The organism is uncultured Friedmanniella sp., from assembly GCF_964244005.1.
Lineage (GTDB): Bacteria > Actinomycetota > Actinomycetes > Propionibacteriales > Propionibacteriaceae > Microlunatus.
In genome coordinates, this window is the sequence record NZ_CAXTHG010000003.1 from 112,190 (window position 1) to 168,407 (window position 56,218).

Genomic DNA, 56,218 nt, shown 5'->3' on the forward strand with positions numbered 1-56,218 from the left:
TCCATTGTGCGGGGCAGCCGATCCAGGTGCGCGCTAAGCGGCAGGCTGGCGCTGGATGAAGCTCGCCATGTCAGGAACGGTGAAGGCAACGATGCCGTGCTCGGGGGCGAACACCAGGCCCTTTGCGATAAGGCTGGCCCTCACCGGGCCCAAGCTGGTGACCCGCCGCTGCAGGCGTTCTGCAATCGCGCCAGAAGAGCTGCCATTGTCACCGTCTGCGGCCATCGCACGGAGGTAGCGCTGTTCACTGCGCGTCGCCCGATCCCAGCGGGCACGAAAGAAGCCGGCGTCGAGCGCAGCTCGACCTCTCTCGACTCCTACCCTGGCGTCAGCCAGTTGGATCGGTGAACTCGTGGCCACGTCCCACGAATCCTTGCCCAATTGCTGAAGAAAGTACGGATAGCCCGAGGCTTGTTGGACGACAAGCGCCACCGCAGGCTCGGTCCAGCCCACCGACTCGTCTGCGGCAGGTCTCACTATCGCCTCACGAGCCAGCGCATCGTCAAGGTGCTCGACCCGTTCGAAGCTGAAGAGCCGCTCTGAGTAGGACTTCGCCTCTGCGAGAACCCGCGGGAGGCTCGGCAATCCAGCGAGGGCGATCACCAGGCTCCAGCTCTCCTGACCGGCCAGATGGGCGATCGAGCACAGAGCGGTCAGCTCGGCGCCGGAGAGGTCCTGCGCTTCATCAATGAGGATGGCGAGACCGGTACCCTGCTCCTGCCCGGCCGCCGAGACGTCCTTCAGCAGCTTCGCCAGATCCGTTTCCAAGAATCCCGTGTCCGCGCCACCGCCGGCCGCCTCGGTGAGGTCGATGCCGAAGTTCCAGGTACCCGCGAGATCGTAGGACGCCTTGAAGCTGAGCGCCGTCCGGAGCCCCTGAAGGAGCCGTCGCCCCGCCGACGGGCGGGCCAAGTCGGCGAGGGGCCCGTGCAGGGACTCGCCGAGCATCTCCCGCAACGACTTGCCAGCACCGGCTTCGGCTTTGGCTACGATCCAGCGCCGCGCGCTAGCCAGGGCGGCGAAGTCGGAGAGCAGCACCGTCTTGCCGACGCCACGCAACCCGTACAGCACCACTGGCTGAGCACCGCGGCCCCGTTCGATCCGCTCGAGGGCCACCTTCCAGCTACCTCGCTCGTGGTCACGGCCCACCAGTGCGGCCGGCGGCCGGCCCGCCCCAGGGGAGTACGGGTTAGTGACTGGGTTCATCATCAACCTCTAGCGAGTTATTGGTGCTTGTAGGAAAACGCTACATGCGCAGATAGTTTCCTACACTTGTACGTGCGGCCGGCGCCGCCGCGCTCGTCGGGGTCTAGGGTCGGCGGATGAACGCCGTCCGTACGCAGGCCCTGATCGATCTTGACCCTGCTCAGATGGTCGCGGTCCGGGCCCTGCTCGACCGGGCGGCGGTCACCGACGGCGTGAACGCGGTCAACGAAGCGGGGCTGCTTCACCTCTCCCACCCGGCGGACAGGGTCCAGCACGTGCTGGAGCTGCCGGCGGACGGACCAGCCGACGGCCCGCTCCGCGGCTACGCCCAGCTCGAGGTGGGAGCCGAGGCCAGTACGGGCCAGCTGGTCGTCGAGCCTGACCAGCGGCGCCGGCACGTCGGGCTCACCCTGCTACGTCGGCTGGTCGAGCTGGCGCCCGGTCCGCTGCACGTCTGGGCGTTCGGCGACCTCCCGGCGGCCCAGGCCCTGGCCGCCGCCGAGGGCTGGCGGTCCGTACGGCAGCTGCTGCGGATGACCCGTCCGTTGCTCGAGCCGCCGCCAGGGCCCGCCCTGCCCGATGGCGTCACCGTACGGACGTTCGTCCCCGGCCAGGACGAGGCGGCGTGGCTGGCCGTCAACGCGCGGGCGTTCGCCTCCCACCCGGAACAGGGCGCGATCACCGCCGACGATCTGGCCCAGCTGATGGCCCAGCCGTGGTTCGACCCGGCCGGCTTCCTGCTGGCCGAGCGTGACGGCCGGCTGGTCGGCAGCCACTGGACCAAGCGCCACTCGGCCAGCCTGGGCGAGGTGTACGTGCTCGGCGTCGACCCGGACGCCGGCGGTCGCGGGCTCGGCAAGGCGCTGCTCGACCTCGGCCTGCGGCACCTGCAGGAGGTCGGCGTGAGCGAGGTCGAGCTCTACGTCGAGGGTGAGCACGAGCGGGCGGTCGCGCTGTACACGGGGCGTGGCTTCACCACGGCTAACCGTGATGTGATGTACGCCCGACCGTGAGCGCGCGGCTTCGGACGCGGGGGCCCACCGGGACGTACCAGTCCCGGCTCCTCGTGGACCGGACCGCGCCGCCTCACGATGAGATCAGGAGCTCGGATGGAAGCAGTCGACGTGGTCACCCTCGTGTCGAGGGGACCCGCGAACGGGCTCGCCGCTGCCGACGGGCCGCCACCACCTGAGCCGTACCTGCCGCAGGACCGGTTCGCCGACCGCGAGCTGTCCTGGCTGGCCTTCAACAACCGGGTGCTCGACCTGGCCAAGGACGCCCAGCGCGTCCCGTTGCTGGAGCGGGCCAAGTTCCTGGCCATCTTCGCCAGCAACCTGGACGAGTTCTTCATGGTCCGGGTCGCGGGCCTGAAGCGCCGCATCGCCGCGGGCGTGGCCGTCCCCACCGTCAGCGGCATGATGCCGCGCGACGTGCACGCGGCGATCCTGAACCGCACCCGCGAGCTGGTCGCCGAACAGGCCCGCGTCTTCACCGAGGTGGTGCGGCCGGAGATGGCTGCTGCCGGGATCGAGATCCTGCGCTGGGAACAGCTCACCGCCGAGGAACGTAGCCGGATGGACGAGCTCTTCGCCGAGCGGATCTTCCCCGTCCTCACCCCGCTGGCCGTCGACCCGTCCCACCCCTTCCCCTACATCTCTGGGCTGTCGATCAACCTGGCCGTCCTGGTCAAGAACCCCGAGACCGGCGCCCGGCAGTTCGCCCGGGTCAAGGTGCCGAGCGTGCTGTCGCGCTTCCTGCCGCTGTCGGAGGGCCGCTACGTCGCCCTCGAGGACGTGATCGCCCAACACCTGGACCAGCTCTTCTCCGGCATGCAGGTGGTGCAGCACCACACGTTCCGGGTGACCCGCAACGAGGACGTCGAGGTCGAGGAGGACGACGCCGAGAACCTGCTGCTGGCGCTGGAGAAGGAGCTGCTGCGCCGCAAGGTGGGTCGGCCGCCCGTCCGGCTCGAGGTCGAGGACGACATCGACCCGAAGATGCTCGAGCTGCTGGTCGGTGAGCTGGACATCGCCGAGAAGGAGGTCTTCCGGGTCCCCGGACCGCTGGACCTGCGCGGGCTGTTCGCGCTCACCGACATCGACCGGGCCGAGCTCAAGTACCCGGCGTTCCTGCCCTCCACGCACCCGCACCTGTCGGAGGTGGAGACGGCCAAGCCGGCGGACATGTTCGCCGCCCTCAAGCAGCGTGACGTGCTGCTGCACCACCCGTACGACTCCTTCGCCACCAGCGTCCAGCGCTTCATCGAGCAGGCCGCCGACGACCCGCAGGTGCTGGCGATCAAGCAGACCCTCTACCGCACCTCCGGCGACTCCCCCATCGTGGACGCGCTGATCGAGGCGGCCGAGGCCGGTAAGCAGGTGCTGGCCCTGGTCGAGATCAAGGCCCGCTTCGACGAGCAGGCCAACATCGCCTGGGCCCGGCGGCTCGAGCGGCACGGCTGTCACGTCGTGTACGGGCTGGTCGGGCTCAAGACCCACTGCAAGCTGTCGATGGTGGTCCGCGACGAGCCCGAGGGGCTGCGCCGCTACGTCCACATCGGCACCGGCAACTACAACCCCAAGACGGCCCGGACGTATGAGGACATGGGCCTGCTGACCGCCAACCCGATCATCACCGAGGACGTCGGACGGCTCTTCAACCACCTCTCCGGGATGAGTCAGGAGACCTCGTACAAGCGGATGCTGGTCGCCCCGCACGGCATCCGGACCGGCCTGCTGGCCCGGATCGAGGCCGAGATCGACCACCACCGCGCCGGCCGGCCCGCCGGGATCCGGATCAAGGTCAACTCCCTGGTCGACGAGGCGATCTCCGACGCGCTCTACCGCGCGTCACAGGCCGGCGTGCCGGTCGACCTCTGGGTGCGTGGCATCTGCACCATCCGTCCCGGCGTCCCCGGGCTGAGCGAGAACATCCGGGTCCGCAGCATCCTCGGCCGCTTCTTGGAGCACAGCCGGCTGTTCTGGTTCGCCAACGGCGGCAACCCCAGCGTCGGGATCGGCTCGGCCGACCTGATGCACCGCAACCTGGACCGGCGGGTGGAGGTGCTCGCCTCGATCACCAACCCGGCGCACGTCGAGGAGATCGGCGGCCTGTTCGACATCGCCTTCGACAAGCAGACCGCTTCCTGGAAGCTGCAGCCCGACGGCGGCTGGACCCAGTTCACCGTGGGCCAGGACGACCAGCCCCTGCTGGACATGCAGGAGCACCTGATCGGCGTCAAGAGCAGGCGTCGAGCGAAGTGAGCGGGTTGACGTCGAGCGAAGTGAGCGGAATGACGCGCGCCAAGTGAACGAGTCTCGGGGTGGGACATGCTGAGGGAGCGGGTGCGGCCGGTGTCGAGCAAGGTACGGCCGGTGCTGGCCGCCGGTGCGGTGGTCACCCGTGAGCACCCCACCCGCGGGACGGAGGTGGTGCTCGTGCACCGCGAGCGCTACGACGACTGGAGCCTGCCGAAGGGCAAGCTGGACGCCGGGGAGTCGCTGCCCGCGTGTGCGGTGCGCGAGGTGCTGGAGGAGACCGGGGTGACCATCCGGCTGGGCCTGCCGCTGGACCAGGTCACCTACGAGACGGCCAAGACCGGGCCCAAGCGGGTGGACTACTGGGCCGGCTCGGTGGTCTCGGTCGAGCGCCGGGTGCCCGACGCCGAGGTGGACGAGGTGTCCTGGCTGCCGCTGCAGGCGGCGCTCAGCCGGCTCGACTTCGAGCACGACCGCTTCCTGGTCCGCCAGCTGATGGAGCAGCCGGTGACCACCCCGCTGGTCATCCTGCGGCACGCGAAGGCGATGGACCGCAAGGACTGGTCGCGCAAGGACCCGGCCCGTCCGATCAACTCCCGCGGCCGGCGCCAGGCGCGGCTGCTGATCCCGATGCTCGCCGCGTACGGGGTGCAGCGACTGGTCTCGTCCAGCTCGGCCCGCTGCGTCAGCACGGTGATGCCGTACGCGCACAGCCGCGAGCTGCACGTCGAGACGTACGGACAGCTGACTGAGGAAGTAGGCAGCGACGACGCCCGCGGCGTGGCCCGGCTGCTGGCCCGGATCCGCGAGCAGACGGTCACCGACCAGGTGCCGACGGCGATCTGCGTGCACCGCCCCGTCCTGCCGCACGTCCTCGAAGCCCTGGAGATGGCACCGAACGCGCTGGTCACGGGTGAGTTCTTGGTGGCCCACCTGACCGGCGACGGTGAGGTCCACGCGTTGGAACGGCACCGCCCCCAGGCCTGAGCTTTCCCTCGCTCGTCACCGGTACGCCGTCTGGCGTTCATCCGCGCGGGTTTCGATGCCTGCGTCCCCGCACGAGGCGGGGGTGAACAACGAACGGGGCTCAAATGAAGTTTCCTCCCACCTCTGCTGCTCGGACGGCCGTGGCCGTGCTGGCCGTCGGCGGTCTGACCTTCTCCGCCGGCTTCGCGTACGCGGGCTACGGCGGTTCTGACCTCACCGTGAACGGCGGAGCGACGCGCAACCACGGGGACCAGTCGGCCAAGGTCAAGCGCGCCATCGACAAGGGCCACGCCAAGAACGTCATCCTGCTGATCGGGGACGGCATGGGCGACTCCGAGATCACCTCGGCCCGCAACTACCGCTTCGGCGCCGACGGCCGCTTCCCCGGCATCGACGCCCTGCCGCTGACCGGTCAGTACACGACCTTCTCCCTCGACGAGGAGACCAAGCTGCCCGACTACGTGACCGACTCCGCGGCCAGCGGCTCGGGCTGGGCGACCGGCACCAAGACCTACAACGGCGCCATCTCCGTCGACGTGAACGGCAAGTCCCAGGCCACCCTGCTGGAGCTGGCCAAGGCGAAGGGCCTCAAGACCGGCAACATCACCACCTCCGAGATCCAGGACGCCACTCCGGCCGTCGAGGCGTCGCACGTCTCGGACCGTAGCTGCTACGGCCCGGTGGAGACCGCGGCCAAGTGCCCGGAGGCGAGCATCGAGAACGGCGGACCCGGCTCGATCACCGAGCAGATCCTGAACACCCGAGCCGACATCACGATGGGCGGCGGGTCCAAGACCTTCGCCCAGACCGCGACCGCGGGCAAGTACCAGGGCCTGACGCTCGCCGCTCAGGCCGACGCGCAGGGCTACCAGGTGATCACCGACAGCGCTGGCCTGGACAAGCTGAAGAAGGCGAACCAGACCAAGCCGGTCCTCGGGCTCTTCGCCTCCGGCAACCTGCCCGTCCAGTGGGCCGGCCCGGCCGCCACCCCGACCGGGGCGACCGCGGAGCCGGTGCGCTGCACCACCAACCCGGACCTGCCCAAGACCCAACCCGACCTGGCCGACATGACCACGACCTCGATCGACCTGCTGAAGAACAAGAAGGGCTTCTTCCTCCAGGTCGAGGGTGCGAGCATCGACAAGCAGGACCACGCCGCGAACGCCTGCGGCCAGATCGGTGAGGTGGTCGCCTTCGACCAGGCGGTCAAGGTGGCGCTCGACTTTGCCAAGGCCGACGGCAACACCTCGGTCTTCGTCACCGCCGACCACGGGCACACCAGCCAGATCGTCGAGACCGGGACCAACACCCCGGGCCTGACCACCACGCTGCTCACCCACGACGGCGCCCCGATGACCATCGCCTACGGCACAGCGCCTGCCGGCAGCTCCCAGGAGCACACCGGGACGCAGGTGCGGATCGCGGGCTACGGCCCCAAGGCCGCCAACGTGGTCGGGCTGACCGACCAGACCGACCTGCACTTCACGATCGCCTCCGCGCTCCGACTGCCTGACGCGCTGCCGGGTAGCTGAAGCATTCCCTCGTCGAACGGTCCTCCCGGGTGCTCCCGGGGGGATCGTTCGCGTTGTGGGTGGATCGGGTACGCCGGCGGAAACAGGGCCGCAACCCCTTCGAGGCCCTCGACGTGCTCGGGGCGCGTTGGGCCGGCCTCAGCTCTGGCCCGGTTGGTGGGAGTGGAATCGTTCATCTCCCGTTCACCTTGCGCGGCCCGTCCGGACAACTGACCCGCGTACGTTCCCGCCATCGGGAGGGGTGACCCTGCCGCGTCCCGGCGATGTGGTATCACCGGGGACCTCATCAGGGGCTCGACCCCTCTCGTCTGTAAGGACACGCATGACCCTGCACCAGGCTTCCGCGAAGCCGTACCTGACCTCGCGGGTCGTCAAGCTTGCGGCCGTGCTCGCCCTCGGCACGCTGAGCCTCGCCGCCTGCGGCTCCGACCCGGTCGCGCCCACCAGCTCCGCCGCCCCCGGCGGCTCCACCTCCTCCTCCGGCGGCTCCACGAGCGCCTCCGGCCTCGCCTGCCCGGCCGGCTCGCTGGCCGCTGAGGGCTCGAGCGCCCAGAACGACGCCATCACCGAGACCATCGCCAGCTACAACGCCGAGTGCGGCGACAAGGCCACGATCGAGTACAACCCGACCGGTTCCGGTGCGGGCATCAAGTCCTTCTACAACGGCCTGGTCGACTTCGCCGGCTCCGACTCCGCGCTGAAGACCGAGGAGAAGGACGGCGTCGTCGAGTCCGAGAAGGCCGAGGAGCGATGCGAGGGCAACCCGGCGTGGAACCTCCCGATGGTCGTCGGCCCGATCGCGTTCGCCTACAACGTGGACGGCGTGGACAAGCTGACGCTGAACGCCGAGGTGCTGGCCGAGATCTTCAACGGCACCATCAAGACCTGGAACGACCCGAAGATCGCCAAGCTGAACGACGGGGTCACCCTGCCGAGCGACCCGATCACGGTCTTCTTCCGCTCGGACGAGTCGGGCACCACCGAGAACGCCACCAAGTACCTGCAGGCCGCCGGCAACGGCGCCTGGAAGGACGAGCCGGCCAAGGCCTGGACCGGCACCGGCGAGGGCAAGAACAAGTCCGCCGGCGTGGCCGAGGGCGTCACCGGCACCAAGAACTCCATCTCCTACATGGAGTGGAGCTACGCCAAGACCAACAACCTCAAGATCGCCCAGCTCGACGGCGGCAAGGGTGCGGTCGAGCTGACGGGTGAGTCCGTGGGCAAGGCCGTCGACGAGGCCGAGATCAAGGGCTCGGGCAACGACCTCAGCCTGAGCCTGAAGTACACGGGCAACGCCGAGGGCGCCTACCCGGCGCTCCTGGTCACCTACGAGATCGTCTGCAGCAAGGGACTGGCCGCCGACAAGACGGCCATCGTCAAGGACTTCCTCGGCTACTTCGCCTCCGACACGGCCCAGCAGAGCCTGGAGGACCTCGGCTACGCGCCGCTGCCCACCACGCTGCTGACCAAGGTCAAGGCGTCGGTCGACGCCATCTCCTGATCGCCCGACACTAGTTACTCCACGGCTCCCTCCCCGCCCGCCGAACCGGGCGGGGAGGGACCACGTTCGGGACATTCAGCAACCACAGGAGGGTCATGTCCGCCACCGAGACCGGCACGGCTGACGCGCTGGAGCCCGGCCGGCAGAGCACCGCCGCCGAGCAGGATCCCGCCGTCTCCCCCGCCGAGACCCACGACGAACCCGAGGTGACCTCCCCGGTCCCGAGGGTGGTCGTCACCCGAACGGTGGCCCGCAGCAGCGAACGGGTGCCCGAGCGCGGCTCCGGCGTCAAGCTCGCCAGCATCAGCCGGACCGGCGACCGCATCTTCAGCGCCCTGGCCGGTGGCTCCGGCGTGGTGATCGTGGGCCTCGTCGTCTTCGTCGCCGTCTTCCTGCTGGCGCTGGCCCTGCCGGCCCTGTCGCGCGACCAGGACAACTTCCTGACCTCCCGCAACTGGATCGTGGTGGGCAACGAGCTGCGGTTCGGCATCCTCGGGCTGCTCTGGACCACCGTGCTGTCGTCGGTGATCGCCATGCTGCTGGCGGTGCCGGTCGCGATCGGGGTGGCGCTGTTTCTGACCCAGTACGCCCCCAAGCGGCTGTCGGGCCCGTTGTCGTTCGTGGTGGACCTGCTCGCCGCCGTGCCCTCGATCATCTTCGGTCTCTGGGGCCTGACCGTGCTCGGCCCGTTCCTCAACCCGGCGGGCGTCTGGATCTCGGCCCACCTCGGCTTCATCCCGCTCTTCGCCAACACGGGCGCCCAGCCGAAGAACTCGGTCTTCGTGGCCTCGATCGTGCTGGCCATCATGATCCTGCCGATCGTCACCGCGATCTCGCGCGACGTCTTCGCCCAGACCCCGCGCGACCACATCGAGGCCGCCCTGGCCCTGGGGGCGACGCGCTGGGAGATGATCCTGCGAGCCGTGATGCCGTACGGCCGTTCCGGTGTGATCAGCGCCTCGATGCTCGGCCTCGGTCGGGCGCTCGGCGAGACCGTGGCCGTGCTGATCATCCTCAGCACGCCGGCCGCCGGCGCCAAGTTCTCGCCCTCGATCTTCTCCGGCGGCGAGACCTTCGCCAGCAAGATCGCCAACAACGCGTCCGAATTCGACACCCCGTCCAAGACCGGCGCCTTCATCGCCGCCGGCCTCGTGCTCTTCGTGGTCACCTTCCTGGTGAACGCGTTGGCCCGGGTCGTCGCTGACAGGGGAAGTGCCAAATGAGCACCGCCGTGAGCCAGCCCACCGGCACCGACAACGAGAAGCTCTCGTTCCGTCGTCCCAGTGGGATCCGGACGTTCACCAACTCCCTCGCCTGGGTCTACGTCACCCTCGCCGCCGTGCTAGCGGTCATCCCGCTGGTCTGGGTGCTCTACACCGTAATCAGCAAGGGCTGGCGGCTGATCCTGACCTCGAACTGGTGGTTGCAGAGCCAGCGCGGCATCACTCCCCGCCGCGAGGGCGGTGGCGCCTACCACGCGATCATCGGCACGGTCGAGATCGGGCTGATCTGCGCCGTGATCGCGGTCCCGCTCGGCGTGCTCGGCGCGGTCTTCCTGATCGAGTACGCCCGCGGCACCAAGGCCGCCCGCGTGGTCAGCTTCACCGTCGACATCCTCAGCGGGATTCCCTCGATCGTGGCGGCGCTGTTCATCTACGCGCTGTTCATCACCATCTTCGGCTTCGGCCGCTCGGTGATCGCGGTCTCCTGCGCGTTGGTGCTGCTGATGCTGCCCGTGGTGCTGCGCTCGACCGAGGAGATGCTCAAGCTCGTCCCGGACTCCTTGCGGGAGGCCTCGTACGCCCTCGGCGTGCCGCGGTGGAAGACGATCCTCAAGGTCGTCATTCCGACCGCGTTCGGCGGCATCTCCACCGGCGTGGTGCTCGGGCTGGCCCGGGTGATGGGCGAGACGGCCCCGCTGTTGATCCTGGTCTCCTACGCCGTGGGCATCAACTTCTCCCCGACGGCCGCAACCATGGGCGCCCTGCCCACCATGATCAACTCCGGCCGCGACCAGGCGCCGACCCTGCCGGGCTACGAGCGTGTCTGGGCCGCTGCGCTCACCCTGATCCTCATCGTCATGCTGCTCAACCTGCTCGCCCGGGTGATCGCCCGCGCCAGCAAACTCAAGGAGAAGTAACCAGATGGCCAAGCGCATCGACGTCAACAACGTCGACATCTACTACGGCGGCTTCCACGCGGTCCAAGAGGTGTCGATGACGGTCGAGCCCCGTACGGTGACCGCCTTCATCGGCCCGTCCGGGTGCGGCAAGTCCACCCTGCTGCGGACGCTGAACCGGATGCACGAGGTCATCCCCGGTGCACACGTCAAGGGCAGCATCAGCCTGGACGGCACGGACCTCTACGGGCCCGGGGTCGACCCCGTCGCCGTCCGTCGGGTGGTCGGCATGGTCTTCCAGCGACCCAATCCGTTCCCGTCGATGTCGATCTTCGACAACGTGGCTTCGGGTCTGCGGCTGAACGGGGTCAAGAACAAGAAGGTGCTCACCGAGGCGGTCGAGCGGTCGCTGATGGCGGCCAACCTCTGGAACGAGGTCAAGGACCGGCTCGGTCGGGCCGGGATCGGCCTCTCCGGCGGTCAGCAGCAGCGGCTCTGCATCGCCCGGGCCATCGCGGTGGAGCCCCAGGTCATCTTGATGGACGAGCCGTGCTCGGCCCTGGACCCGATCTCCACGCTCGCGATCGAGGACCTGATCGGTGAGCTCAAGGAGCAGTACACCGTGGTCATCGTGACCCACAACATGCAGCAGGCCGCCCGGGTGAGCGACCAGACAGCGTTCTTCAACCTGGCTGCGCAGGGCAAGCCGGGCCGGCTGATCGAGATCGGGTCGACCGAGAAGATCTTCTCCAACCCCAACGAGAAGGCGACCGAGGACTACATCACCGGCCGCTTCGGCTGAGTGACTGGTGGTGCATCGGGGGGCTCACTTCTTGCTGTAGACCACCACGACCCGGCGGTTGACCTTCCGGTTCTTCTCCGAGGTGTTGGGGACGGCGGGGTCGGCTTCGCCACGGCCGACCACCGTGAAGGCGAAGTCGGCGGCGGGCAGGTCTGACCGGAGCAGGCGAGCGACAGCTGTGGCCCGTTGCCGGCTGAGGGTCTTGCCGTGTGCCGCCGACCCGAGGTCGTCGGTGTAGCCGGTGATGCGGACGGACCCGGCGCCCTGCCCGGCCAGCTGCTGGCCGACCTCGCGCAGCCGGTCGCGCGCCTTGGCGTTGATCTTCGCGCTGTCGAGGCCGAACAGCACGGTCGAGTCCAGCGTGATCGTCGTCTTGCTAGGCAGCCGCTCGACCCGGGCCTCACGCTTGAGGTCGGACTCGCCGAAGGAGATGTCGAGAACCGGCGCCACGACGTCGGCGACCGGAGCTGTCACGTTGACGACCGGAGCGACCGGGCCTGGGGCTGCCGAGGCCGAGCCCGGGCCGAGCAGGCCGCCGACCAACAGCAGACCCAGCCCGAGGACGTACGGCCGCGCGGACCGACGGTCACTGGACCGGGACATCCTTCACCGTCCCGAAGTTGGGGATCTTGACGTCGACGATCGTCACGTCCGCAGGCGGCGCCGCAAAGGTCGCCGAGAGCACGACCGGGACGTTGCCGGACAGGAAGACCGACGAGAGGCTGCGGGAGCACAGACAGTTGCCAACGCCGTCGGAGGCGACCAGGTAGAGCTTGCTGTTCTTGCCGTCCACGAGCTGCAGGCCGTCACCGGCGAGGCCGGTGGAGTCGCTGGCCTTGTAGTCGCCGTCGGAGAGCAGATCGGCGACCTGGAGACGGTCGGTGCTGTCGACAGGTGAGCTGAGGGTGTAGTTGACGGTGCTCGTCGTGCCGCTGCGGAGCACCGGGTAGAGGGTCACGGTGACCTTCTTGCCGCCCTTGGACGAGGTCCGGGTGGCCACCGACTGACCGAGCTCGCTGCCGGCACCAGGCTGGTTCGGATCGGCCGGCGTGGGCGCGGCGGTGGCCGGGTCGGTGCCGGTCGGGGTAGCGCTGGGGCTCCCGGTCGTCGAAGCGGTCGGATCGTTGCTGCTGGCCGGAGCCGAGGTCGCCGGCGGCGGCGCGTCCGAGGTCGGAGCGCTCGAGGCGGGCGGGTCCGAGGCCCCGCCGAGCACACTGCAGCCGGTGACCGCGACGGCCAGGACGGCCGTCAGACCGATGGTGGTGATCGTGCGCATGGTTCCCCCTTGAGCCCTGCGACTCTCGCCGGACCCCCCGGCAGCGTAGGTGAGGATCGGGCTCACTGCTGCCGATCAGAGGCCCGACCTGTGGATTGGCTAGGAGGTCGCTCGATCCCTCAGCTACGACGGCGCGCCGACATAGACTCGCCGGCGTGAGCGCACAGGCTGGGTGGTACCCCGATCCCGGGGGCGGCCAGGACCTCTACCGGTACTGGGACGGTCGGGCCTGGTCCGCCGCCACGTCGCCCAACCCAGCCGCACCGCCGCCCACGCGCGGGCTGCTCGGCCCCTCCTCCCCCGCGGCGAGCACCGGCGCCACTCCTGCCGGTACGGGCTACGCCACCGGCGGGCAGTCCTACGGCGCGCAGTCGTATGGCCAGCAGCCGTACGGAAGCACCGGCTACGCGGCGGCCGGCTCGGCCTACCAGGGCTATCAGCAGACCGCCCGCAAGCGGTCGCCGCTGGGCTGGTGGCTGGCTGGTGGCGCCCTCCTCCTGGTCATTGCCGTGATCGCGGTGATCGCGGTGCGGACGACTACCGGGCTGACCGGCCCGGTGGCCGGTCCCGGCGGCCAGGGCAGCCAGAACGCGTGCCCGGTCGCCAAGGAACAGAGCGACGACCCCAACCAGGACCCCAACGACGGCCGGGTGCACGGCGGCCCGCTCTCCTACCCCGAGCTCGTCGCCCCGTGGGGGCCGCCCACGTCCAGCGGTAATCCCGTCCCCTTCGGCACCGACATCCGCATGCAGTCTGTGCTCGATCAGGCCAACTACGACGGCACGGAGGACCACGACTGGGTCGCCTCCATCCTGGTCGCCGAGCTCCAGGCGGGGGACGGCTTCTTCTCCCCCGAGGAGGGCTCGAAGATCGTCGTGAAGTGCGTCATCGGCACCTTCTACGGCAACGCCCAGGTCACCAGTGACGTCAAGGTCAACCGGGCCACCACGATCGACGGGCACGACGCCTGGATCGTCGAGTCCGCGTTGAGCTTCGACATCCCGGGGCTGAACGCCAAGGGCGAACGGCTGATCGTCGCGATCGTGGCCGACGGAGCCCGCTCGGGCCTCTTCTACGCCTCCATCCCCGACACCCGGCCCGACCTCGTCGCCCCCGCCCGGGCCGCTCTCGCCCAGCTGTCCGTCGACAGCTGACCGAGCGAACGCGGAAGCCGACCCGGCCCCCCGCCGCGCCACCACCCCCCGGCCAGAGGCCTGACGGTCACTTCACAGGCTCAAGGGTCACTTTGCCACTGCGCCCGCGGGTGTGATGTCGGCCGTCGGCCTGTGAAGTGACGGACAGACCGGGTCAGCAGCGGATCAGGCCGCGGCGGTCCTTCATGGCCAGGACCCGGGCAGCGCTCTCGTCGACCCGGGCGGCGAAGTCGGGGTCGCTCTCGGCGCGGGCCACGAGCGCCTTGGCCGAGGCCTCCGCCAGATCGGGATCGGCGACGATGGCCAGGTCCCCGCCGGCCAGCAGGAAGCGCATCACCCGCTGGTTCGCCGGGACGTCGCTCACGCCTCTGGCGGCGAGGTCGTCGGAGATCACGACCCCGTCGAACCCGAGGTCGCCGCGGATCATGGTGCCGATCACCGTCGGGGAGAAGGCGGCCTGCTGCTTGGCGTCGATCTGGCGGTAGATGGCCGAGGAGACCATCACCATGTCGACCCGGGCGTCCACGGCGGCCTGGAAGCCCTTCAGCGCCGGGTCCCTGCGGGTCGTGACCGTGTCGACCACGCGTGCCTCGGTGTCGGTGTTGCCCCGGACACGGCCGAGCCCAGGGAAGTGCTTGACCGCGGTGGCGATGCCCGCGTTGTCCATCCCGGTCGTGTAGGCGGCGACCTTGCGGGCCACGATGCTCGGCGAGGGGCCGTAGCCGCGGCGCAGCTGGCCGATCGGCTGGTTGACCGCCACCAGGTTGCGGGGCACAACGTCGGCGACCGGGGCGAGGTTGACGTTGATCCCCGCCTTGTCCAGCCCGTCGCCCCAGGTCTCGGCCTCGGTGGCCAGGCTCTCGTCGGACAGCTTGGCCTGCAGCACCGCCGACGGGATGTCGGCGAAGCCGCTGCCGGCGAGCCGCTGCACGAGCCCGCCCTCCTGGTCGGCCGCAACCATCACGTTCACCCGTTGCGGCCGGTCGGCCGCGTCGCGCACATCGGCAATCACCTGCTGGGTGGCCGACACGCCGGCCTTGGAGTTGCCGAGCAGCAGCACGCTGCCGGCGTGGGTGCGGCCGATCATCGCGGCCCGGGACGTGGACAGCCCCGTCGAGCTGGACGAGACCATCAGCAGCTGCCCCACCCGCTCGGCCAGGCTGAGCTCGCTGACGAGCCGCATGCACGCGGCCGCCGTGGGCAGCGGGGGGGTTTCCGACGGCGTCGGGGTGCTGCTCGGTGAGCTCGACCGCGGTGCCGTCGACGGGCTGGGCGAGCCGGACGCGGGCGCGGTGCCGCCGCTGGACGCCGGGCCGGTGGCCGCCGGGGTGCCGCCGGGGATGGTGCAGGCCGCCAGCACCAGTACGGTCGCGCTCAGGGCGAGGGCGGTACCGCGTACGGTCAGCAACGCCGTCAGACCGCGGGTCGCGACGTGGAGCCGACGGCCCCCGGCGCGGGGTTCGGGCGTGGCCACGGCTACCTCCTGGTTCGGGGCGTCCACTCTTGAGATGCCTGTTCAACCGGCGCGGGCGCGCGCCCTAAGGTTGGGCCACACGCGTTACCGGCCGCAACTGCGGGTACCGGCAACAGCCCACACACCTTCGGGAGGACCCATGTCGAGCATCAGCGTAAGTCCCCGGACCCTGGCCGACGTGCTGCCGGGCGGGCTTGCCCGCAGTGTGGCTCTGGTCGTCGGCGGCGCCGTCTTCGTGGGTCTCACGGCCCAGGTGGCGATCCCGCTGCCGTTCACCCCGATCCCGCTCTCGCTGCAGACCTTCTCGGTGCTGCTGGTGGGCGCGGTGCTGGGCAGCCGGCGCGGGGTCGCCTCGATGGCGTTGTACCTGCTGGCCGGCGCGGCGGGCGTGCCGTGGTTCGCCGCTCACCAGAGCGGCTGGTCGTTCGCCTCCTTCGGCTACGTGGTGGGCTTCGTGCTCGCCGCCTGGATCGTCGGCCGGCTGGCTGAGCGAGGTGCCGACCGGAACGTGCTGCGGACGGCCGGTGTGATGGTGCTCGGCAACCTCGCCATCTACGCCTGTGGCGTGCCCGGGCTGATGCTGGCGACCGGTCTGCCGCTGGCCAAGGCCCTGCTGCTCGGTGTCGTGCCCTTCCTCATCGGTGACGCCATCAAGATCGTCGTCGCCGCCGGCCTGCTGCCGGCCACCTGGAAGCTGGTCGGCAACCGCCGCTGACCAACGCATCGGCCGGCGGCGCCCGGTTCAGCCGCCGTCACCAGTCTGCCCGCGGGAACCATCGTGGTGGGCGCCAGCAACGCGACGCTGCACACCCGGCCCGTGGTTCTGCTCGCTCTCCGCGTTATCGACCCCGCCGACAAGACCCGACGTTCCGGATTTCCGACGGACTCAGCCGAGGGCGAGCAGCGCGTTCTCGATCACCTCGGCCATCGCCGGGTGAATCCAGTACTGGCCCCGAGCCACCTCAGCGGCGGTCTGGCCAAAGCTCATGGCCTGGATCAGCGGCTGGATCAGCGAGGACGCGTCCGGTCCGATCAGGTGGGCGCCGAGCAGCCGACCCGAGCTGCGGTCGCCGACCAGCTTGACGAAGTGGTCCTTGTCCTCCATCGCCCAGCCGTACGCGACGTCGCCGTACGCCTGCTGGGCGGCGGTGTAGTCGAGGCCCTGTTCGCGCGCTTGCCGCTCGGTCAGCCCGACGGCGGCGACCTGGGGCGAGGAAAAGACGGCGTGCGGCACGTAGCGGTGGTCGCTCGTCCTCAGGTCGTCGGGGTGCAGCAGGTTGTGCTGGACGACCCGGGCCTCGTGGTTGGCCACGTGCTTGAGCTGGTAGGGCGAGGAGACGTCGCCGAGCGCGTAGACGTGCGGGGCGCTCGTCCGCTGGTGGGCGTCGACCACGACGTAACCCTGCTCGTCGACCTCGATACCGGCGGCGTCCAGGTTGAGGGTGTCGCCGTTGGGCCGGCGGCCGGTGGCGATCAGCAGCACGTCCGCGGTCAGCTCCTGCTCCCCCGCGGCGTCCGCCACCGTCGCGGTCACGCCACCACCGTCGGTTGCTCGGACGCGGCGCAGGGTGCTGCCCGTCCGGAGGTCGATCCGCTCTCGGATCAGCTCGGTGAAGCGGGCCGAGACGTCGGCGTCCTCGCGGCTGAGCATCTGCTCGCCGCGGTTGACCACCGTCACCCGGGTGCCGTAGGAGGCAAAGATGTGGGAGAACTCGGCGGCGATGTAGCCGCCCCCGACGATGAGGATCGACCCGGGCAGCTCCGGCAGCCGCATCACGGTGTCCGAGGTGTGGTAGGTCACGCCTTCGAGTCCGGGGATGTCGGGGATGACCGGACGGCTGCCGGCCGCCAGCACGAAGCGGTCGGCGGTGATCGTCGCCTCCCCCACACGCAACGCGTGCTCCCCGACGAAGTGCGCCGCTTCCTGGAAGACGGTGACGTTGTCGTTGCTGCGGCGCCACGTGAGGCCGCCGGCAGAGATGGGGTCGATCCGGCCGAAGATGCGGTCCCGGATCTCGTCCCAGTGCACCGCGCCGAGCTCGAGGTCGACGCCGAGGCGGCGCGCGTGCGCCGGGCTGAGCGCGAGGTCGGCCGGGTGCACGAACATCTTGGTCGGGATGCAGCCCACGTTCAGGCAGGTACCGCCGAAGGTGCCCTTGTCGATCAGCGCGATCGAGGTCTCGGCGAAGCGTTCGTCGGCGATCGAGTTGCCCGAGCCGGAGCCGATGACGGCGAGATCGAAGTGCTGCACCCCGCCATCGTGCCAGGCCGCGCCAGCGGCCATCGGGTCCGACGGCCGCGCCAGCGGCCATCGGGTCCGAGGCAGCGACCGGGTCAGCCGGTGCCGCTGGTCAGACGGTGACGCCGAGCGGCACGCTGATGCCGAGGCCGCTGCGCGCGTCGCGCCCGTACCGTTCGATCTCACCAGCGAGGTCCAAGGGGCGCGTGGTCATCGCCGCGCCCGCGGCGAGCAGGTGCGCCGGGATCAGCCACACCACCTCGAACTCGATGCCGTCGGGGTCGGCGCCGTAGAGGGACTTGGTGGTGCCGTGGTCGGAGAGCCCGACCAGCGCGTCCGCCGCGGCCAGGGCGTGCTGCAGCTGCTCGAGGTCGCCAAGGGTGCTGACCTCCCAAGCCAGGTGGTAGAGCCCGACCGTCGAGCGACCGGCCGCACTGGGGGTGGCCTGCGGACCCGTCCGGAACAGGCCCAGGTCGTGGTCGTTGGTGGAGTCCGGGGCCCGCAGGAAGGCCGCCTGGCCGGGGATGGTCTCCACGACGCGGAAGCCGAGCACCTCGGTGTAGAACGCCACCGACCGGTCGAGGTCGGAGATGAAGAGGACGGCGTGGTTGAGGCGCTGGATCGGCATGGGGGCTCCCGCTAGAGTTGAAGTTTCAAGTTCACCGTACACCCCTGGAGACCGGCCAATGGTCGAGCGTGCTAATTGCCGCTATTTCCTATGGTGAGACAGGGGTTTGGTGCTACTCGGCGGCTGGGCTAACGTCTGTCCCAGGTCATGAGTGTCAGCGCACGGCCCCGGCTCGCTGACCAGCAACCCTCGGCGACGGTGGGGTGCTCCGGGTGAAGACCTGGTCGGCATCGTCCAGACGTCGGCAAACCAGCCGCCCACTCCGAGGAACGCCCGTGAAGTACCTCCACAGCCGGATCCACGTCGACCTGCAGCGCACCGCGAGCGCCAGCTGTCGGCGAATGCCCTGCTGCGTCTGAGTCCCGCTTCCCGTCGTCCCGTTGTTGCCCGACCCTCGTGGTCGCGCCGCGCCCCCAGGAGTTCCCACATGTCTATCCGTACGTCCCCGCTCGGGCAGATCGCCCGCTCCCTCGCCTCCCAGACCGACCTCTGGGAGCCGCTCGTCCGTTACGACGACCAGACCCGCTACTACACCCGCCTGCTCGGCGAGCCCGGCTACGAGGTGTGGCTGCTCAGCTGGCTGCCGGGCCAGGGAACGCTCTGGCACGACCACGGCGGTAGCGCCGGCGCCTTCGCCACCGTCCGTGGAACGCTGACCGAACGGCACGCGGTCGCGCTCGGGGACGGTACGGCGCGGATCGCCCCCGGCGAGCGCCGGCTTTCCGGTGGAGAGGTCCGTCCTTTCGGCCGACAGCACATCCACCAGGTCACCAACGACGACCTTGTACCAGCCGTCAGCATCCATGTCTATGCCCCGTCACTGAGCGAGATGCATGAGTACGAACCGTCCGGGACGCTGTTATCGTTGTCTCGATCCCAACTGGCTGGGGTGAATTGGTGAGCATCCTCATCCCGCCAGCCACCACGACCCGCACCGGTCGCAAGACCATCCAAGAAGTGCTGGAAATGGCCCGGGGGCGCCTCTCAAGGCTCACCCCAGCACAGGCCCGGAGTCTCTGGGGCGCCGGTGCGGTCGTGGTGGACATCCGTCCTGCAGCGCAACGCGCAGCGGAAGGCGATCTCCCCGGTGCCCTGCTGATCGAACGTAACGTGCTCGAGTGGCGGCTGGACCCGTCCAGTGACGCGGCCCTGCCGATCGCCTCGTACGACCTCCAGGTGATTGTCCTCTGTCAGGAGGGCTACACCTCCAGCCTCGCCGCCGCCGCCCTGCACGACCTCGGCGTCTGGCGCGCGACCGACGTCATCGGTGGCTTCGCCGCCTGGCGCGAGCTGCTCTAGGAGCGGGCCCTTCGCACCGCGCCAGCCCTCCGTGCGGCCGCTACCCCGGGGCCCACCCTGCACGGTCACTTCACACACTCGAGGGCGACCTCACACCTGCGGCAGCGGGTGTGAGGTCGCCCGCGAGTGTGTGAAGTGACCGGCCAGCCTTCGGCTGGGGCCTTTCGGCCTGGGCCGGGGGGCGGGTCAGTGAGGGTGGCGGGTCAGACGCCAGCGTAGGAGTGCAGGCCGGAGACCAGCAGGTTGATGCCGACGAAGTTGAACCAGAACGAGGCGAGGCCGATGATCGCGATCACGGCGGCCTTCTTGCCCCGCCAGCCGGCGGTCGAACGGGCGTGCAGGTAGCAGGCGTAGACCACCCAGGTGACCAGGGCCCAGGTCTCCTTGGGGTCCCAGCCCCAGTAGCGGCCCCAGGCGTACTCGGCCCAGACCGAGCCGGCGGCCACGGTGAAGGTCCACAGCGGGAAGGCGAAGGCGTGGAAGCGGTACGTGATCAGGTCGATCCGGCGGGAGGTCGGCAGCAGCGCCAGGTAGCCCTTGACGGTGCCGCGGTCCTCGGCGCGCTTCTTGAGCAGGTAGAGGATCGACATCAGGCCGCCGACGTTGAACGCGGCGCCCGAGATCGCCGCAGCGACGATATGGATCAGGAACCAGACCGAGTGCAGCGCCGGGACCAGCGGCGCCACCGCGACGTAGAACACGGTGACGGCCAGGCCGTTGCCGACCGCGGCCAGCAACGTCACCGGCAGGCCGAGCCAGCGCAGACCGGCCCGCCACACCATGAGCAGGTAGACCGCCACGATGAAGACCATCGCCGTGGTGGTGAACTCGAACATGTTGCCCCAGGGCGCCCGGCCCGCCGCGAGCCCGCGCAGCAGTACTCCACCAGTGCTGAGCAGGAACCCGATGATGGTCAGCGCGACACCCATCCGGCCGAACATCTCGACGCGCTGGGAGTTGGCACCCGTCAGCCCGTCGTCGGCCGCCGCGGACCTCGAGCCGGCGGCGGACCCGTCGTTGCGAGCGGACGGAGCGTCGACCTGGTCGTACACCACGTCGCCCCGTGCGCCCACCGCCGCCAGCTCACGCTCCGGCTCAGCCGCGGCCGCTCCGACGCTGCGCGCTGATGCCCACTCAGCAGCGTGGGCGAACATGGCCAGGGCGTAGACGACGACCGACGTCACGAACACGACGTTCGACAGGTACTCGTATCTCATCGGTCAGCTCTCTCACTGCGATCAGGGTGGTCTGTCAAAGATTCGTCGGCGTCGTCCTCGCCGAATGCGTGGGACGGGCCGGACAGCTCGGTGGCGAGCTCGGCGACGTCCTCGCTGAGCCCCGCCCGGGCGTCGGCGCGGTCCAGGCCGCCAACCTCGACCACGACAGAGCCGCCGTCGCCCCGCCGCGTCCGCACCCAGACCCGGCGCGGCCGGATGAACAGCGACAAGCAGAGGCCGAAGACGGCGAAGGCGATGGCTCCCAGCGAGATCGCCGAACCGGGTGAGTCCCCGATCTGCAGCTTGACCCAGCGGTCCCAGCCGTCCAGCTTGATGGTGCCGAGGTCGTCCGGCAGGGTGGCCAAGTCGCCGACGCCGAGCACCAGCCGCAGCGGCGCGCCCTTGTCGTCCTTCATCTCGGTCATCCCGGCGGTGTTGAGCGAGTACACGTTCTCGGGAACCCCGTTCTCGACCTTCGGCGGACCGTAGTAGCCGTTGAGGAACAGCGCCGGGTTGATGGCGTCCGGGAAACCCGAGGTCGGGATACCGGAGCCGTTGTCGACTGCCGTCGGCAGGAAAAAGCCCTCGAACGCCACCCGCTGCGGCCGCGCGTCCGGGGCCTTGATCGCACCGGCCGAGGTGAAGTTACCGTCCTGGGGCAGGAAGACGACCGGTCCCGAGAAGGAGACCTTGCCGTCGCCGTCGGTGATGGTGACCCGTGGGGCGTAGCCGTGGCCGATCAGGTGCACGGTGGTGCCGTTGACGTTCAGCGGGTGGTTGACCTCGAGCGTCTCCAGCTGCGGCGTCGCTCCGGGGCTGTCGGTCTCCTCGACCTCGGCCCTGAACAGCCGGGCCGCCCCCCGCTGCACCGCGCCGGTCTCGAACTGGACGTCGAAGCTCTTCACCACCAGGGCGAACGGGTTGAGGTCGGTATCGGAGAAGGCGCCGCCCGCGGCGAAGTCGTCGTACTGGGGAACGGTGTTGGAAAAGCCCTGACCGACCACCACCACGCTGCTGCCGCGGAAGCCGTACAGGCTGCCGATCGCGACGCCCAGCAGCACGAAGAGCAGGCTGACGTGGAAGACCAGGTTGCCGGCTTCGCGGAGGTAGCCGCGTTCGGCCGCCACCGAGTCCGCGCGCTCCTCGACCCGGTAGTGCCGGCGCCGGAGTGCGGACGCCGCCCGTTCGAGCACGGCGGACGCGTCGTCCGGGTTGGTCGGCGCCGTGCTGTACGCAGGCAGCCGGGCCAGGTTCTGCGGCGTCCGCGGCGGCCGGCCGCGGACGGCGCGGGCGTAGACGCCGACCCGCGGGACGATGCAGCCGACCAGGGACAGGAAGAGCAGCAGGTAGATCGCCGAGAACCAGGGCGAGGTGTAGACGTGGAAGACGCCGAGCTTGTCGTAGATCGGGCCCAGCGTGGGGTGCTCGGCGATGAAGTCCGACACCCGGACCGGGGAGATGTTGCGCTGCGGGACGAGCGAGCCCGGGATGGCGGCCACGGCGAGCGCGAACAGCAGCACCAGGGCCGTCCGCATCGAGGTCAGCTGGGTCCAGACGAACCGGAAACCGCCCCGCCAGCCCAGCCGGGGGAGGCTGCTCGGCCCGGGCGGTGGCGTGGCGCCGGCGGCGGTCTCGGGCTCGCGGACGTCCGTGGTGGTCATCGTGAGGCTCAGATCACCGGGACGAAGGTGGCGAAGGAGCGCAGCGAAGCGGTGACCTGGGTCCAGAGCCCGGTGACCAGCAGCAGCCCGACGGCCACCATCAGCACCCCGCCGGTCCGCAGCAGTGCGCCCTGGTGGCGGCGGAGGAAGCCGACGGCCCGGGCCATCCGGGTGTAGGCGAGCCCGGCGATGACGAACGGGACCCCGAGGCCCAGCGCGAAGACGAACGCGAGCAGGCCGCCGCGTAGGGCCGTGCCCTCGTTGTAGGCCAGGCTGTAGACGACGCCCAGCGTCGGCCCGATGCACGGCGTCCAGCCGAGCGCGAAGACGATGCCGAGCAGCGGGGCCGCGGCCACCCCGGCGGTGGGCACCCGGGACAGCCGCAGCTCCCGCTGACCCAACGGCACCACGCCGGCGAAGATCAGCCCGAGCAGGATGATCGCCACGCCGAGCGCCCGGCTGATCGGGTCGGAGTAGCGCAACAGCACCGAACCCAGGCTGCCGATCACGGTGCCGGTGGCCACGAAGACGACCGCGATGCCGAGGACGAACAACGACGTACCGATCAGCATCCGACCGCGCCGCCGGGTGCCCTCGAGCACCTCGGCGGCACCGAGTCCGGTGGCGTAGGAGAGGTAGCCCGGCAGCAGCGGCACCACGCACGGGGAGAAGAACGACACCAGTCCGGCCAGCAGCGCCACCGGTACGGCCAGCGCCATCGAGCCGCCGACCGCGGCCTGCGCCCAGCTGGCGAGGTCGAGCGGGATCATGTCTTCGCCACCGAGTTGATCACGGTCACCAAGGTGATCTTGGAGATCGGCCCGAGAATACGGACGGCCAGCCGGCCCTGGCGGTCGATGATCAAGGTCGTCGGGATCGCCTTGGCCGGCGCAGTCTTGGTGAAGGCAAGCAGGGTCGTGCCGTCGGGGTCGTAGATGCTGGGATAGGTGATCGCGTTCGCCCGGATGAAGGCCTGGGCCGGTGCCGGATCGTAGTCACGGGTGTTGATGCCCAGGAACTGCGCCACCTTGGCCGTCTCGGTACTGGCTTGCTGCAGGCCCGGCGCTTCCTCGCGGCACGGCGAGCACCACGAGCCCCAGACGTTCACCACCAGGACTTTGCCGACGTAGTCGGCGGTGGAGAGCGGCTTGCCGTCCAGGCTCTGGCCGGCCACCGCCGGCTGCGCCACCCGGTCGGCGGGTGAGATCTCGGTGACGACGCCCGTGGACCCGACGTAACCCTGCTGGTTGGCTTGGCCCGCTCCGCCGTCGGTCCTGCCGGTGCTGCAGGCGGAGACACCGAACACCAGGGCGGCGGTCAACACTACCGCCCCCGTCAGCCGCGCCAAGCCGATCATCAGGATCCCGCGACGAAGTTCTGCGGCCGCGGACCGGCGTACAGGGCGGCGGCCGGCTCGCGGTAGCCGACCGAGCTCAGCCGACCGTCGGTGTAGGTGAACGAGGTGACGCTGGCCAGCCGGCACTCGCGCTTACGCGGGTCGTGCACGAGCCGACGGCCCTCGGCGTCGCAGCGGGCCATCCAGATCGGCAGCTGGTGGGAGACCACGACCGCCTCGTGCCCCTCGGCGGCGACTGCCGCGTCGCGCAGCGCCAGCCGCATCCGGGCCACGATCTCGCGGTACGGCTCGCCCCAGCTCGGGGTGGCCGCGTTGCGGAAGAGCCACCAGATCGCCGGTGTCCCCAAGATGCGGCCGGCTGTGATCCTGCGCCCCTGCAGCTGGTTACCGGCCTCGATCACCTGCTCGTCGGTGGTCACCGGCAGTCCGAGCTGGTCCGCCAGCGGGGCGATCGTCTCCTGCGCCCGCTCGAGCGGGGAGCAGCGCAGGTGGACGATGTCGCGACCGTCGAGGTCGGCCGCCACCGCCAGCGCCATCTCGCGACCCAGGTCGGAGAGGTGGAAGTCGGGCAGCCGCCCGTACAGCATGCCGGTGGGGTTGAAGACCTCGCCGTGCCGGACCAGGTGCACGACCGTCGTGGTGGCCCGAGGACGTCCGGGCGCCGGGCTGATCTCGCTGCTCACCGGCTCATCCTCTCGCGGCGGCCACGGCGGCGGCCGGGAGCGCGCTGACCACTCGGTCGAGCGCGGCGTCGTCGTGGGCGGCGGAGAGGAACCAGCCCTCGAAGGCGCTCGGCGGCAGATAGACGCCGGAGTCGAGCATCGAGTGGAAGAAGGCGGCGTACGCGGCCGTGTCCTGGCGGGCCGCCGTGGCGTAGTCCGGGACGGCGGTCACACCGTCGGGCACGAAGAAGACGCTGAACAGGTTCCCGGCCGCCTGCACGACGTGCGGGACGCCGGCGTGCGACAGCGCCGCCGTCACCTCGGCCTGCAGCCGCAGCGCCGCGGAGTCGACGTGGGCGTAGACCTCGTCGGTGGCCAGCCGCAGCGTGGTCAGGCCGGCCGTGGCCGCCACCGGGTTCCCCGAGAGCGTGCCGGCCTGGTAGACCCCGCCGACCGGGGCGAGGTGCTGCATCAGGCCGGCGCGGCCGCCGAACGCCGCCGCCGGGAAGCCGCCGCCCATCACCTTGCCGAAGGTCATCAGGTCCGGGACGACGCCGTCGAGGCCGTACTGACCCGAGCGGGTGAGCCGGAAGCCGGTCATCACCTCGTCGGAGACGAACAGCGCCCCGTGCCGGGCGCAGATGTCGGCGAGGAAGGCGTTGAAACCGACCCCGTCCTCCACCCCGGGCGGGACGACGCCCATGTTGCCGGCGGCCGCCTCGGTGACCAGGCAGGCGATCTGGTCGCCGTACGTCGCGAACGCCTCACGCACGGCCGCGCGGTCGTTGTAGGCCAGCACGATGGTGTCAGCGGTGGTGGCGGCGGTGACCCCCGGCGATCCGGGGACCGCGGCGTCGCCGGAAAAGGATGACCCGCTACGAGCGGCCAGGGTGGCGACCCCGGAACCGGCGGCGGCCAGCAGCGCGTCGACGTGGCCGTGGTAGCAGCCGGCGAACTTGATGATCTTGTCCCGACCGGTGATGCCGCGGGCCAGCCGCAGCACCGACATGGTGGCCTCGGTGCCGGAGTTGACCAGCCGGACCTGCTCGACCGGCGTCCGGTCGATGATCTCGGCGGCGAGCTCGACCTCGGCGGTGGTCGGGGCGCCGTAGGAGGTGCCGCGCGACGCCGCCTCGGCGACCGCGCCGATCACCTCGGGGTGGGCGTGGCCCAGCAGCATCGGGCCCCAGGAGCAGATCAGGTCGACGAGCTCGTTGCCGTCGGCGTCGTAGAGGTACGGGCCCGTGGCGCTGGCGATGAAGCGGGGCGTGCCGCCGACGGAGAGGAACGCCCGGACGGGTGAGTTGACCCCGCCGGGGGTGACGGTCTGGGCGCGCGCGAACAGCGCCGCCGACCGGGTGTCGGTCCTCGGCTTCGCCGTCGAGGTCATGTGGCCACCGCCTCGGACGCAGTCCGACCGTCGAACCGTCTCGACGAAGGAGGGCTTGGTTCGCCGGAACCAACAACGCGTGAGCGCTCGCGCTCTCCTCGCCTGTCGTCGCGAAGCGACTGTGCCCACTCCTGGGCCCAGTAGGTCAGCACGATGTCGGCGCCGGCGCGGCGGATGGAGGTGAGCGTCTCGGCGATGGCCGGCTCGCGGCTGATCCAGCCGTTCGCGGCAGCGGCCTCGACCATGGCGTACTCGCCGGAGATGTTGTACGCGGCCACGGGCACGTCGACGGCCTCGCGGACGGCGCGGATCACGTCCAGGTAGGCCAGGGCCGGCTTGACCATCACGATGTCGGCGCCCTCGGCGAGGTCCAGCGCCACCTCGCGCAGCGCCTCGCGCACGTTGGCGCCGTCCTGCTGGTAGGTCTTGCGGTCGCCGGTCAGCGACGACCCGACCGCCTCGCGGAACGGACCGTAGAAGGCGGAGGTGTACTTCGCGGCGTAGGCCAGGATGGTGGTGTCGATGAGCCCGGCGGCGTCCAACGCGTCGCGGATCGCCCCGACCTGGCCGTCCATCATCCCGCTGGGGCCGACGACGTGGGCGCCAGCCTCGGCGTGCAGCACGGCCATCTCGGCGTAGATCGCCACGGTCGCGTCGTTGTCCACCAGGCCGGACGGGGTGAGCACGCCGCAGTGCCCGTGGTCGGTGAACTCGTCCAGGCAGACGTCCGACATCACCAGCAGGTCGCCACCGACCTCCGTCCGGACCGCCCGAATGGCTTCGGTGAGGATGCCGTGCGGGTCGACCGCGCCGGTGCCCCGGGCGTCCTTGTGCTCGGGCACCCCGAAGAGCATGATGCCGCCCAGCCCGACCTGCGCGGCCTCGACCGCCGCCTTGCGCAGCGTGTCGAGGGTGTGCTGGACGACGCCGGGCATCGACGAGATCGGCCGCGGCTCGGACAGTCCCTCCGCCACGAACGCGGGCAGCACCAGCTGGCGCGGAGCGACATTCGTCTCCGCCACCATCGAGCGCATCGCCGGCGACGTACGCAGCCGCCGAGGACGGGATCTGATGGTCAGCGGGGCGCTCTCAGACTGGGAGTTCATGGCCTGTCCAACCTAGCGCCGCCCTCCGACAATCACACCCGACGGCGGGGTGACGTACGCCTCTGCGACGGCTTGAGCACCGGCTCGCCCTCGGCGAGGAAGCCGTCTCGACGCTCGGCGGCAAAGCTGGCGAGCGCGTCGGCCAGGTCGACCACCGACGGCTTGCCGGCGACCACGTCGACCCGCAGCCCGTGCTCCTCACACGTCTTGGCCGTGGCCGGGCCGATGGCCGCGATGATCGTCGAGGGATGCGGCTTGCCGGCGATACCGACCAGGTTGCGGACCGTGGAGGAGGAGGTGAAGACGACGGCGTCGAACTTGCCCGTCTTGATCGCCTCGCGGACCGGGGCGGGCGGCGGCGTCGCCCGGACGGTGCGGTAGGCGGTGACGTCCTCGACCTCCCAGCCGAGGGCGGTCAAGCCGGCAGTCAGGGTCTCGGTCGCGATGTCGGCGCGAGGCAGGAAGACCCGGTTGATCGGGTCGAGCACCTCGTCGAAGGGCGGGAACTCCGCAGCGAGGCCGGCAGCGGACTGCTCGCCGCTAGGCACCAGGTCGGGCTCGATCCCCCAGGCCTGCAGGGCGGCGCCGGTCACCGAACCGACGGCGGCGACCTTGAGCCCGGAGAACGCGCGTGCGTCGAGCCCGTACTCGTCGAACTTCTCCCGCAGCGCCTTGACCGCGTTCACCGAGGTGAAGGCGACCCACTCGTAGCGGCCCTCGACCAGACCGCGCAGGGCCTTGTCCATCTGCAGCGGGCTCCGCGGCGGCTCGACCGAGATGGTCGGGACCTCCTCGCTGTGCGCGCCGTACGTGCGCAGCCGGGCCACCATCGGCCCGGCCTGGTCCTTGGTGCGGGGCACCAGGACCCGCCAGCCGAAGAGCGGCTTGGACTCATACCAGCTGAGCTCGCGGCGCTGCTCGGCCGCGGCGCCGACGATGACGTGCAGGGGGTCGAGGCCGGGAGCCTTCACCGCGGACACCGTCTCGACGAGCCCGGTCAGCGTGGTCGGCAGCGTGATCTGCTCGGTGCTGCCACCGTGCAGGGTGACGATGACGTGGTCGTCGCCGGCCCGGCCGGCCGCGAGCGCCGCGTCGACGAGCCCGCCGACCATCGAGACCAGCGTGCTCACGACGATGGTCGCGGCGCTGCCCCACTGTCCGGTGTTGGCCTTGCTGAACTTGCCGTCGGTCACGGAGGCGAACTGCACCCCGCCCGCGTGGATCAGGTCGATGCCGGCGTACTCGGGCACGGCGGTGAGGCTGGAGACGCCGGGGACGACCTCGAAGTCGATGCCGCCGCGGACGCACGCCGCCGCCTCGTCGGCCACCGCGTTGTCCAGGAAGGGGTCACCGGTGACCAGCCGGACCACCCGCGAACCGGCGGCCGCGTGCCGCAGCACGATCTTGGCCCGGGCCGAGGCGGACAGCGGACGGCCGCCCTCGTTGCTGCCGAGCGTGGTCACCTCGGCGCCCTCGGCGAGCGTGATGGCCGGATGGGACAGGATCTCGGACTGACGCTCGCTGTCCAGGATGACCGCGCTGGCGTCAGCGAGGGCGGCGATGGCGCCGAGGGTGAGCAGGTCGGGGTCGCCGGGGCCGGTGCCGACAAAGATGACGCGTCCTCGAGTGGCGCGGGTCGTGGCGGTGGGGGTCCGGGGCTGGTGCACCGAGGATGAGCTCACTGACGTATCTCGCGTTCTGTTGTCCGGTGCCGATCAGCTGGCAGCAGGGAAGCGGGTCACTCGTGGGATCGCAATCTGGTCAGTACCTCGGCTGCGTGCCTGGACCCGAAATCCCGGGGGTCGGAGGAGAACCCTTGGACGTCGAGCCGGATGGCGGGGCCAGCTGAGGTCGGCTCCGACAGGTTGCTTACTAGTGTTCTCCCAATTACCGCGGCCAGAGTCAAATCGAGCCTTTTACCACGGACCGACTTGACAACCGCGCGCGCACCCACCGGAGCCGTGCAGCCGGCCTCCAGCCGAGCGAGGAAGCCCCGCTCGACCAGCGCCTCGGCGTGGCTGGCCGGGTCGTCGAGGGCGCGGACCAGGTCCAAGAGCCTCGGGTCGAGGGACCGCGAGACCTCGAGTGCGAGCGCACCCTGACCGGGCGCCGGCAGCATGACGTCGAGACCGAGCAGGTCACCGGGCAGGTCGGTGACCGTGACGGCGGCGGCGCCGGTGGCGGCGTCCGGGTGGTCTGCGGTCAGGTAGCCGAGCCGGCGCAAGCCAGCCGCGGCGAGCACCACGGCGTGCACCGAGCCGCGCCGGACGAGGTCGAGCCGGGTGTCGACGTTGCCGCGCACCGGGACCAGGGACACCTGGCGGCGCTGCGCGGTGGCCCACTCCTGGAGCTGCAGGGCTCGCCGGGGAGCGCCCGTGCCGACGGTGAGCCCGTCGTCGAGGTCGTCCAGGTGCCGGCCGACCAGCACGTCCCGGGTGTCCTCCCGCACCGGGACGGCCACCACCTCCAGATCGTCGTCCGAGGCGGTGGGCAGGTCCTTGAGCGAGTGCACGGCGACGTCGATCTCACCGCGGCGCAGGGCGTCGCGGACGGCTCCGGCAAAGATGCCCGTGCCGCCGATCTCGGTCAGCAGCCGCTGGTCGACGTCGCCCCGGGTCGTCACCCCGACGTAGGTGGTGGCGACACCGTGGGCCCCGAGCAGGTCCGCGACCGCGTGCACCTGGGCCCGCGCCAGTGGGGACGTCCGCGCCCCCAGTCTCAGGACAGGGGGGCGCAGAACGGGAGGTTTCAGCACCGGGCGCCCGGCGACCGCAGGCTCGGGGCCCACGGAGGTGGCGGTCACGGCGTGGAGACCTCCGCCGACATCACGGCCGCGACGCTCTGCGGGTCGAGCGCGAAGAGCTCGCGCAGCGCGGCGGCGTAGTCGACGGCGTCCGGGTCGGCCGAGAGCTCCTGCACCCGCACGGTCGGGGTGTGCAGCAGCTTGTCGACCACCCGCCGGACGGTCCGCTGCACCTCGTCCCGCTCGCGGGCGTCGAGGGAGGGAAGCCGGCTGATCAGCCGGCTCATCTCCCCCGCGACGACCTCCGAGGCCATCGACCGCAGGGCCACCACGGTGGGCGCGACCTGGGCGGCCCGGCGCAGGCCGAGGAAGTCGCGGACCTCGGTGCGGACCAGCGACCGCGCTTCCGCGACGGCGTCGCCGTCGCCCAGCTCCGAGCCACCCGACTGGTCGTACCGGGCGGCCAACCGGTCGAGGTTGACCAGGCTGATGCCGAGGGTGTGCACGTCCTCGGAGACATCAGGCGGCAGCGCCAGGTCGACGACGCCGGTGACCGGCGTACCCGCCAGCTGGTCGGCCCCGATGGTCATTGAACGTGCTCCCGTGCAGGTGATGAGGAAGTCGGTCTCGGCGAGGGCCTCGTCGAGGTCGTCCAGGGCGATGGCCCGGCCGCCGACGGCCTCGGCCAACCGCTCCGCCTTGACCAGGGTGCGGTTGGCGCAGCTCACCGACGCCCCGGCCGCCGCCGCCGTCCGCGCGGCCAGTCCGGCCATCGCGCCGGCACCGACCACCAGCACGCGGCGGCCGGCGAGATCGCCCCGTTCGGCGGTCAGCAGGTCGTACGCGGCGCTGACCAGGGACCGGCCGGCCGAGCCGATCGCGGTCTCGGTCTGCACCCGCTTGGCCACCCGCAGCGCCTGCTGGAAGAGGGAGTTGAGCACGGTCCCGACGGTGCCCTCCTGCTGGGCCAAGGTGAGCGCGGCACGGACCTGGCCGAGCACCTGGTTCTCACCGAGCACCACCGAGTCCAGGCCGGCCGCGACCGAGAAGGTGTGCGCGACCGCGCCTTCATCGAAGTAGACCGCACAGAGCGTCCGCAGCTCGTCCACGCTGAGCCCGGCGAGCTCGGCCAGCGACTGGACGGCGTCGTCGAGGCCGCCGTGAAAGCGCGACACCGAGGTGTAGAGCTCGGTCCGGTTGCAGGTCGAGAGCACCACGGCCTCGTCGATGTGGTCGGAGGCGACCAGCTGGTCGGCCAGCTTGCCCGCCGTCGCTGCATCCATCGCGAGTCGCGACAACATGCCGACGCTCGTCGAGCGGTGCGACACGCTCACCACCAGGATGCTCATCTCGTCCCTGCTCTCGGGTGGACCGTGCTCTCGGAGGCGACCAGGACGGCCGCCGGGTCAGCTGCGGGGGTGCCCGTCCGGCGGTGCTCGTGATACGCGAGGATCTGCAGCTCCTGGCCCAGGTCCACCTTGCGCACGTGCACGCCGTCAGGCACCGCGAGCACGGTCGCGGCGAAGTTCAGGATGCTCGAGACACCGGCCGCGACCAGCCGGTCCGCGACCCCCTGCGCCGCCTCGGCGGGGGTGGCGATGACGCCGATCACCGCGCCGGTGTCGGCGACGACCTGCTCGAGGTCGACCAGGTCGGTGATCGCGAGGCCGTGGATGCGGACGCCGACCAGGGCCGGCGAGGGGTCGACCAGGCCGACGACGCGGAACCCGCGGGAGTAGAAGCCGGAGTAGTTGGCCAGCGCCGTGCCGAGGTTGCCGATGCCGACCAGGACGACCGGCCACTCCTGCGCCGACCCGACGACGCGTCCGATCTGGACCCGCAGGTACGCCACGTCGTAGCCGACGCCCCGGGTGCCGTACGAGCCGAGAGCGGAGAGGTCCTTGCGCAGCTGCGCGGGGCTGACCCCGGCGGCTTCGGCGAGCGTGCCGCTGCTGACGGTCTCGAGCCTGTCCAGCGCGTTCAGCACCCGGAGGTAGACCGGCAGCCGGGCGATGGTCGCCCCGGGGATGCCCTTGGACGCCGACGGGGGCGGGAGGAGAGGGTCGACTGCGTCAGGGGCGGCGCTGCTGCGCACCTGGCCCAACGTCTCGGCGGACACACGTCTCCTGAATATGTTTCGGCAGGTGCTGGTTTCGGCAGGGAGGCCAACGGCCCAACATTACAGAGCCCGGTGAACGCCCCCCAAATACCTGAGCTGTCCGCGTCAGTGGTCGCTCGCGCGACCACAGGCACTGTCTCGTCAGTGCCGGGCCAGGGCGGCGCTCAGCCGGGCGGGATCGACGCGCCAGAAGTCGTGCTGGGCGCCGTCGACGAAGGTGACCGGTATCTCGTCGGTGTAGCGCCTCAGCAGGTCGGCGTCGGTGGTGATGTCGCGGGTCTCGTAGCGGTTGCCGGTCTCGGCGCAGACCTGCGCCACCACGGCGACGGCCGCCTCGCAGAGGTGACAGCCGGGGCGGGTCAGCACGAGCACCCGGGCGGCGCCGGTCACCGCGTCCGGGTCCCTCATGCGCCCTGACCCTGTCGAAGGCGCCTCGAGGAGGTTGTCCGGCTCACCGGGAGCCCGCCGTGTCGGCCAGCTCGCGGAGCAGTCCCTTGCGGACCTTGCCGGTCGCCCCGCGGGGCAGCTCGTCGACGACCTCGAGCACGGTCGGCCGCTTGAAGCGGGCGAGCCGCCGCTCACAGTGGGCGGCGACCCGGGCGGCCAGCTCGTCGGCCGAGATGGACTCCTCCGGTACGACGAACGCCACCACCTGTTCTCCCGTACGGGCGTCCGGCCGGCCGACGACGGCGACCGCCGCGACCTCGGCCAGCTCGTCGATCGCCTGCTCGACCTCGGCGGGATAGACGTTGAAGCCGTTGACGATCACCAGCTCGCGGGAACGGCCGACCAGGAAGAGCTCGCCGTCCAGGAGGTAGCCGAGGTCGCCCGTCGCGAACCAGCCGTCGGCGTCCGGACCGCCAGCCCCCTCGGGCCAGTAGCCGGAGAACAGGTTGTCCCCGCGGACGGCGATCTCGCCCGGCTCGGTCGCGTCGCTGCCGTCGCCGACTCGGATCTCCACCCCGGGCAGCGCGCGACCGACGTGGCCGGGCCCGCGCCGGGCCGCGCCGATGGTGGCCGTCACACCCGGTGCGGCCTCGGTCAGCCCGTAGCCCTGCGCGACCTCGACGCCGGTCCGGGCGGTGAACTCACGGGCCAGCTCCTCAGGCAGCGGGGCGGCCCCGGAGACGACGGTCTCCAGCCGGCCCAGACCCGCGGCCAGCGCGTCCTCGGCCAGCAGCCGGTGCAGGGTGGGCGGCGCGAGCGGCAGGTTGGTGACCCCTTCGGCGCGCACCAGGTCGGCGAGGTCGACGCCGTGGGCCTCCAGCGTCGACGAGTCGACCACCACCATCCGTGCGCCGGCGCGCAGCCAGCTGCCGAGGACCGCGTTGAGGCCGAAGACGTGGAAGAGCGGCAGGCTGGCGAGCACCGTGGACGCCGGGGTCAGCAGGCCCAGGGCGTGGATGTGCTCGACGTGGCCGATCAGGGCGCGGTGGCTGAGCATCGCGGCCTTGGGCCGGCCCGACGTACCGGCGGTGTAGAGCAGGACCGCGAGGCTCTCGGGGTCCTGCGGCGAGCTCACCGGCACCTCACCGACGAGCGCAGCCAGGCCCTCGTCGGTCAGTGACAACGTCCGCACCCCCGGTACGTCGTCGGGCGTCAGGGCCGGGTCGGCCAGCAGCAGCCGGGCACCGCTGTCGGCCAGCAACGCCTCGAGCTCGGGCCGGGTGGACTGCGGGTTGAGGGGGACGACGACCACGCCGGCCCGCAGGGCGGCGAGATAGCCGACCACGAAAGCGACCGAGTTGGGTCCGAGCAGGGCGAGCCGCGCCCCGGCGAGCAGTCCAGCCGCCGCCAGGCCGCCGGCGGTCTGAGTGACCCGGCGCTCGAGCTCGGCCCAGGTCAGCTCCGTCCGGATCGGTCCGGGCTGCACCAGCGCCGGCGCGTCCGGGTGCCGACGCGCCCCGGCCGCCACCAGGTCGGCAAGGTTGACCGGGGTCGGCTCCTCCTGCTGCACGAGCCGAGTCTGGCACAGCGCCCTCGCTGGACCAGCGACCGTCAGGCCGGGCCCGAGGAGAGTCCTGAACCGGGCGTTCGAGCACTAGTCTGACTCGGTGACCGATCCCAGGCCGGAGGCCCACCCGCTGGGTGCCGTGGGCGCCTCCGCCGTGGAGGTCAGACGCACCGGCCGTGGCCGTCGGAGCTCCCAGATGCCGCTGGAGCCGGACGCGCAGGCGGCCGCGTTCTTCGACCTGGACAACACGATGATCAAGGGCGCATCGCTGTACCACTTGGCCAAGGGCCTGTATCGACGCGACTTCTTCCCCGTCCGGGTGATCCTGCGTGGCCTGTGGCTGCAGGTCTACTTCCGGGTCGCGGGCCGCGAGAACCCGCACCACATCGAGGACGCGCGCCGCGCCACCCTCTCCTTCATCGAGGGTCACACCGTGACCGAGCTGGAGGAGATCGGGGCCGAGGTCTACGAGGAGTCGCTCTCGCGCCGGATCTGGCCCGGCACCCGGGCGATCGCCCAGTCCCACCTCGACGTCGCTCAGCAGGCCTGGCTGGTGACGGCGGCGCCGGTCGAGGTCGCAGGCATCATCGCCGCCCGGCTGGGCATGAACGGCGCTCTCGCCACGACCGCGGAGCACGTCGACGGGGTCTACACCGGCCAGCTGCGGGGCGAGCTGCTGCACGGTCCGGCCAAGGCCGAGGCGATCCGTGCCTTGGCCGAGCGTGAGGGTCTCGACCTCGCCCACTGCTTCGCCTACTCCGACTCCTACAACGACCTGCCGATGCTCTCGGTGGTCGGCCACCCGTCGGTGATCAACCCCGACCGACGGCTGAAGCGGCACGCCGCCGAGCACGGCTGGCAGGTCCGCGACTACCGCCGGGGTCGGCGCGCCGCTCGGGCTGGACTGCTGGGCGCCGGAGCAGCCGGCAGCGCGGGCGGCGTCGTGGCCGTCGGGGTCGCCATCCGGCGGCTGCTGCGCCGCTGACTCTCCCTGAGCCGACTGGTCAACACCTCAGAGTGCCGGAGCCCTGTGAGGGGCTGACAGGTCGGGTTCAGCGGCGGGACAGCCAACCCGACAGCGGCACCACCAGCGCGAGGTACGCCGCGTAGCCGAACAGTCCGATCACGGCGAGGCCCTCGGCCAGGTCCGTGCGTCCGACGATCCCGACGGTCAGGACGGCGACGGTCAGCACCCCGAGGGCGCCCGCTCCGAGCAGGGCGAGACCGCGGATGGTCTCCGGGTCGACCAGTCCCGGCCGGCTCCGCGGCGGGGGGCTCGGAGTGACCGGACGCGTCCGGGCCAGTGCCGCGGTGAAGACCGCGAGCGCCAGCACGAGCACCAGCTCCGGCCCCAGCACCTCGTCAGGCTAAGACCCGCGTCAGCAGCTGCGGACGTGCGGCCACGAACCTGGGCCGTCGGGCTTGAGGTCGTGACCAGGCGGCTGTCCGCACCGAGGTCGTCGCGACTGCCCTTCGCGTCCGCCTGGTTGAACAGGTCGGTGGCCGGCCGGCGGCGGCGTGGTCGACGCTGCTGGCCCGGACGCCGCTCGCGGTCGGCGATCGGAACCCCCAAAGTCGGCGCCAGAATCCGGGGACGAGGGCTTACCGGCTGTCAAGACCCGCGCGAACCTGTGCTGCTGGTCATCTCCGGATGTTCGTACGACCACGAGCGATGCCACCGTCGACCGCATCGATGTCGTTGCGGACAGCGGAAACCCCGGTGACCTGGTCACCGGGGTCGTGTCGCTGCGCCTACTTGCCGGCGCGGCGACGCTGAATGCGGGTTTTCTTGAGCAGCTTGCGGTGCTTCTTCTTCGCCATCCGCTTGCGGCGCTTCTTGATGACCGAACCCACGATGAACAACCTTTCGATGTCCGGCCACACCCCAATCTCACTCGGGACGCAAGGGCCTGGACTGCTTGTCGGACTCCCGGCTCGGAGCCGGACAACTACGGCATGCTACCTGGCGGGACCGGGCCCGCGCGAACCGTGAGGCCACCCTCCCGGACGCGAGTTGTCGGTAGCGACGGCTAACGTTCGACCTTGTGACCAGCTACGTCGTCGACCACAGCCCGGGCTCCGGATCGCGCTCCGCCGCGCGCGCCTGGCTCCCCAGCAACGCCCCCCAGCTGAGCCTGAACGGTGAGTGGCAGTTCCGGCTGCACCCGTCGCACCTCGGCTTGGGCGACGGGGCGCCGGACGCCAGCGGGGACTGGGAGAGGATCACCGTCCCCTCGCACTGGGTGCTCGGCCCCGACGGCGCGCTGCCGCTGGAGGCCGGCCGCGGCCGACCGATCTACACCAACGTCCAGTTCCCCTTCCCGGTCGACCCGCCGTGGGTGCCGGACGAGAACCCGACCGCCGACCACCGCCGTACGTTCGACCACCCCGGCTGGGAGGCCGAGCAGGTGCTGCTGCGCTTCGACGGAGTCGAGTCGGTCTACCGCGTCTGGCTGAACGGCACCGAGGTCGGGATCGGCAAGGGCAGCCGGCTCGTGCAGGAGTTCGACGTCACCGCGGCGCTGCTCACCGGTGAGAACGAGCTGGTCGTCCGGGTGCACCAGTGGTCGTCGATGAGCTACGTCGAGGACCAGGACCAGTGGTGGCTGCCCGGTATCTTCCGCGACGTCACCCTGCTCGGCCGCCCCGCCGGCGCGCTGGACGACGTCTGGCTGCGGACCGACCTCGAGCCCAACGGTCACGGGACCCTGCAGCCGCTGCTGCGGGCGTCCGGAGCCGCGTACCCCGTCACGGTCCGGATCCCCGAGCTCGGCTTCGAGGCCAGCTACGCCGACGCCGACGCGCTGGAGCTCGCGGACGTCGGTCCGGTGGAGCCGTGGAGCGCGGAGACCCCACGCCTCTACACCTGCGAGGTGGCCAGCACCGGTGAGACGGTGACCGTCCGCGTCGGCTTCCGCCGCGTACGGATCGAGGGCGACCAGTTCACGGTCAACGGCTCCTCAGTCCGCTTCCGTGGCGTCAACCGGCACGAGACCCACCCGGTCCGCGGCCGGGTGTTCGACGAGGCCCACGCCCGCGCCGACATGATCACCATGAAGCGCGCGAACGTGAACGCCATCCGCACCAGCCACTACCCGCCGCACCCGCGCGTCCTCGACCTGGCCGACGAGCTCGGCTTCTGGGTGATCGACGAGTGCGACCTGGAGACGCACGGCTTCGAGCACCTCGGCTGGGCCGACAACCCGAGCGATGACCCGCGCTGGGCCGAGGTCTTCCTGGACCGGATCGAGCGGACCGTCGAGAGGGACAAGAACCACCCCTGCATCGTGATCTGGTCGCTGGGCAACGAGTCCGGCACCGGTCGCAACCTCGCCGCGATGGCCCAGTGGGTCCGCCGTCGCGACCCGAACCGGCCTGTGCACTACGAGGGCGACTACACCTGTGCGTACACCGACATCTACTCCCGGATGTACCCGAGCCTGATCGAGGTCGCCGCGATCGGCCAGCAGACCGGTGGGATCCGCTACACCGACGCTCCGGCCGAGGCCCAGCGGGTGCGGACGAAGCCGTTCCTGATGTGTGAGTACGTGCACGCCATGGGCAACGGCCCCGGCGCGATCGCCGAGTACGAGGCGCTGGCCGAGACGTACCCGCGGCTGCACGGCGGCTTCGTCTGGGAGTGGCGCGACCACGGCCTGCTCACCCACGCCCCCGACGGCACGCCCTACTACGGCTACGGCGGCGACTTCGACGAGGTCGTGCACGACAGCAACTTCGTGATGGACGGCATGCTGCTCCCGGACGACTCCCCCACCCCGGCCGTGGCCGACTTTGCCGCCGTGCACGCGCCGGTTCGGTTCGTCCTCGACGGCGACGAGCTGGCGGTGCGCAACCACGCCCACACCGTGGGGACCGACCACCTGCGCTTCGTCGCGACCCGGATCGTCGACGGCGGACCCGACAGCGAGGAGGAGCTGACGGTGCCCGACCTCGCGCCGGGAGCATCGGCGAGGGTCGCCGTCCCGGAGTCGCTACGTGCGGGGACTCCCGGCGCCGAGGCCTGGCTCGAGGTCCGCGCCGAGCTGGTGGCCGACGCGCTCTGGGCGCCGGCGGGGCACGTGGTCGCCCGGCAGCAGTGGGCTCAGCCCGCCTCCGTACCGGTGATGACGCTGCCCCGACCCGGTCGGACCGAGCTCGTCTCCGCCGCAGCCGGGGACGTGCTCGAGCTGGGCCCGGCGGTCTTCGACGCCGGGACCGGCCGGCTGAGTTCGCTGCACGGCCTGGCCGTCGACGGTCCCCGGCTGGAGCTGTGGCGGGCGCCGACCGACAACGACCGCGGCGCCGGCTTCGGCTCGTACGAGGACGTGGCGCCCGAGGCCACTCCGTTCGGTCTGGGCGTTCCCGGCCCGTCGTCGGCCGAGCGCTGGCAGGAACGGGGCCTGGACCGGCTGGTGCACCGCCAGGTGGAGCTACGCCAAGGTGTGGACGAGGTCGTCAGCACCGTTCGGGTGAGTGCGGCCAACAGCGGCCTGTTCGTCGACGTCACCTACCGCTGGCAGCTGCTCGCCGACGAGCTGGCCTGCTACGTCGACCTGGTGCCCACCGTCGGCTGGGACTGCACCTGGCCTCGAGTCGGCGTCCGCCTCGACCTGCCTGCCGAGCTCGACTCGGCCGACTGGTTCGGCACCGGACCGTTGGAGGCCTACCCCGACACCGCGGGGGCGTCCCGGGTCGGACGGTTCTCGGCCGGAGTGGACGAGCTCAACGTGACCTACTCCCGGCCGCAGGAGACCGGGCACCGCCCGGCCCTGCGCCAGCTGCAGGTCTCCGCGGGCGGTACGGAACGTCTCCGGCTGCGGGTCCTCGCCGCCGTCGACGGGCACCGGCCGGGCTTCACGCTGAGCCGGCACACCCCCCAGCAGGTGGCCGCCGCCGGCCACCCGTACGAGCTGCCGGCCAGCGACCACACCTACCTGTTCCTCGACGCCGCCGTGCACGGCGTGGGTTCACGGGCCTGTGGGATGGACGTCCTGCCCGAGCACGCTCTCTGGCCCGGCGCCCACCAGCTCGGCTTCGTCATCCAGGCCCCCCAAGCCTGACCCCAGCCCCGGCCCGGAGCCTGGCCGCAGCTCCCTGTCCGGGGCGGAGCCCGGACGGTCACTTCACAGGCTGGCGGCCGACTTTGCTGCTGCGCGCGCACCAGTTAAGTCGGCCGCGAGCCTGTGAAGTGGGGGTCCGGGAAGGACCCGGGGGGACTGAGCGGGCGCGAGGTCAGGCGGTCTGGTTAACCGATCTAGCCGGTCTCGTAGAAGGCGTCCTTGAGGTAGGCGTTCACGGCCGACTCGGGGACCCGGAAGCTGCGGCCGAAGCGGACGGCCTCGAGCTCACCGGCGTGGATGAGCCGGTAGACGCTCATCTTGGATACCCGCATCAGCGCGGCGACCTCGGCGACGGTGAGGAACGTGACCCCTGAGAGGCTGGAACCGGCCGGGACGCGCCCTGAGCTCGTCGACGGGTCACCGATGTGGGTGACGCCCTCGGGCGTGGACTTCTCGGTCATGGAACCCCATCTCGTCGGCTGCCCCGGCACGCCCGGCCCGGGTACTGCTGTGAGAGTAGTGGTAGCAGGGGCACTTGCGATAGGCCCATCTGCGTTCACAGGTCGACACGCCGCGTCGATGGTTGACGTCTTCCGCCAGGCGGCTCACAATCCGCCCCACGCTCAGAAGCCGGGGTCGAGCCCGAGTTCGGGATACACCGCGCGCCGGGTGGCCAGGATCGCCTGGTCAACCCGGCTCTCGGGTGAGATGCCGTCGGCGAAGCGGGCGAAGGACACGTCCGACCCGTCGCCCATCAGCAGCGGGGCCCAGGTGCCGATCTCGGCGCGCCAGGCGTCCGGGGTGGGGGTCTCGGGGTCGACCGGCTCGCCGCTGACGATGGCGAGCAGGTGCGTCCAAGCCCGCGGCACCACGTGCAGCAACGCGTAGCCGCCCCCGCCGGTGGAGATCCACCGGCCGCCGCAGATCTCGTCGGCCAGGTCAGCCAGCGCCAGGTACGACGCGCGCTGGCCGTCGAGAGAGAGGTCGAGGTCGGCGAGCGGGTCGTGCTCGTGGGAGTCGCAGCCGTGCTGGGTGATCAGGATGGTCGGCGCGAAGGCGCGCAGCACGTCGGGGACCACCGCGTCGAACGCCCGCAGCCAGCCGGCGTCGTCGGTGCCGGGCGGCAGTGCGACGTTCACCGCCGTACCCTCGGCGCCGGGTCCGCCAGTCTCCTCCGGAAAACCGGTGCCGGGGAACAGGCAGGCCGGCGTCTCGTGCAGGCTGACCGTCATCACCCTCGGGTCGTCGTAGAAGATCGCCTGCACCCCGTCGCCGTGGTGCACGTCGACGTCGACGTAGGCGACCCGTTCGCAGCCGGCGTCGAGCAGCCAGCGGATGGCGATCGCGAGGTCGTTGTAGATGCAGAAGCCGCTGGTCGACCGGGGCATGGCGTGGTGCAGGCCGCCGCTGATGTTGCTGGCCCGCAACGCTTCGCCGGTCCAGACCGCGCGGGCCGCCTCGACGGTGGCCATCGCCACCAGGGCGGAGATGTCGTGCATCTGGGGAAACACGGGGTTGTCGGTCGTGCCGAGCCCGAACTCGGCGTTTGGCTCGCCCCGCTGGACGGCGGCGATGTAGTCGTCGTCGTGCACCCGCCGGATCAGCTCGAGGTCGACCGCCGGCGGCGGCACCACGTCGAGCCGGTCGAGCACGCCGAGCTGGCGGGCGAGGGAGATCGTGTTGGCGACCCGGCCGGGCGCCATCGCGTGATCGGTGCCAAAGTCGTAGCGGCTCAGCTCCTCGGAGTAGATCAACCGGCCCTTCACGAAGATCCTCCCGACCCGGCGGACGGCCGACGCGAGGCGGCGGCCAGGTCACGGCTACGGTCCCGGGCGGCCTCGATCGCGCCGAGGAACGCGGCCCGCACCTTGTGGTCCTCGAGCTGCCGGATCGCCGCGGCGGTCGTCCCGCCCGGGGACGTCACCCGCTCCCGGAGCACGGTCGGGTGCTCGCCGGTCTCGCGCAGCAGCTTGGCCGAGCCCAGCATGGTCTGCACGACCAGCTCGGTGGCGGTGTCGCGGGGCAGCCCGAGGTGCACGCCCGCCTCGATCATCGCCTCGACGACGAAGAACAGGTACGCCGGTCCGGAGCCGGAGAGGGCCGTGACCGCGTCCAGGTAGCGCTCGGGCAGGCTGACCACGCGCCCGGTCGCGGAGAGGATCTCGGTCACCCTCCGCAGCTCGTCGTCGCCGCTGTGCGTTCCGGCCGAGATGGCGGCCATCCCCTCGTCGACCTGGGCCGGAGTGTTCGCCATCACCCGGACGACGGGGACGCCGGCCGGCAGCTGCGCCTCGATGGTGGCGGTGTCGACACCGGCGGCCAGGGAGACCACCAAGGTGTCCGGAGCGAGCGCCGGCCCGATCTCGGTGAGCAGGTCGGACATGTCCTGCGGCTTGACCACGAGCACGACGGTGTCGGCCCAGGCGGCCGCCTCGACGTTGTCGAGCATGGCGATCCCGTACCGCTCGACCAGCTCGTGCTGACGCTCCACCCGCCGGTCCGTGGCGACGATCCGTTCCGGCGTCCAGCCCGCCCGCAGCAGGCCGGACAGCACCGTCTCACCCATCACCCCCGCGCCGAGCACGGCGAGCCGTCGCGTCGCGACGGGCGAGATCATCGCCCTAAGCCTGTCGACCGGCGACGAGCCGGCTGACCAGCAGCTCGGCGATCTGCACCGCGTTGAGGGCCGCACCCTTGCGCAGGTTGTCGTTGCTGATGAACAGGACCAGCCCCTTCCCGGCGGGCGCGGACTGGTCGACGCGGATCCGGCCGACGTAGCTGGGGTCGCGGCCGGCGGCGTCCAGTGGCGTCGGTACGGCCATCAGCTCCACCCCGGCCGCCGCGGCGAGCAGCTCGGTCGCCCGTTCGGGGCTCAGGTCCTGCGCGAACTCGGCGTGCACGGCCAGCGAGTGCCCGGTGAAGACCGGCACCCGGACGCACGTGCCGGCCACGAGCAGGTCGGGCAGGTGCAGGATCTTGCGCGACTCGTTCCGGAGCTTTTGCTCCTCGTCGGTCTCGGCCGACCCGTCGTCGACGATCGAGCCTGCCAGCGGCAGCACGTTGAACGCGATCGGCTTCACGTAGGTGGCGGCAGCGGGCAGCTCGACCGCGCGACCGTCGAAGGCCAACGCGGCCGCCCGGTCGCCGACGGCGCGTACCTGGCCGTCGAGCTCGGCCACACCGACGCCACCCGAACCGGAGACGGCCTGGTAGGTCGCCACCTGCAGCCGGACCAGCCCCGCCTCGCGGTGCAGCGGGGCCAGCACGGGCATCGCGGCCATGGTGGTGCAGTTGGGGTTGGCGATGATGCCCTTCGGCGGGTGCAGGGCGTCCTCGCCGTTGACCTCGGCCACGACGAGCGGCACGTCGGGATCCATCCGCCAGGCGGAGGAGTTGTCGATCACGATCGCCCCGGTCGCAGCAACCTTCGGTGCGGTGGCCTTCGACGCCGACTTGCCGTTGGAGAACAGGGCCAGGTCGAGACCGGAGAAGTCGGCCAGCTCGGTGTCCTCCACCTCGATCTCGCCGTCAGCCCAGGGCAGCCGGGTACCGGCCGACCGCGCCGAGGCGAAGAACCGCAGCTCGGTGACCGGGAAGTTCCGCTCGGCGAGCAGAGCCCGCATGACGCCACCGACCTGGCCGGTGGCCCCGAAGATCCCAACACGCATGGGGCCAGCCTAGTGGTCGGCGTGAGGTCGCTGTCGGGACCGAAGGTGCTGGGCGTAGGTGCCGGTCGTTGCGCGACCCGGCAGGATGGGCCCGTGACTGCAGACCCGGCGACGACAGCTCCTGGGGCGCTGCTCGACCGCTCCCGGATCGGGCTCGAGGTCATCCTGGTCCTCGGGCTCTCGCTCGGGCGGTCCGGGGTCTACTCCATCCTGCAGATCATCGAGCGACTGACCCGCAACGTGCCGTTGTCGGCGCAGACCTCCACCCTCAACGCCGCCGCGACGCCGGACCGCCCGTGGCTCGACCTCGTCTACCAGCTCACAGGCATCGCGTTCGCGCTCGTGCCGGTGCTGCTGGCCCTGTACCTGCTCAACCTCACCGACCGACCCGCCGCACTGCGGATCGGCTTCGACCTGCGCCGACCCCGGTTCGACCTCACCGCCGGGGTGCTGCTGGCGGCCGGCATCGGCATCCCCGGTCTCGGCCTCTACCTCGGCGCGCGGGCGCTGGGACTCAACACCGACGTCCAGGCCTCGGGCCTGACCGACGTGTGGTGGACGATCCCGGTGTTGGTCATCTCGGCGTTCCAGAACGCAGCCCTGGAAGAGGTGATCATGATCGGCTTCCTCTACACCCGCTTTCGCCAGCTGGGCTGGCCGACCTGGATGATCATCGGCGTGAGCGCGCTGATCCGCGGTTCCTACCACCTGTACCAGGGTTTCGGCGGCTTCGCCGGGAACGTGATCATGGGCGTGATCTTCGGCCTGGTCTACCAACGCTGGCGGCGGGTCGGGCCGCTGGTGGTCACCCACACCCTGCTCGACGTGGTCGCCTTCGTCGGCTACGCCCTCGTCGCCCCGCACGTGAGCTGGCTCTGAGCCCGAGCCGAGCTCCTAGCTGCGAGTGAGCAGGCTACGGGCGAAGAAGGTCAGGTTGGCCGGGCGCTCGGCGAGCCGACGGACCAGGTAGCCGTACCAGTCGTTGCCGTAGGGCAGGTAGACGCGCACCTGGTGGCCGAGGCCGGCCAGTCGCTCCTGCTCGGCGGGCCGGATGCCGTACAGCATCTGGAACTCATAGCTCTCAGACGCCCGGTCGTGGTCGCGGGCCAGGAAGCGGCCGATCTCGACCAGCCGCGGGTCGTGGGTGGCGAGCATCGGATAGCCGGCGCCCGCCATCAGCACCTTCATGCAGCGGACGTAGGAGCGGTCCACCTCGCGCTGGTCGACGAACGCCACACTCGCCGGCTCGGCGTACGCGCCCTTGCACAACCGGACCCGCGAACCGGCGTACGCCAGGTCGCGGCAGTCGGCCTCGGTGCGGTGCAGGTAGGCCTGCAGCACCGCTCCGGTGTCGGGGAAGTCGCGCCGCAGCTCACGCAGCACCTCGAGGGTGGCGTCGGTGAGGGTGTGGTCCTCCATGTCGAGCGTCACGGTCGTACCGGCGTTGCGGGCGGCATGGCAGATCTGCTCGGCGTTGGCGCGGGCGATCTGCGGGCCATCGGGCCCCAGCAGCAGCCCAAGGGCCGAGAGCTTGACCGAGACCTCCGCGCGATCGGCAAGACCGGCCGCGGTCAAGCCGCTGAGCAGCGCCGCGTACGCCCCGGCCACGGCGTCCGCCTGGGCCCGGTCGGTGGTGTCCTCACCGAGGTGGTCGATGGTGACCAGCAGCCCGGACTCGGTGAGCCTGCGGGTCGCGTCGATGGCGTGCTCGACCTCCTCCCCCGCGACGAAGCGCGACACGACCTGGCGGGTGACGGGCGCCCGGACGGTCAGCGTCTTGATGGACGAGCTGCGGGAGACCCCCAGCAGAGCCTGGCGGAGCATCGATTCCCCTTCGGTCGCGGTGATCACGACTCTAGCCTTGCCGTCGGGCGGCCCTTAGCCTGTGGCGATGAGCACCGACGCGGGCCGTACGGGCGTGCCCCTGGTGCTGCTCACCGGGCCGCTGGCGCCCGCCCCTGGCACAGCCCGGCTGCGCTCGGCGCTGAACCAGCGTGGCCCGGTTCTGGTGCCCGAGGTGGTGCTGGCCGCAGCGCGAGCGGCCGACCTGAGCACCCCGGCGCTGGCCGTGCTCGCGGCCGTCTCGGCGTCCGGGGCGGACGAGGCGGTGCTCTGCGGCATCGGTGTCGGTGCGATGGTGGCGCTGCAGGTGGCGGCCACCTATCCGCGGCGGGTCTCCGCGCTGGTCCTCTGCACGGCGGCCCGGCCGTTGGCGCCCCACGTGCGCTCGGTGCACCGGGGAGTCACCGGGGTGCTGCCCGCCCGGGCCCTGCAGACCCTCGGCGGCGGCACCCGCCAGACCCTCGCTGCCCTCGACCAGGTCCGGCCGCTCGACTACGGACCGCTCGCGCCCCTGGTCACCCCACCCGCGCGGGTGCTCTACGGCGCGCGTGACCCGGTCAACGCCCGGGCCAGCCGACGGTTGGCCCACACCTTGCCCGACGGCACGGCCGTGGCCGTTCCCGACAGCGGTCCAGGCTGGATGTGGGACGAGCCGGAGCGCTACGTCGCCGCTGTCACGGACTTCCTGCAGCCCTGATCACAGCGCGCGCCGAGCCCGGCAGACAAGACCTCAAAGATGTTGCGACATCGTGCCGCGAGTACCCGGCACCATGTCGCAACGTCTTCCCCGAACGCCAGGGCGCGCGTGGATGCTCAGGGAGAGGGTGGGGTCCGGCTCGTCGCGAGGTGCTGCCGGGTGAAGGCGAGGGACTCGGCGAGGTCCTGCTCGCGGCTGGCCCGGGTCGGGTTACGGCGGGAGTTGATCTCCAGCACCACGTGGCCGTCGAAGCCCTGCCGGCCGAGCTCGGCGAGCACGGCCTCGGCCTGCTGGTCGCCGCGGCCCGGCACGAGGTGCTCGTCGATGACCGAGCCGCTGCCGTCGGTCAGGTGCACGTGCCGCAGCCGGCTGCCCCAGGAGCGGACGAGGTCCAGCGACTGCTGCCCTGCGGTGGAGGCGTGCGAGAAGTCGAGGGTGAGGTCGGCGTAGTCGAGCTCGCTCGGGTCCCAGCCGGGCACGTAGGCCTTGAGCTCACCGGCCGGGGTCCGCCACGGGTACATGTTCTCGACGCAGAAGGCGATGCCGGTGGTCTCGGTCAGCCGCCGGATGCCGTCGACGAAACCGCGGGCGTAGTCGCGCTGCCAGCGGAAGGGCGGGTGCACCACGACCACGTCGGCGCCGAGCCGAGTGGCCGCCTCGGCGGAGCGTTCGAGCTTGGCCCAGGGATCGGTCCCCCAGACCCGCTGGGTGATCAGCAGGCACGGGGCGTGCACCGCCAGCACCGAAACGCCGTGGTAGTCCCGCAGCTTTTCCACCGCGTCGATATCGGCGGCCACCGGGTCGATGCCGACCATCAGCTCGACGCCGTCGTAGCCGAGCCGTCGGGCGAGCTCGAAGCCGCTGGCGGTGGACTCCGGATAGACCGAGGAGGTCGAGAGCCCGACCTTGACGGTGGGTACCCGGACCAGCTCGTCGCTGACCGCGGCGAGACCGGTCTCGGTCTCTGTCTGCTCCTGCACCCGCTCAGCCTAGTGGGGACGTACGAGGGGCGCGGCCGTACGCGGCAGGTCGCGACCGCAGACCTATCCTCGGCGCGTGCCCGAAGTGCTGATCGGTTTTCCCCGCGCGTTCGTCGAGTTCGACGACCCGGCCGACCCCGACCAGGTCTTCCGGTGCGACCTGACCTGGTTGACCTCCACCTGGGGGTGCATCTTCGGCCGCGGCTGCCCCGGCATCTACGCTGACCGGCCCGACGACGGCTGCTGCACCCTGGGCGCGCACTTCGCCGACACCGAGGACGAACGTCGGGTCGCTGGCGCCGTCGAGCAGCTGACGACGGCGACCTGGCAGCACCAGCGGGCGGCGCGCCGCGGCGGCTGGGCCGAGCAGGAGCCCGCCAACGAGGTGCCCGACGGCGACGAGCCTGGCCGCAGGACCCGGTTGGTGGACGGCGCCTGCATCTTCTTGAACCGGGCCGGTTTCGCCGCCGGCGAGGGCTGCGCCCTGCACCTGCTGGCCGGCCAGCAGGGCCGCCAGCCGCTCGAGACCAAGCCCGACGTCTGCTGGCAGCTGCCGCTGCGTCGTCAGTTCGAGACCGTCACCCGGCCCGACGGCAGCACCCGGACGCAGGTGAGCATCGGGGAGTACGGCCGGGACGGTTGGGGACCGGGCGGGGTGGACCTGGACTGGTACTGCAGTGCCAACACCGAGGCGCATCTCGGCTCCGAGGCGGTCTACCTCGCCAGCTCCGCCGAGCTGGTCGCGTTGATGGGAGGTCCCGGCTACGAGGTGCTGGCCCGGCTTTGCGCCGACTTCGCCGCAGGAGGTTCGCGGCTGCTGCGGCATCCCGCCGACCCCGTCCCCGCCCCGGGGGCGAGTTCGCAATCCCGGAGCGCCGGGTGAGAATGGCGCGTATGCATCTGGATCACCTGTCCTTCGCCGCGGGACCGGAGGGTCTTGCCGCCACCGCACAGCGGCTCGGCGACCTGCTGGGGACCCAGTTCGCCGACGGCGGGTTCCACCCGCGCTTCGGGACGCGGAACCAGATCCTGCCGCTCACCGACGGCCAGTACCTGGAGGTCGTGGAGGTCCTCGACCACCCGGCGGCCGACAAGGCTCCCTTCGGTCAGGCCGTCCGGGCCCGCTCGGCCGACGGCGGCGGCTGGCTCGGCTGGGTCGTCTCGGTCGACGACATCGGACCGTTGGAGGAGCGTCTCGGCCGCGCCGCCGTCGACGGCCACCGCTATCTGCCCGACGGCACCAAGCTCTTCTGGCAGCAGCTGGGCGTCAAGGGCCTGCAGTCGGACCCGCAGCTGCCGTTCTTCGTGCACTGGCTGAGCGACCGCTTGATCCACCCGTCGAGCGGGGGTCACCAGGTCGAGCTGCTCAAGATCGAGATCGCCGGCGACCGGGAACGCGTCGACGACTGGCTCGGTGGCCGCTCCGACACGATCCTGCACGACGTCGACATCGACTGGATCGCCCCGAACGGCCAGCCCGGACTCAGCGCCGCGGTGTTCAGCACGCCGCGGGGCGAGGTCCGGATCTAGCGCATGCCCGTCCGCATCCGTCCCGCCGTGGCCGCGCTGCCCGCGTACCAGCCGGGGCGGCCGGCGCCGATCCGCACCGGGCCGCCGTCGTACAAGCTGTCCAGCAACGAGAACCCGTACCCGCCGCTGCCCGGGGTGCTGGCGGCCACCACCGCGGCGGTGGCGGGGATGAACCGCTATCCCGACATGGCCAACACCGACCTCACCGCAGCGCTGGCGGCCCGGCTGGGGGTAGCGCCGGAGTCGCTGGCCTTCGGTACCGGCTCGGTCGCGGTGCTCTACCACCTGCTGGCCGCGGTCTGCGAGCCCGGCGACGAGGTCGTGCACGCCTGGCGGAGCTTTGAGGCGTACCCGATCGCGGTGCAGATCCCTGGCGCCACCGGCGTACCGGTGCCGCTCGGTCCGGGCGCCGTGCACGACCTGGACGCCATGGCCGCCGCGATCACGCCGGCCACCCGGGCGGTGCTGCTCTGCACGCCCAACAACCCGACCGGACCCGCGATCGCCCACGACGCCCTGCTCCGCTTTCTCGAGGGCGTGCCCGAGGACGTGCTGGTGCTGGTCGATGAGGCCTACGTCGAGTTCGTCAGCGACCCGGCGGCCGTCCGCGCCCTCGAGACGATGGCCGGTCGGCCCCAGGTGGCGGTGCTGCGGACGTTCTCCAAGGCGTACGGGCTGGCTGGTTTCCGGGTCGGCTACTGCGTGGCCGAGCCGGCGTTGGCGGCCGCAGTCCGGGCGGTCTCGCTGCCGTTCGGCCTCTCCGTCGCCGCACAGGCGGCCGCGGTCGCGAGCCTGGGCGCCGAAGACGCCCTGCTCGAACGGGTGGCCACACTGGTCCAGGCCCGCGCCGAGCTGCGCGCCGGCCTGCTCGCGCTGGGCTTCGACGTCCCCGACGCGCAGGGCAACTTCGTCTGGCTGCCGGCGGGCCCGCTCACGCTCAGCTACGCCGAGACGTTCGCCGCGGGCGGGGTCGTCGTCCGTCCGTACGCGGCCGGTCAGCCCGGCGACGGCGTCCGGATCACGGTCGGGGAACCGGAGGCGAACGCGCGCGTGCTGGAGGTCGCGGCGGCTCTGCCGCGCGGCTGAACCGGGCCCCGCCGCGTCGCGCGAAAATTGTCAGTGCGCTCGAATAGCGTGCAGGGCATGGCGAAGACGGCGACCCGATCCCCCTACACGTGCACCGAGTGCGGCTGGACCTCGGCCAAGTGGGTCGGCCGGTGCGGTGAGTGCCAGACCTGGGGCAGCGTGGTCGAGGTCGGCGCGCCCAAGCTGGCGGCCGTCGCGTCGTCGGTGCCCGTCAGCAAGGCCGTCCCGATCGGCCAGGTGAGCGCTGAGGCCGCCGCGCGCGCGCTGACCGGGGTCGCCGAGCTCGACCGGGTCCTCGGCGCCGGGGTGGTGCCGGGAGCGGTCCTGTTGCTGGCCGGCGAGCCCGGCGTCGGCAAGTCCACCTTGCTGCTCGAGGTCGCGGCTCGCTGGGCCAAGGCCGGCCGACGGACCCTCTACGTCACCGGGGAGGAGTCGGCCGCCCAGGTCCGGCTGCGCGCCGGCCGGACGAACGCGCTGGCCGACGAGCTCTACCTGGCCGCCGAGAACGACCTCGGCACGGTACTGGGTCACATCGAGGAGGTGGCGCCGTCGCTGATGGTGCTCGACTCGGTGCAGACCATCGGCACGGCCGAGGCCGACGGGTCACCGGGCGGCGTCACCCAGGTACGGGAGGTGACCGGCGCCCTGGTCCGGGTGGCCAAGCGGCGGGGGATGGCGGTGATCATCGTCGGCCACGTCACCAAGGACGGGGCCATCGCCGGCCCGCGGCTGCTGGAGCACCTGGTGGACGTGGTGCTCGCCTTCGAGGGCGACCGACACTCCGGCTTCCGGATGGTCCGGGCCACCAAGAACCGGTTCGGCCCGGCTGATGAGGTCGGCTGCTTCGAGATGGGCGAGCAGGGCATCGTCGAGGTGCCCGACCCCTCCGGGCTCTTCACCTCCCGGCACGCCGAACCGGTGGCGGGCACCTGCATCGCCGTCACCATGGAGGGCCGTCGCCCGTTGCTGGCCGAGCTGCAGGCCCTGGTGGCCACGTCACCGCTGCCGCAGCCCCGACGGACGATGCACGGCGTCGACTCCGGCCGGCTGGCCATGGTGCTGGCCGTGCTCGAGCGACGCTGCCGGATCAAGCTGTACGACCGCGACGTCTACCTGTCGACCGTCGGCGGCGCGAAGGTGGCCGATCCGTCGGCCGACCTGGCTGCCGCGATCGCCATCGCCTCCGCGGCGGGCAACACCGCCGTCCCGGCCCGGATGGTCGCCATCGGCGAGGTGGGCCTGGCCGGTGAGCTGCGCCAGGTACCCGGGACCGACCGCCGGCTCGCCGAGGCGGCTCGGCTCGGCTTCACCGAGGCGGTGGTGCCCGCCGAGACGCGCTCGCCCGAGGAAGGGGGGATGACGGTGCGCCACGGCCTGCTGGTGCACACCGCCGCCACCTTGGAGCAGGCACTCGACGCCGTGGGCGTGCTGCCACGTCGCGGCGGCGGTCCACCGCTGAGAGAGGTGGGTCAGCAGTGAACCGACGGCCATAGGATGGCGCGACAGCAGGGGGAGGACGCGATGGCGCTGAACGCAGAACCACGGCCCGGGATCCTCGACCACCTCGCCCGGATGGCACCCGGCACGCCGCTGCGGGAGGGTTTCGAGCGGATCCTTCGGGGCCGTACGGGCGCCCTGGTGGTGCTCGGCCGTAACCGGGTGATCACCACGATCTCGACCGGCGGCTTCGCCCTCGACGTCCCCTACACCGCGACCGCACTGCGCGAGCTGGCGAAGATGGACGGTGCGATCGTGCTGGACGCCGAGTCGATGCGGATCGTCAGCGCGGGCGTCCAGCTGATGCCCGACCCGGCCATCCCCACCGTCGAGACGGGCACCCGACACCGGACCGCCGACCGGGTGGCACGCCAGTCCGGGTTGCCCGTGATCTCGGTATCGGCGTCGATGTCGACGATCTCGCTGTTCCTCGACTCGTCCCGGCACGTCTTCGAGCAGTCCGACCAGATCCTCTCCCGCGCCAACCAGGCGTTGCAGACCCTCGAGCGTTACCGGGCCCGCGTCTCCGAGGTCACCGCCCGGCTGTCGTCGCTGGAGGTGCAGGACCAGGTGACGGTCCGCGACGTCGCCCTGGTGGCCCAGCGGCTGGAGATGGTGCGGCGGCTGAACGCCGAGCTGGACGGCTACGTCGTCGAGCTCGGCAGCGACGGTCGGCTGCTCGCGCTGCAGCTCTACGAGCTGAGCGCCGGCCTGGACAGCCTGCGGGAGCTGCTGGAGCTCGACTACCGGCCGGCGGACGACCCGGGCTTCGGCTTCGCCGGGCTCGCCCCGCTCGACCTCAACGACCTGCTCAACCCGTTGGCGTTGGCGCGCGCCATCGGGTTCGCCGGTCAGGACCACCTCGACACGAGGGTGTCGGCCCGGGGATACCGGCAGGTGGCCCAGATCGGTCGGCTACCGCCCGGCCTGGGCGCCCGGCTGATCGAGCACTTCGGCTCGTTGCAGAGCCTGTTCGCCGCGAGCAGCACCGAGCTGCAGGCCGTGGAGGGCGTGGGCGAGAGCCGCGCCCGGATCATCCGGGACGGTCTGCTGCGCCTCGCCGAGGCCGGCTACAGCGACCGGATCGAGTGAGCCGCCCCCCTCCACCACGCAGTTGTCACGGTCGGTGCCACAGGTCAGCCCTTGAGGATCATCCGCATCCGGACAGCTTTGGCGCCGTCGAGCTGGGCGGTCGCCTCGTACGTGCCGGCGCGGGGGATCTCGGGCCGGTTGTTGCACCCCTTGGCCGACCGGCGGCCGTTCCAGGCCATCGACCATTCGACGGCGCCCTCGGCCGCCACCGACCTGCTGATCGGCTTGACCGCGGTGGTGCAGTGCGCGGAGGTCCAGATCCGGTCGCGGCCGGAGTAGATGGTCAACGAGAAGGTGGCTGGGCTGACCTTGACCACACAGGTCCCGCCGCTGCCGTTGATCAGCGACAGCTTGAACGTGGCGTGCTGCTTGGGCTTGAGCCGCTCGAGACCCGTCAGGGTCGTCCGCAGCTGAGCCGGCGCGCACGCGGCCGGCTTCGCCCTGGCCTCGGCGCTCTTCTTGACCTCGGCGCTCTTCTTGGCCTCGGCGCTCTTCTTGGCCGACGCGCTCTTGTTCGCGGCCGGGGTCGTGGTGGCCTTCGGCGTCACACTCGTCGAGGCGGAGGGCGTCGAGGTCGCCTTGTCCGCCGCATCAGCGGCCGGGCTGGCCGACGTGCCGGGTACCGCGGGGACGACCACGGGTGGCGGGGCCGCGGAGGCAGCCGATCCGGAACCGGTTGCGTTCGCGATCAGCGCCACCATCAGCACCAGCAGCAGGGCCGCGCCGAGCACGAGAGCGCGGCGGATCCAGTACGTCTGCTCAGGCTCGGGACCCACGGGATGCAGCACACCGCTCATGTGCTGAGGCTAGGCAGTCGGGCCGCCCGGACCGGGCTGCCACGCCGCACCAACGCAGGACCGGCCAGTCGCCGCACGCGGGTACGGTGGCGGCCGTGATCGACGACCTCGCCGTCCGGCGCCGTACCGTCGTCCGGCGGGTCCTCGACTGGTACGCCGTCCACGCCCGCGACCTGCCCTGGCGGCGGTCGGAGGCGACGCCCTGGCAGGTGGTGGTGAGTGAGTTCATGCTGCAGCAGACGCCGGTGGAGCGGGTCCGTGGCCCGTGGCAGAGCTGGGTCGAGCGCTGGCCGACGCCGGCGGCACTGGCCGACGCCCCCGCGGGTGAGGCCGTCCGGGCGTGGGGCCGGCTCGGCTATCCCCGGCGGGCACTACGGCTGCACGCGACCGCGGTCGCCATCACCGAACGGTTCGGCGGCGAGGTGCCCGCCGACCGCGAGGCGCTGCTCAGCCTGCCCGGGGTCGGTTCCTACACGGCCGCCGCGATCGCGAGCTTTGCGTACGGCCGGCGTGAGGTCGTGCTCGACACCAACGTCCGCCGGGTGCTCAGCCGGATCGACGCGGGCGTCGGCCAGCCCGCTCCCACCCCGACCGTGGCCGAGATCGCCGCCGCGACGGCGTACGTCCCGATCGTTCCTGCGCGGGCGGCGCGGTGGGCGGTGGCGGCCATGGAGCTCGGCGCTCTGGTCTGCGTCGCGCGCACCCCGCGGTGCGACGACTGTCCCGTCCGTGACCAGTGCGCCTGGCGCGCGGCGGGCTATCCGGTGGTGCCGGGTCCGCCCCGACGCGGCCAGAGCTGGGTGGGTACGGACCGGCAGTGCCGCGGAGCGCTGCTCGCTGTGCTGCGGTCCAGCGACGGCCCGGTCAGCGCCGACGAGCTCGCCGCCGCCTGGGCCGACGCGGTCCAGCGGGACCGGGCGCTCGCCAGCCTGGTCGTCGACGGGCTCGTGGTCCCCGTCGGCAGCCACTACGCGCTCCCCGGCTGACCGACGTGTCAGCGCCGGAGGCCGCCTTGGCGACCGCTGCCGCTGACGGGTCGGGAATCAGGCGGGGTCAGGACCGAGCAGCTTCCGTGCCGCCCGGGTGGAGCCGACGCTGGCGACGACGACGCAGGCCATCGCCAGCCACTGCAGCGGACTCAGCCGCTCGCGCAGCAGCACCAGCGCCGCGAAAGCCGCCACCGCCGGCTCGAGACTCATCAGGATGCCGAAGACGTGGGGCGGGATGGTGCGCAGCGCGGTGAGCTCCAGGCTGTACGGCACCACCGAGCTGAGCAGGCCGACGGCCACGCCGAGCAGCAGCACCCGCGGCTCGAGCAGGACCGGCCCGGCGGCGAGGATGGCTGGCGGCGCGAGCAGCACGGCCCCGACCACGCTGGCCACGGCCAGTCCGGACACGCCGGGCCAGCGTTGACCCGTCCGGGTGCTGAGCAGGATGTAGCAGGCCCAGCCGCAGGCCGCCAGCAGGCCGAACAGCACCCCGACCACGTTCAGCCGGGTCGGTGAGAAACCGAGCAGCGCGACCCCGGCCGCGGCCAGCCCGACCCAGATCAGGTCGCGCGGTCGACGGGAACCGGCCGTCGCCACCACCAGCGGGCCGAGGAACTCGATGGTCACCGCCACCCCGAGCGGGATCCGGGCGAACGACTGGTAGAACGCCCAGTTCATGATCAACAAGGTGATCCCGAACGCCAGCGCGACGGTCCAGTCCGAGCGCGAATGACCCCGCAGCCGGGGCCGGGCCACGACCCCGAAGATGACGGCCGAGGTCGCCAACCGCAGCCAGACCATGGCGGTCGGCGGTACCACCTCGAACAGATACTTGGCGGTCGCGGCCCCGAGCTGCACGGACACGATGCCGCCGATCACCAGCCAGACGGCGGGGATCCGATTCGGCTGCAGACGCACTCGCTCTACCCTGCCAGACTCCGCGGCCGACGACTGACCGGGAGACGCCGAACGGCCCGGTCCACCACCGAAGAGGTGACGGGCCGGGCCGTCCGGATCTGCGTCGTGACTACTCGGTGCTGGTCGGCTCCGGGTCGGTGAAGCCCTCGATGATGCCGCCGAACTCGACCGGCGGGACGTCCGGCGCGGCCGAGCGGTCGTTCCCGGTGAAGGTGAACGGCTCCTCCGCCCCCGGGTCGGCCACGTCGACGACCACGATCTGGCCGGCGTGCAGCTCGGAGAACAGGATCTTCTCCGCCAGGGTGTCCTCGATGTCACGCTGCAGGGCACGGCGGAGCGGCCGGGCACCGAGCGTGGGGTCGAAGCCGCGCTGGGCGATCAAGGTCTTCGCGGCCGGGGTGAGCTCGATGCCCATGTCCCGGTCCTTCAGCCGCAGCTCGATCTGCGCCACCATCAGGTCGACGATCCGCTCGATGTCCTCCTGCGACAGCTGGCGGAACACCACGATCTCGTCGACACGGTTCAAGAACTCAGGCCGGAAGTGCTGCTTGAGCTCGTCGGCGACCTTGGCCTTCATCTTCTCGTACGAGCCGCCGGTCGACCCGCCACCGCTGAAGCCGAGCGACACGCTCTTGGCGATGTCGCGCGTACCCAGGTTGGTGGTCATCACGATGACGGTGTTCTTGAAGTCGACCACCCGGCCCTGGGCGTCGGTCAGGCGACCTTCGTCCAGGATCTGCAGCAGCGAGTTGAAGATGTCCGGGTGCGCCTTCTCGACCTCGTCGAACAAGACGACGCTGAACGGCTTGCGCCGCACCTTTTCGGTGAGCTGGCCACCCTCCTCGTAGCCGACGTAGCCAGGAGGTGAGCCGAACAGCCGGGAGGCGGTGTGCTTCTCGGAGTACTCGCTCATGTCGAGCTGGATCAGCGCGTCCTGGTCGCCGAAGAGGAACTCGGTCAGCGCCTTGGTCAGCTCGGTCTTCCCGACGCCGGACGGGCCGGCGAAGATGAAGGAGCCGCTCGGCCGACGCGGGTCCTTGAGGCCGGCGCGGGTACGCCGGATGGAACGCGACAGCGCCCGGACGGCGTCGTGCTGGCCGATGTAGCGCTTGCCGAGCTCCTGCTCCATGTTGAGCAGCCGGGCCGACTCCTCCTCGGTGAGCTTGAAGACCGGGATGCCGGTGCTGGCCGAGAGCACCTCGGCGATGATCTCCTCGTCCACCTCGGCCACCACGTCGAGGTCGCCGGACTTCCACTGCGCCTCCCGCTCGGCGCGGGCGGTGAGCAGCTTCTTCTCGTCGTCGCGCAGGCCCGCGGCGCGCTCGAAGTCCTGCGCGTCGATCGCCGCTTCCTTCTCGAGCCGGACGGCAGCGACCTTCTCGTCGAACTCCCGCAGGTCCGGCGGCGCGGTCATCCGACGGATCCGCAGCCGGGCGCCCGCCTCGTCGATCAGGTCGATCGCCTTGTCGGGCAGGAACCGGTCGGAGATGTAGCGGTCGGCCATCTGCGCCGCAGCCACCAACGCCTGGTCGGTGATGGTGATCCGGTGGTGCGCCTCGTAGCGGTCGCGGAGCCCGCGCAGGATGTCGATCGTGTGGGCGATCGTCGGCTCGGCCACCTGGATCGGCTGAAAGCGGCGCTCGAGGGCGGCGTCCTTCTCCACGTACTTGCGGTACTCGTCCAGCGTGGTGGCGCCGATGGTCTGCAGCTCACCGCGGGCCAGCATCGGCTTGAGGATGCTGGCGGCGTCGATGGCGCCCTCGGCGGCACCGGCCCCGACGAGGGTGTGGATCTCGTCGATGAAGAGCACCACGTCACCGCGGGTCTTGATCTCCTTGAGCACCTTCTTGAGCCGCTCCTCGAAGTCACCGCGGTAACGGCTGCCGGCCACGAGCGCGCCGAGGTCGAGGGTGTAGATCTGCTTGTCGCGCAGCGTCTCGGGAACGTCACCGCGGACGATGGCCTGCGACAGGCCCTCCACGACGGCCGTCTTGCCGACGCCGGGCTCACCGATCAGCACCGGGTTGTTCTTGGTACGTCGAGAGAGCACGGTCATCACCCGTTCGATCTCTTTCTCACGTCCGATGACCGGGTCGAGCTTGTTCTCTCGGGCCGCCTGGGTGAGGTTGCGGCCGAACTGGTCGAGCACCATCGACGACGAGGGTGTGTTGCCCTGCTCGGGCGCACCAGAGGTCGCGGCCTCCTTGCCCTGGAATCCGCTGAGCAATTGCAGGACCTGGTTGCGTACGCGGTTCAGGTCGGCGCCGAGCTTGACCAATACCTGTGCGGCGACGCCTTCGCCTTCACGGATCAGTCCAAGCAGGATGTGCTCGGTACCGATGTAGGAATGGTTGATCTGGAGCGCCTCACGCAGGCTCA

53 protein-coding genes and 1 riboswitch (1 of these 54 only partly in view) are annotated in these 56,218 nt (G+C 71.2%); of the genes, 23 read left to right on the forward strand and 30 right to left on the reverse strand.

Going from position 1 to position 56,218, the window contains the following annotated elements:
* Nucleotides 1-33 precede the first annotated feature (33 nt).
* The gene (locus ACFE76_RS02975) at nucleotides 34-1,209 is read right to left on the reverse strand and encodes an ATP-binding protein (RefSeq protein ID WP_375430250.1); all 1,176 of its coding nucleotides are present in this window, start codon (nucleotides 1,207-1,209) and stop codon (nucleotides 34-36) included.
* A gap of 113 nt (nucleotides 1,210-1,322) precedes the next feature.
* Here ACFE76_RS02975 and mshD point away from each other — a divergent pair, with 113 nt between their 5' ends.
* The 8 genes from mshD (at nucleotide 1,323) to pstB (ending at nucleotide 11,404) form a co-directional block, all read left to right on the forward strand.
* Entirely contained in the window at nucleotides 1,323-2,219 is an 897-nt protein-coding gene (gene mshD, locus ACFE76_RS02980) for a mycothiol synthase (RefSeq protein WP_375430251.1), read from the forward strand.
* A 96-nt stretch (nucleotides 2,220-2,315) separates the two neighbouring features.
* Nucleotides 2,316-4,469 carry an RNA degradosome polyphosphate kinase gene (locus ACFE76_RS02985; protein WP_375430252.1) on the forward strand — a complete coding sequence of 718 codons (2,154 nt, stop codon included), beginning with the start codon at nucleotides 2,316-2,318 and terminating at the stop codon, nucleotides 4,467-4,469.
* A gap of 90 nt (nucleotides 4,470-4,559) precedes the next feature.
* Entirely contained in the window at nucleotides 4,560-5,450 is an 891-nt protein-coding gene (locus tag ACFE76_RS02990; protein ID WP_375430253.1) for an NUDIX domain-containing protein, read from the forward strand.
* A 104-nt stretch (nucleotides 5,451-5,554) separates the two neighbouring features.
* A complete protein-coding gene (phoA, locus tag ACFE76_RS02995) occupies nucleotides 5,555-6,982 on the forward strand; it encodes an alkaline phosphatase (protein ID WP_375430254.1) in 1,428 nt (475 codons plus the stop codon).
* Nucleotides 6,983-7,304: 322 nt separating this feature from the next.
* Complete coding sequence (gene pstS, locus ACFE76_RS03000) at nucleotides 7,305-8,483, forward strand: phosphate ABC transporter substrate-binding protein PstS (RefSeq protein WP_375430255.1); 1,179 nt, start codon at nucleotides 7,305-7,307, stop codon at nucleotides 8,481-8,483.
* A gap of 95 nt (nucleotides 8,484-8,578) precedes the next feature.
* Entirely contained in the window at nucleotides 8,579-9,706 is a 1,128-nt protein-coding gene (pstC, locus tag ACFE76_RS03005; protein ID WP_375430256.1) for a phosphate ABC transporter permease subunit PstC, read from the forward strand.
* The gene (gene pstA, locus ACFE76_RS03010; RefSeq protein ID WP_375430257.1) at nucleotides 9,703-10,623 is read left to right on the forward strand and encodes a phosphate ABC transporter permease PstA; all 921 of its coding nucleotides are present in this window, start codon (nucleotides 9,703-9,705) and stop codon (nucleotides 10,621-10,623) included. Before pstC ends, pstA begins: the two co-directional genes overlap by 4 nt.
* Before the next feature lie 4 nt (nucleotides 10,624-10,627).
* A complete protein-coding gene (gene pstB / locus ACFE76_RS03015) occupies nucleotides 10,628-11,404 on the forward strand; it encodes a phosphate ABC transporter ATP-binding protein PstB (RefSeq protein WP_375430258.1) in 777 nt (258 codons plus the stop codon).
* Between the two features lie 24 nt (nucleotides 11,405-11,428).
* Here the strand turns inward: pstB and ACFE76_RS03020 are convergent, their stop codons facing one another.
* On the reverse strand, nucleotides 11,429-12,007 hold the full coding sequence (locus tag ACFE76_RS03020; RefSeq protein ID WP_375430259.1) for an OmpA family protein: 579 nt from the start codon (nucleotides 12,005-12,007) through the stop codon (nucleotides 11,429-11,431).
* Nucleotides 11,991-12,680 (reverse strand): hypothetical protein, encoded by a 690-nt coding sequence (locus ACFE76_RS03025; protein ID WP_375430260.1) that lies wholly within the window; start codon nucleotides 12,678-12,680, stop codon nucleotides 11,991-11,993. The genes ACFE76_RS03020 and ACFE76_RS03025 overlap by 17 nt, the downstream gene beginning before the upstream one ends.
* A gap of 155 nt (nucleotides 12,681-12,835) precedes the next feature.
* Between ACFE76_RS03025 and ACFE76_RS03030 the strand changes: the two genes are divergently transcribed.
* A complete protein-coding gene (locus ACFE76_RS03030; protein ID WP_375430261.1) occupies nucleotides 12,836-13,834 on the forward strand; it encodes a DUF2510 domain-containing protein in 999 nt (332 codons plus the stop codon).
* A 154-nt stretch (nucleotides 13,835-13,988) separates the two neighbouring features.
* On the opposite strand, the gene ACFE76_RS03035 is transcribed toward ACFE76_RS03030, so the two are convergent.
* The gene (locus ACFE76_RS03035; protein WP_375430262.1) at nucleotides 13,989-15,308 is read right to left on the reverse strand and encodes a glycoside hydrolase family 3 N-terminal domain-containing protein; all 1,320 of its coding nucleotides are present in this window, start codon (nucleotides 15,306-15,308) and stop codon (nucleotides 13,989-13,991) included.
* A gap of 139 nt (nucleotides 15,309-15,447) precedes the next feature.
* On the opposite strand from ACFE76_RS03035, the gene ACFE76_RS03040 reads away from it, so the two are divergent.
* Nucleotides 15,448-16,023 carry a biotin transporter BioY gene (locus ACFE76_RS03040; RefSeq protein WP_375430263.1) on the forward strand — a complete coding sequence of 192 codons (576 nt, stop codon included), beginning with the start codon at nucleotides 15,448-15,450 and terminating at the stop codon, nucleotides 16,021-16,023.
* Between the two features lie 171 nt (nucleotides 16,024-16,194).
* Here ACFE76_RS03040 and ACFE76_RS03045 read toward each other — a convergent pair whose 3' ends face one another.
* The gene (locus tag ACFE76_RS03045) at nucleotides 16,195-17,559 is read right to left on the reverse strand and encodes a mycothione reductase (protein WP_375430264.1); all 1,365 of its coding nucleotides are present in this window, start codon (nucleotides 17,557-17,559) and stop codon (nucleotides 16,195-16,197) included.
* Nucleotides 17,560-17,659: 100 nt separating this feature from the next.
* Nucleotides 17,660-18,175: a VOC family protein gene (locus tag ACFE76_RS03050; RefSeq protein ID WP_375430265.1), complete on the reverse strand. Its 516-nt coding sequence runs from the start codon at nucleotides 18,173-18,175 to the stop codon at nucleotides 17,660-17,662.
* A gap of 143 nt (nucleotides 18,176-18,318) precedes the next feature.
* Nucleotides 18,319-18,432, forward strand: a riboswitch (SAM riboswitch).
* Between the two features lie 18 nt (nucleotides 18,433-18,450).
* Between ACFE76_RS03050 and ACFE76_RS03055 the strand changes: the two genes are divergently transcribed.
* From ACFE76_RS03055 to ACFE76_RS03065, 3 genes are all read left to right on the forward strand, one after another.
* Entirely contained in the window at nucleotides 18,451-18,534 is an 84-nt protein-coding gene (locus ACFE76_RS03055) for a putative leader peptide (RefSeq protein ID WP_375430340.1), read from the forward strand.
* A 68-nt stretch (nucleotides 18,535-18,602) separates the two neighbouring features.
* Nucleotides 18,603-19,076 (forward strand): cysteine dioxygenase family protein, encoded by a 474-nt coding sequence (locus ACFE76_RS03060; RefSeq protein ID WP_375430266.1) that lies wholly within the window; start codon nucleotides 18,603-18,605, stop codon nucleotides 19,074-19,076.
* Entirely contained in the window at nucleotides 19,073-19,474 is a 402-nt protein-coding gene (locus tag ACFE76_RS03065) for a rhodanese-like domain-containing protein (protein ID WP_375430267.1), read from the forward strand. Before ACFE76_RS03060 ends, ACFE76_RS03065 begins: the two co-directional genes overlap by 4 nt.
* A 203-nt stretch (nucleotides 19,475-19,677) precedes the next feature.
* On the opposite strand, the gene ccsB is transcribed toward ACFE76_RS03065, so the two are convergent.
* The 13 genes from ccsB to ACFE76_RS03130 all read right to left on the reverse strand — a co-directional run bounded on the left by ccsB (nucleotide 19,678) and on the right by ACFE76_RS03130 (nucleotide 33,686).
* Nucleotides 19,678-20,691, reverse strand: coding sequence for a c-type cytochrome biogenesis protein CcsB (gene ccsB / locus ACFE76_RS03070; RefSeq protein ID WP_375430268.1), 1,014 nt, complete (start codon nucleotides 20,689-20,691; stop codon nucleotides 19,678-19,680).
* Nucleotides 20,688-22,352 (reverse strand): cytochrome c biogenesis protein ResB, encoded by a 1,665-nt coding sequence (locus ACFE76_RS03075; protein ID WP_375430269.1) that lies wholly within the window; start codon nucleotides 22,350-22,352, stop codon nucleotides 20,688-20,690. The genes ccsB and ACFE76_RS03075 overlap by 4 nt, the downstream gene beginning before the upstream one ends.
* Before the next feature lie 8 nt (nucleotides 22,353-22,360).
* The gene (locus ACFE76_RS03080) at nucleotides 22,361-23,071 is read right to left on the reverse strand and encodes a cytochrome c biogenesis CcdA family protein (RefSeq protein ID WP_375430341.1); all 711 of its coding nucleotides are present in this window, start codon (nucleotides 23,069-23,071) and stop codon (nucleotides 22,361-22,363) included.
* A gap of 47 nt (nucleotides 23,072-23,118) precedes the next feature.
* The gene (locus ACFE76_RS03085) at nucleotides 23,119-23,709 is read right to left on the reverse strand and encodes a TlpA family protein disulfide reductase (RefSeq protein ID WP_375430270.1); all 591 of its coding nucleotides are present in this window, start codon (nucleotides 23,707-23,709) and stop codon (nucleotides 23,119-23,121) included.
* The gene (locus tag ACFE76_RS03090; protein ID WP_375430271.1) at nucleotides 23,709-24,392 is read right to left on the reverse strand and encodes a histidine phosphatase family protein; all 684 of its coding nucleotides are present in this window, start codon (nucleotides 24,390-24,392) and stop codon (nucleotides 23,709-23,711) included. The genes ACFE76_RS03085 and ACFE76_RS03090 overlap by 1 nt, the downstream gene beginning before the upstream one ends.
* Before the next feature lie 4 nt (nucleotides 24,393-24,396).
* Nucleotides 24,397-25,761: a glutamate-1-semialdehyde 2,1-aminomutase gene (gene hemL / locus ACFE76_RS03095; RefSeq protein ID WP_375430272.1), complete on the reverse strand. Its 1,365-nt coding sequence runs from the start codon at nucleotides 25,759-25,761 to the stop codon at nucleotides 24,397-24,399.
* Nucleotides 25,758-26,867, reverse strand: coding sequence for a porphobilinogen synthase (hemB, locus tag ACFE76_RS03100; RefSeq protein ID WP_375430273.1), 1,110 nt, complete (start codon nucleotides 26,865-26,867; stop codon nucleotides 25,758-25,760). The genes hemL and hemB overlap by 4 nt, the downstream gene beginning before the upstream one ends.
* Nucleotides 26,868-26,899: 32 nt before the next feature.
* Nucleotides 26,900-28,549 carry a uroporphyrinogen-III synthase gene (locus ACFE76_RS03105; RefSeq protein WP_375430274.1) on the reverse strand — a complete coding sequence of 550 codons (1,650 nt, stop codon included), beginning with the start codon at nucleotides 28,547-28,549 and terminating at the stop codon, nucleotides 26,900-26,902.
* Nucleotides 28,550-28,605: 56 nt separating this feature from the next.
* The gene (gene hemC, locus ACFE76_RS03110) at nucleotides 28,606-29,670 is read right to left on the reverse strand and encodes a hydroxymethylbilane synthase (protein ID WP_375430275.1); all 1,065 of its coding nucleotides are present in this window, start codon (nucleotides 29,668-29,670) and stop codon (nucleotides 28,606-28,608) included.
* Nucleotides 29,667-30,959: a glutamyl-tRNA reductase gene (locus tag ACFE76_RS03115; RefSeq protein WP_375430276.1), complete on the reverse strand. Its 1,293-nt coding sequence runs from the start codon at nucleotides 30,957-30,959 to the stop codon at nucleotides 29,667-29,669. Before ACFE76_RS03115 ends, hemC begins: the two co-directional genes overlap by 4 nt.
* Nucleotides 30,956-31,639, reverse strand: a complete 684-nt coding sequence (locus tag ACFE76_RS03120; RefSeq protein WP_375430342.1) for a redox-sensing transcriptional repressor Rex — start codon at nucleotides 31,637-31,639, stop codon at nucleotides 30,956-30,958. Before ACFE76_RS03120 ends, ACFE76_RS03115 begins: the two co-directional genes overlap by 4 nt.
* A 231-nt stretch (nucleotides 31,640-31,870) precedes the next feature.
* Nucleotides 31,871-32,137, reverse strand: coding sequence for a glutaredoxin family protein (locus tag ACFE76_RS03125; RefSeq protein ID WP_375430277.1), 267 nt, complete (start codon nucleotides 32,135-32,137; stop codon nucleotides 31,871-31,873).
* Between the two features lie 43 nt (nucleotides 32,138-32,180).
* A complete protein-coding gene (locus ACFE76_RS03130) occupies nucleotides 32,181-33,686 on the reverse strand; it encodes a class I adenylate-forming enzyme family protein (RefSeq protein WP_375430278.1) in 1,506 nt (501 codons plus the stop codon).
* Between the two features lie 97 nt (nucleotides 33,687-33,783).
* On the opposite strand from ACFE76_RS03130, the gene ACFE76_RS03135 reads away from it, so the two are divergent.
* On the forward strand, nucleotides 33,784-34,668 hold the full coding sequence (locus tag ACFE76_RS03135) for an HAD family hydrolase (protein WP_375430279.1): 885 nt from the start codon (nucleotides 33,784-33,786) through the stop codon (nucleotides 34,666-34,668).
* A 67-nt stretch (nucleotides 34,669-34,735) separates the two neighbouring features.
* On the opposite strand, the gene ACFE76_RS03140 is transcribed toward ACFE76_RS03135, so the two are convergent.
* Nucleotides 34,736-35,041 carry a hypothetical protein gene (locus ACFE76_RS03140; protein ID WP_375430280.1) on the reverse strand — a complete coding sequence of 102 codons (306 nt, stop codon included), beginning with the start codon at nucleotides 35,039-35,041 and terminating at the stop codon, nucleotides 34,736-34,738.
* Between the two features lie 394 nt (nucleotides 35,042-35,435).
* A complete protein-coding gene (locus ACFE76_RS03145; protein WP_002550589.1) occupies nucleotides 35,436-35,537 on the reverse strand; it encodes a 30S ribosomal protein bS22 in 102 nt (33 codons plus the stop codon).
* 191 nt (nucleotides 35,538-35,728) lie between these two features.
* On the opposite strand from ACFE76_RS03145, the gene ACFE76_RS03150 reads away from it, so the two are divergent.
* Complete coding sequence (locus ACFE76_RS03150; RefSeq protein ID WP_375430281.1) at nucleotides 35,729-38,743, forward strand: glycoside hydrolase family 2 TIM barrel-domain containing protein; 3,015 nt, start codon at nucleotides 35,729-35,731, stop codon at nucleotides 38,741-38,743.
* A 194-nt stretch (nucleotides 38,744-38,937) separates the two neighbouring features.
* On the opposite strand, the gene ACFE76_RS03155 is transcribed toward ACFE76_RS03150, so the two are convergent.
* From ACFE76_RS03155 to ACFE76_RS03170, 4 genes are all read right to left on the reverse strand, one after another.
* The gene (locus ACFE76_RS03155) at nucleotides 38,938-39,168 is read right to left on the reverse strand and encodes a helix-turn-helix domain-containing protein (RefSeq protein WP_375430343.1); all 231 of its coding nucleotides are present in this window, start codon (nucleotides 39,166-39,168) and stop codon (nucleotides 38,938-38,940) included.
* 198 nt (nucleotides 39,169-39,366) lie between these two features.
* Complete coding sequence (locus tag ACFE76_RS03160; protein WP_375430282.1) at nucleotides 39,367-40,509, reverse strand: acetoin utilization protein AcuC; 1,143 nt, start codon at nucleotides 40,507-40,509, stop codon at nucleotides 39,367-39,369.
* On the reverse strand, nucleotides 40,506-41,360 hold the full coding sequence (gene proC, locus ACFE76_RS03165; RefSeq protein ID WP_375430283.1) for a pyrroline-5-carboxylate reductase: 855 nt from the start codon (nucleotides 41,358-41,360) through the stop codon (nucleotides 40,506-40,508). Before proC ends, ACFE76_RS03160 begins: the two co-directional genes overlap by 4 nt.
* 4 nt (nucleotides 41,361-41,364) lie before the next feature.
* Nucleotides 41,365-42,411, reverse strand: coding sequence for an aspartate-semialdehyde dehydrogenase (locus ACFE76_RS03170; protein ID WP_375430284.1), 1,047 nt, complete (start codon nucleotides 42,409-42,411; stop codon nucleotides 41,365-41,367).
* 93 nt (nucleotides 42,412-42,504) lie between these two features.
* Between ACFE76_RS03170 and ACFE76_RS03175 the strand changes: the two genes are divergently transcribed.
* Complete coding sequence (locus ACFE76_RS03175; RefSeq protein ID WP_375430285.1) at nucleotides 42,505-43,290, forward strand: CPBP family intramembrane glutamic endopeptidase; 786 nt, start codon at nucleotides 42,505-42,507, stop codon at nucleotides 43,288-43,290.
* 15 nt (nucleotides 43,291-43,305) lie between these two features.
* On the opposite strand, the gene ACFE76_RS03180 is transcribed toward ACFE76_RS03175, so the two are convergent.
* Nucleotides 43,306-44,235 (reverse strand): proline dehydrogenase family protein, encoded by a 930-nt coding sequence (locus tag ACFE76_RS03180; RefSeq protein WP_375430286.1) that lies wholly within the window; start codon nucleotides 44,233-44,235, stop codon nucleotides 43,306-43,308.
* A gap of 67 nt (nucleotides 44,236-44,302) precedes the next feature.
* Between ACFE76_RS03180 and ACFE76_RS03185 the strand changes: the two genes are divergently transcribed.
* On the forward strand, nucleotides 44,303-44,950 hold the full coding sequence (locus ACFE76_RS03185) for an alpha/beta hydrolase (protein WP_375430287.1): 648 nt from the start codon (nucleotides 44,303-44,305) through the stop codon (nucleotides 44,948-44,950).
* Between the two features lie 116 nt (nucleotides 44,951-45,066).
* Here ACFE76_RS03185 and ACFE76_RS03190 read toward each other — a convergent pair whose 3' ends face one another.
* The gene (locus ACFE76_RS03190) at nucleotides 45,067-45,879 is read right to left on the reverse strand and encodes a sugar phosphate isomerase/epimerase family protein (RefSeq protein ID WP_375430344.1); all 813 of its coding nucleotides are present in this window, start codon (nucleotides 45,877-45,879) and stop codon (nucleotides 45,067-45,069) included.
* A gap of 127 nt (nucleotides 45,880-46,006) precedes the next feature.
* Here ACFE76_RS03190 and ACFE76_RS03195 point away from each other — a divergent pair, with 127 nt between their 5' ends.
* The 5 genes from ACFE76_RS03195 to disA are packed head-to-tail and all read left to right on the forward strand — an operon-like array spanning nucleotide 46,007 to nucleotide 51,135.
* A complete protein-coding gene (locus ACFE76_RS03195) occupies nucleotides 46,007-46,813 on the forward strand; it encodes a hypothetical protein (RefSeq protein WP_375430288.1) in 807 nt (268 codons plus the stop codon).
* A gap of 11 nt (nucleotides 46,814-46,824) precedes the next feature.
* Nucleotides 46,825-47,460: a VOC family protein gene (locus ACFE76_RS03200; protein WP_375430289.1), complete on the forward strand. Its 636-nt coding sequence runs from the start codon at nucleotides 46,825-46,827 to the stop codon at nucleotides 47,458-47,460.
* Between the two features lie 3 nt (nucleotides 47,461-47,463).
* Nucleotides 47,464-48,546 carry a histidinol-phosphate transaminase gene (locus tag ACFE76_RS03205; protein WP_375430290.1) on the forward strand — a complete coding sequence of 361 codons (1,083 nt, stop codon included), beginning with the start codon at nucleotides 47,464-47,466 and terminating at the stop codon, nucleotides 48,544-48,546.
* A gap of 57 nt (nucleotides 48,547-48,603) precedes the next feature.
* Nucleotides 48,604-50,025 carry a DNA repair protein RadA gene (gene radA, locus ACFE76_RS03210; protein WP_375430291.1) on the forward strand — a complete coding sequence of 474 codons (1,422 nt, stop codon included), beginning with the start codon at nucleotides 48,604-48,606 and terminating at the stop codon, nucleotides 50,023-50,025.
* Between the two features lie 15 nt (nucleotides 50,026-50,040).
* Complete coding sequence (gene disA / locus ACFE76_RS03215) at nucleotides 50,041-51,135, forward strand: DNA integrity scanning diadenylate cyclase DisA (RefSeq protein ID WP_375430292.1); 1,095 nt, start codon at nucleotides 50,041-50,043, stop codon at nucleotides 51,133-51,135.
* Nucleotides 51,136-51,179: 44 nt separating this feature from the next.
* Here the strand turns inward: disA and ACFE76_RS03220 are convergent, their stop codons facing one another.
* On the reverse strand, nucleotides 51,180-51,932 hold the full coding sequence (locus ACFE76_RS03220; RefSeq protein ID WP_375430293.1) for a hypothetical protein: 753 nt from the start codon (nucleotides 51,930-51,932) through the stop codon (nucleotides 51,180-51,182).
* A gap of 95 nt (nucleotides 51,933-52,027) precedes the next feature.
* On the opposite strand from ACFE76_RS03220, the gene ACFE76_RS03225 reads away from it, so the two are divergent.
* Nucleotides 52,028-52,918, forward strand: coding sequence for an A/G-specific adenine glycosylase (locus ACFE76_RS03225; protein ID WP_375430294.1), 891 nt, complete (start codon nucleotides 52,028-52,030; stop codon nucleotides 52,916-52,918).
* Between the two features lie 57 nt (nucleotides 52,919-52,975).
* On the opposite strand, the gene ACFE76_RS03230 is transcribed toward ACFE76_RS03225, so the two are convergent.
* Nucleotides 52,976-53,839 carry a DMT family transporter gene (locus tag ACFE76_RS03230; RefSeq protein ID WP_375430295.1) on the reverse strand — a complete coding sequence of 288 codons (864 nt, stop codon included), beginning with the start codon at nucleotides 53,837-53,839 and terminating at the stop codon, nucleotides 52,976-52,978.
* A gap of 109 nt (nucleotides 53,840-53,948) precedes the next feature.
* A protein-coding gene (locus ACFE76_RS03235) for an ATP-dependent Clp protease ATP-binding subunit (RefSeq protein ID WP_375430296.1) crosses the window boundary here: on the reverse strand, nucleotides 53,949-56,218 show its 3' portion. The gene runs 268 nt beyond the window's last position; only the last 2,270 of its 2,538 coding nucleotides appear in the window; the start codon falls outside the window, past its right edge; it ends in the stop codon at nucleotides 53,949-53,951.

Excerpts from the sequence above, each read along its gene's own strand:
- ACFE76_RS03060 (WP_375430266.1), top strand. The coding sequence starts at position 18,603 with ATGTCTATCCGTACGTCCCCGCTCGGGCAGATCGCCCGCTCCCTCGCC.
- ACFE76_RS03200 (WP_375430289.1), top strand. The coding sequence starts at position 46,825 with ATGCATCTGGATCACCTGTCCTTCGCCGCGGGACCGGAGGGTCTTGCC.
- hemL (WP_375430272.1), bottom strand. The coding sequence starts at position 25,761 with ATGACCTCGACGGCGAAGCCGAGGACCGACACCCGGTCGGCGGCGCTG.
- ACFE76_RS03075 (WP_375430269.1), bottom strand. The coding sequence starts at position 22,352 with ATGACCACCACGGACGTCCGCGAGCCCGAGACCGCCGCCGGCGCCACG.
- ACFE76_RS03205 (WP_375430290.1), top strand. The coding sequence starts at position 47,464 with ATGCCCGTCCGCATCCGTCCCGCCGTGGCCGCGCTGCCCGCGTACCAG.
- disA (WP_375430292.1), top strand. The coding sequence starts at position 50,041 with ATGGCGCGACAGCAGGGGGAGGACGCGATGGCGCTGAACGCAGAACCA.
- ACFE76_RS03125 (WP_375430277.1), bottom strand. The coding sequence starts at position 32,137 with ATGAGGGACCCGGACGCGGTGACCGGCGCCGCCCGGGTGCTCGTGCTG.
- ccsB (WP_375430268.1), bottom strand. The coding sequence starts at position 20,691 with ATGAGATACGAGTACCTGTCGAACGTCGTGTTCGTGACGTCGGTCGTC.
- ACFE76_RS02985 (WP_375430252.1), top strand. The coding sequence starts at position 2,316 with ATGGAAGCAGTCGACGTGGTCACCCTCGTGTCGAGGGGACCCGCGAAC.
- ACFE76_RS03170 (WP_375430284.1), bottom strand. The coding sequence starts at position 42,411 with ATGCGTGTTGGGATCTTCGGGGCCACCGGCCAGGTCGGTGGCGTCATG.
- hemB (WP_375430273.1), bottom strand. The coding sequence starts at position 26,867 with ATGAACTCCCAGTCTGAGAGCGCCCCGCTGACCATCAGATCCCGTCCT.
- ACFE76_RS02975 (WP_375430250.1), bottom strand. The coding sequence starts at position 1,209 with ATGATGAACCCAGTCACTAACCCGTACTCCCCTGGGGCGGGCCGGCCG.
- ACFE76_RS03050 (WP_375430265.1), bottom strand. The coding sequence starts at position 18,175 with ATGCCGATCCAGCGCCTCAACCACGCCGTCCTCTTCATCTCCGACCTC.
- ACFE76_RS03025 (WP_375430260.1), bottom strand. The coding sequence starts at position 12,680 with ATGCGCACGATCACCACCATCGGTCTGACGGCCGTCCTGGCCGTCGCG.
- pstB (WP_375430258.1), top strand. The coding sequence starts at position 10,628 with ATGGCCAAGCGCATCGACGTCAACAACGTCGACATCTACTACGGCGGC.
- ACFE76_RS03115 (WP_375430276.1), bottom strand. The coding sequence starts at position 30,959 with ATGAGCATCCTGGTGGTGAGCGTGTCGCACCGCTCGACGAGCGTCGGC.
- proC (WP_375430283.1), bottom strand. The coding sequence starts at position 41,360 with ATGATCTCGCCCGTCGCGACGCGACGGCTCGCCGTGCTCGGCGCGGGG.
- ACFE76_RS03180 (WP_375430286.1), bottom strand. The coding sequence starts at position 44,235 with ATGCTCCGCCAGGCTCTGCTGGGGGTCTCCCGCAGCTCGTCCATCAAG.
- ACFE76_RS03080 (WP_375430341.1), bottom strand. The coding sequence starts at position 23,071 with ATGGCGCTGGCCGTACCGGTGGCGCTGCTGGCCGGACTGGTGTCGTTC.
- ACFE76_RS03185 (WP_375430287.1), top strand. The coding sequence starts at position 44,303 with ATGAGCACCGACGCGGGCCGTACGGGCGTGCCCCTGGTGCTGCTCACC.
- mshD (WP_375430251.1), top strand. The coding sequence starts at position 1,323 with ATGAACGCCGTCCGTACGCAGGCCCTGATCGATCTTGACCCTGCTCAG.
- pstC (WP_375430256.1), top strand. The coding sequence starts at position 8,579 with ATGTCCGCCACCGAGACCGGCACGGCTGACGCGCTGGAGCCCGGCCGG.
- ACFE76_RS03020 (WP_375430259.1), bottom strand. The coding sequence starts at position 12,007 with ATGTCCCGGTCCAGTGACCGTCGGTCCGCGCGGCCGTACGTCCTCGGG.
- pstS (WP_375430255.1), top strand. The coding sequence starts at position 7,305 with ATGACCCTGCACCAGGCTTCCGCGAAGCCGTACCTGACCTCGCGGGTC.
- ACFE76_RS03040 (WP_375430263.1), top strand. The coding sequence starts at position 15,448 with ATGTCGAGCATCAGCGTAAGTCCCCGGACCCTGGCCGACGTGCTGCCG.
- phoA (WP_375430254.1), top strand. The coding sequence starts at position 5,555 with ATGAAGTTTCCTCCCACCTCTGCTGCTCGGACGGCCGTGGCCGTGCTG.
- pstA (WP_375430257.1), top strand. The coding sequence starts at position 9,703 with ATGAGCACCGCCGTGAGCCAGCCCACCGGCACCGACAACGAGAAGCTC.
- ACFE76_RS03085 (WP_375430270.1), bottom strand. The coding sequence starts at position 23,709 with ATGATCGGCTTGGCGCGGCTGACGGGGGCGGTAGTGTTGACCGCCGCC.
- ACFE76_RS03220 (WP_375430293.1), bottom strand. The coding sequence starts at position 51,932 with ATGAGCGGTGTGCTGCATCCCGTGGGTCCCGAGCCTGAGCAGACGTAC.
- radA (WP_375430291.1), top strand. The coding sequence starts at position 48,604 with ATGGCGAAGACGGCGACCCGATCCCCCTACACGTGCACCGAGTGCGGC.